Source organism: Orbaceae bacterium BiB (genome assembly GCA_036251205.1).
Taxonomy (GTDB): domain Bacteria; phylum Pseudomonadota; class Gammaproteobacteria; order Enterobacterales; family Orbaceae; genus Orbus; species Orbus mooreae.
This window is the reverse complement of sequence record CP133958.1, coordinates 1,614,803-1,672,473: the sequence shown is the minus strand read 5'-3', so window position 1 is coordinate 1,672,473 and position 57,671 is coordinate 1,614,803. Positions and strand designations below refer to the sequence as shown.

Sequence of the window (57,671 nt, the reverse complement as noted above, 5' to 3'; positions counted from 1 at the left end):
CATGGCTATTTTATAAACTTTATTGTGTTTGATTGTTAGGGAACATATATTCTGTTTTCACGCGAATACAAATTAATTCATGATGTTGAGGTATCAAAGATGCAAGTTTCTGTGGAAACCACACAAGGATTAGGTAGACGTTTAACGATAACTATTCCATCAGAAGATATTAAAAAAGCAGTTGATAAAGAACTTGTTAATACTGCTAAGAAAGTCCGTATAGATGGTTTCCGTAAAGGGAAAGTACCTTTAAAAATCGTAGAACAACGTTATGGTGCATCAATTCTACAAGATGCTTTGAGTGATTTAATGCAACGTAACTTTATCGATGCAATCATTCAAGAAAAACTTAACCCAGCGGGCGCGCCTAATTATATCCCTACACAATATAAACAAGGTGAAGATTATCCGTTTACCGTTGAGTTTGAAGTGTATCCACAAGTTGAAATTAAAGATCTTGATAAAATCGAAGTTGAAAAACCAGCAGCAGAAGTTGCAGATGCTGACGTTGAAACAATGATCGAGACTTTACGTAAACAACAAGGAACTTGGAAACAAGTTGATAAAGAAGCACAAGATCAGATGCGCGTTGTACTTGATTTCGTTGGTACTGTTGATGGTGAAGAGTTTGAAGGCGGTAAAGCTACCGATTTCGCACTAGTATTAGGTCAAGGCCGAATGATTCCTGGTTTTGAAACTGCTATTTTAGGTCATAAAGCTGGTGACAGTTTTGATATTGATGTTACTTTCCCAGAAGATTACCATGCTGAAAATTTAAAAGGTAAAGCGGCTAAATTTGCTTCAACATTGAAAAAAGTTGAAGAGTTAGAGTTACCTGAATTAACAGCTGATGTTATTAAACGTTTCGGTATCGCTGATGGCACCATTGATGCTTTAAAAGCTGAAGTACGTAAAAATATGGTTAGAGAGCTTAAAGCTACTATCCGCAATAAAATCAAAGCACAAGTTATTGATGGTTTAGTTAAACATAACGATATGGAAGTTCCAGTAGCGTTAATTGACCGTGAAGTTGATGTATTACGTCAACAAGCGATGTCACGTTTTGGTAATAATGCTCCTCAATCAATTGAGTTGCCAAAAGAGTTATTCGAAGCTGAAGCGAAAAAACGTGTTATTATCGGATTATTATTTAGCGAAATTATCGAAAGTAACAAACTTTCTGCTGATGAAGCTCGCGTAAAAGGTCTTATTGATGAGATTGCAACAGCATATGAAGATCCGAAAGAAGTCGTTGCTTACTACAGCAAGGATAAAAAAGCATTAGATAATTTGAAATCTGTTGCTTTAGAAGATCAAGTTGTAGACTTATTACTAGAGAAAGCTAAAGTTACTGAAAAAGCATCTTCATTCTCGGAATTAATGAATCAACAGCCTGCTTAATGTAAGTTGTTTTTTATATCAGTTATAGCCCAAAATAAGAGTGTTCTTTTTTGGGCTGTTTTATTTAGTTAGGAGGAAAAATGTCTTATCAAAACAATTCATTAGATGAAAGAATGAATGTTGTTCCAATGGTTGTTGAGCAGAGTTCACGAGGTGAACGGGCATATGACATTTATTCTAGACTGTTAAAAGAGCGTATTATTTTTATGACAGGTCAGGTCGAAGACCATATGGCTAATTTAATTGTTGCTCAAATGTTATTTTTAGAAGCCGAAAATCCAGAAAAAGATATTTATCTTTATATTAATTCTCCTGGTGGCGTTATTACATCTGGTATGTCTATCTATGATACGATGCAGTTTATCAAGCCCGATGTTAGTACAATTTGTTTAGGTCAAGCATGCTCAATGGGCGCATTTTTATTGACGGCTGGAGCTAAAGGTAAGCGCTATTGCTTACCAAATGCGAGAGTGATGATTCACCAACCTTTAGGTGGCTTTCAAGGACAGGCTTCTGATATTCAAATTCATGCTCAAGAAGTGCTTAAAATTAAAAATAGAATGAATGAATTGATGGCATTGCATACAGGGCAGGCTTTAGAAGTTATTGAGAAAGATACTGATCGTGACAATTTTATGTCAGCACAACAAGCCGTCGATTATGGTTTAGTTGATGCTATTTTTGAAAAAAGAGTGTAATTAGACATAAATTGGTAACAGGTGGATTTTAAAATCCTTATCTATTTACTGTAAATAGTTATAACAGGTGATTGTAGTGAATAAAGAGAAATCAGGAAAGTTACTTTACTGCACTTTCTGTGGTAGAAGCAAGAATGAAACCAAAAAGCTAATAGAGTGTTCATCATCGATTTATATTTGTGATGAGTGTATTCATTCTTTAAATGAAATATTAGAAAGTGATGATAGCGATTTTAGCAATGGTGATGATATTGCAACAAAACCATTACCAACACCACACGAAATTAGAGCTCACTTAGATGAATATGTTATCGGGCAAGAGCAAGCTAAAAAAGTTCTTTCTGTTGCGGTATATAATCATTATAAACGTTTACGGGCACCTAAAAGTCAAGATGGCGTAGAGCTAGGTAAAAGTAATATTTTACTTATTGGGCCAACCGGGAGCGGTAAAACATTATTAGCGGAAACATTAGCTCGTTTTCTTGATGTTCCTTTCGCAATGGCCGATGCAACAACATTAACTGAAGCTGGGTATGTGGGTGAAGATGTTGAAAATATCATTCTAAAATTGTTACAAAGCTGTGACTATGATATTGCTAAAGCACAACGTGGTATTATTTATGTTGATGAAATTGATAAGATTTCTCGTAAATCAGAAAATCCGTCTATCACCCGAGATGTTTCTGGTGAAGGTGTCCAGCAGGCCTTACTAAAAATAATTGAAGGCACGGTTGCTTCTGTTCCACCAAAAGGTGGTCGAAAAATGCCTCAGCAGGAATTTTTACAAGTTGATACATCAAAAATTCTATTTATTTGTGGTGGTGCTTTTGCCGGCTTAGATAAAGTGATTGCAAGCCGAGTATCTGTAAATACGGGGATTGGCTTTGGTGCTGAAGTTAAGGGTGAACAACAAAAAGCGACTGAATCAGAGTTATTGGCACAAATTGAGCCAGTAGATCTCGTTAAATTTGGTCTAATTCCTGAATTTATTGGTCGATTACCGGTTGTTGCTGCGCTTTCAGAACTTGATAAAGCTGCATTAATTCAAATTTTAGTCGAACCTAAAAATGCATTAACTAAACAATATCAAGCATTATTTGAGTTAGAAAATGTTAAGTTAGAATTTACAACTGAAGCACTTGAAGCGATTGCTGCAAAAGCAATGGTTCGTAAAACAGGGGCAAGGGGACTTCGTTCAATTGTTGAAAACATTTTATTAGATGTTATGTATGATCTACCTTCACTAAAAAATGTGAATAAAGTTGTGGTAGATCGAGACACAATTGAAAAACAGACTCTTCCTCAAATTATTTATAACTCATAATTTCATACCTGCATTTTTCTTCTGGGGGAACTCGTTGTAAAAATGCAGGTAATAAATCCATCAAATAATATTATTTAGCTTCAATATAATTACCTACCTTATGATTATTGGTCTTGAATATAAAGAAATCGACCCAATATCATTTGAATATGAAATTAATACCGTTTTAGAGAGCATAATATGAGAACAAAACAATCAAAGCAGGTGATGCCAGTTTTACCACTACGAGATGTTGTGGTGTTCCCTCACATGGTTATTCCATTGTTTGTTGGTCGAGATAAATCGATCCGTTGCTTAGAAAAAGCAATGGAGATGAATAAGCAAGTATTTCTAGTGACACAAAAAGATGCCACTCTAGACGATCCACAAGAGAGTGATCTTTTTTCCGTCGGAACTATTGCTAATATTCTGCAATTATTAAAACTACCTGATGGGACAATCAAAGTTTTAGTTGAAGGTGTAGAACGCGCTAAACTCGTTAATATTATTGATCAAGATATTGAAACCTTTTTTATTGGTAATATTCAGCAAGTAAAAGAGTTAAAAGTTGATTCAATCAGTGAAGCGTTAGTTAGAGTGACTTTGTCTAATTTTGAAGAGTATGCAAAGTTAAACAAAAAAATTACTCAAGAAGTAGTTGATTCAATTCGCTTAATAAAAGAACCTGCACAATTAGCAGATTCAATTGCCTCAACTCTTTTTGTTAAAGTTGAGCAGAAACAAGATATTTTAGCTTGTTTAGACTTAGAGAAACGGTTTGAATTTTTAGTTTCGATGATGGAATCGGAAATTGATTTGCTGCAAGTTGAGAAAAATATCCGTCAACGTGTTAAACAGCAAATGGAAAAGGCGCAAAAAGAGTATTATCTTAATGAGCAAATTAAGGCGATTCATAAAGAATTAGGGGATATAGATAATAAACCTGATGAATATGAAGAGCTTAAGGTCAAGATAGATAAAGCTAAAATGCCTAAAGAAGCCGTTGAAAAAGTAATGGCTGAGCTGAATAAACTAAAAATGATGCCAGCAATGTCAGCTGAGGCAACGGTAGTTCGCGGCTATATTGACTGGATGCTACAGGTTCCTTGGTCGAAAAAAAGCAAAGTTAAGAAAGGAATTAAAGAAGCTCAAAAAGTACTTGATCATGATCATTATGGACTTGAGCGGGTTAAAGACCGTATTTTAGAATATTTAGCGGTACAAGGGCGTGTTAATAAAATCAAAGGGCCAATTTTATGTTTAGTTGGGCCTCCAGGTGTTGGTAAGACTTCATTAGGTCAATCTATTGCTAAAGCAACTGGGCGTGAATATGTTCGAATGGCGCTTGGCGGTGTCCGTGATGAAGCAGAGATTAGAGGTCACCGTAGAACATATATTGGTTCTATGCCGGGTAAGTTAATTCAGCGCATGGCTAAAGTTGGCGTGAGAAATCCGCTATTTTTACTTGATGAGATTGATAAAATGTCATCGGATATGCGTGGCGATCCAGCTTCTGCATTACTTGAAGTTCTCGATCCAGAACAGAATAGTGCTTTTAATGATCACTATTTAGAAGTTGATTATGATCTATCTGATGTTATGTTTGTTGCAACTGCCAATTCGATGAATATTCCAGTACCATTGCTTGACCGTATGGAAGTGATTCGTTTATCGGGTTATACCGAAGACGAGAAATTGAATATTGCTAAACAACATTTATTACAAAAACAGATTGATAATAATGGTCTTAAACCGACTGAGATTGAGATTGATGATTCAGCAATTATGGGTATTATTCGTTATTATACTCGTGAAGCAGGTGTTCGTAGTTTAGAACGTGAAATTGCTAAAATTTGTCGTAAAGTGGTTAAGCAACTTGCACTTAGTAAACAAGTTAAGAAAATTGTCATTACTCAAGATAATCTTCATGACTTCTTAGGTGTACAGCGCTTTGATTACGGAAAAATTGACGATGAAAGCCGCATCGGCCAAGTCAATGGATTAGCGTGGACAGAAGTTGGCGGTGATTTACTTACCATTGAATCAGTTAGTGTACCAGGTAAAGGGAAATTGACTTATACCGGTTCATTAGGTGATGTGATGCAAGAGTCCATTCAAACCGCATTGACCGTCGTACGTGCTCGAGCTGAAAAATTAGGCATTAATAATGATTTTTACGAAAAACGTGATATTCATGTTCATGTTCCTGATGGTGCGACACCAAAAGATGGTCCTAGTGCCGGTATTGCAATGTGTACGTCATTGATTTCAACTTTAACGGGGAATCCAGTTAAGGCTGATGTCGCAATGACGGGTGAAATTACTTTACGGGGACAGGTGTTGCCAATTGGTGGACTAAAAGAGAAGTTACTTGCAGCACATCGTGGTGGAATTAAGACTGTTATCATTCCAATTGATAATGTGAAGGATTTGGAAGAGATCCCTGATAATATTAAAGCGGAATTAGATATCCATCCTGTAAAATGGATTGATGATGTGATTACCATTGCTTTGGCAAATAACCCATTTGGTATTGAGACAGTTAAAGTGCCTAAAAAGGTTACTAAACCCGTAGCGAAAAAAAGTAAGAATATTATACCTGCTTCAGGGACTATTAATTAATTTTTGATTAAAATTACAAAGCTGACGTATGTCAGCTTTTTTTATTTTAAAATTTTAATAAAATAGCGCTCATTTTCTGGTAATAATAAAAAATTCAGACTAGATGTATCGTTAGGATTTAATATTTATAGCATAGCGAATCTTAATAGATATGATATACTTTTCGCCATTAAAAATTGGGTGAATATAAATACTTATTTCAATGAATAAACGTTGCCATGATAAGTTATTCAATGGAGAACAATAAACGATGATGGAAAAAATTCGAACTGCGGCTAATAGTATTGTTGTTAAAGTTATTTTTGCAATAATTATTTTAGCTTTTATTTTTACTGGCGTTGGTGGTTTATTTGGTATGCACGGTAATAGTGCTGATGATGAACGCCTCTATATTGCTAAGGTCGATGGCGAAGGAATTGGCCGTGCTGGATTTGAAGATCAAGTTAATCGGGCTATGGAACAGACTGTTGCATTAGGTTCTGATGATATGGTTAATCGAGAAGTGAGAAAACAAGTGTTCTTATCACTCGTTGATAATCATTTAGGTTATAAGCTATCGGATGATTTGGGATTAAAAATTTCAGATGATCAGGTTAAAAATATTATTACAAAACAACGTGTTTTCTTTGTAAATGGTGCATTTAATAACGAGAAATTTATATCGTTATTACGACGAAATGGCTATACACCCGATAGTTATGCTGAGTACTTAAGAGCTGAACAGCAAAAAAATCAATTATTAAATGCATTATTATTAACCAATTTTGCTTTACCTGTTGAGTCAGATATCTCTCAACTAGTTGATCAGAAACGTGAAGGTTACTATGCTCAAGTTAACCTTGGCGATATTGTTGATAAATCCGCAATTGATATTTCAGAAGATGAAATTAAGCAATATTATCTTGAAAATACAAATCAATTTGCGCTTGGCGATAGAATAAAAATTAAGTTTGTTGCGAATACTTATGGCGATGCCATGAAACAAGCTCAAATGCCTACCGAAGCTGAATTACTTGCCGCATATGAGAGTAATAAGGCTGATTATACCCAGCCAGCTAAATATGAATATGTATTAGTTAGAGCGGATAATCAAGCTGATGCAAAAACGTTAGATACTCAAATTAAAAAGAGTAAAAATATTGCCAATATTGATTCTACTAATTTAATTAATTTAGGTTGGTTTGCGGAAACAGCGATTCCTGATTATTTACAACTTGGCTTGACTAAAAAAGGTGATTCAACTGTCGCTAATCTAGATGGCAGTGACTATGTGGTCTTTTTACAAGATATACAAAAACCACAACTATTACCTTTTGAATATGTTGGAGAGAAGCTTAAATCTGAGTTATATTCTCAACGTGTTCAAGCTATTTACGATGCAAAAAATCAGAAATTATTAGACGCGAGAAATAAATATCAAACTCTCGAAGAGATTGCTAAAGCGGCCGATCTTGAATTAGTTGAACCTGAAAATTGGCAGATCAAAAATAATCCATACTCTATTGTTAGTAATCAAGAATTGAACAATTATTTATTTAGTGATGAGATGGTTAAAAATGGTGTTGCAACACAAACGATTTCTGATTTAGTTGAAATTACCGATCCTAAAGCAACATATGTTACACAGGTTTTAGACTATCGTCCTGCCAACGTTGCTCCTTATGAGAAAGTTCATGATCAGATACAAAAACAACTTAATCAACAAAAAGTGATTGGAATGTTTAATACGTCATTGAGCGATGTTGTTGAAAAATTAAATAATGGTGTTTCAGATTCACGAATTAATTTTGCAACAAAATATGACTTAACACGAGATTCAAAAGAATTCGATGAAAATACGGTTAATATGATTTACTCTTTGGTTCCGCCATTAGAAAATAAACGTGTTTTTGGTTTTAATTTACTTGATGATAAGACTGCGATTGTTGCTGTTTTGACAAAAGTTGAAAATGGTGAAGAACAAGATATGTCAGCACAATTGACGAATATTGATCAGTATGCAGCTTATGCAGATCTCAACTTATTCTTACGTTCAAATGCTAAAATTGAAATGATGCCTAATTCAAATTTGTGATAGATTTAGCAATAAATAAATTAGAATAGAAATTTCTTAAAGCCACTTTATGTGGCTTTTTGCATTATTAACCTCATGTTTATTTTATTTTAATTTTTTATGAGATAGTGATTAGGCTTATTTTTTATATTTAAGGAGTCACTTATGAAAAGCATTAGACACTATTTAATTATGGCTATTTTCGGTGGATTATCGCTCTTGTCAGGATGGTCTATTCATGCAGAACCAACAGCAACCGCTCCGCTGCCGTTGCAAAAAAACGAGATGATATCTCAAGTTAATATTAACCAAGCTTCAGCTGAAGAGATCGCCAAATATTTAAATGGGATCGGGCTTAGCAAGGCGAAAAAAATTGTGGAATATCGGGAAAAGTTTGGTCCATTTGTTTCGATTGAACAATTGAAAGAGGTCTCAGGTATTGGGCAGTCAATTATTGATCGTAATATCGGTAAGTTGGTATTGTAGCTAAACTATTTAATATAGAGGCGAATTAGAGCCTCTATTTTTATCCTGTACTTTATATCTTATGTATCAACTGACTTATTATTGTTGTATCTTAGCTAAAATAATCAGTATAATCGAGCTCAATTTAATTTGTTATAGTAGGTTGTTAATATGGCATCATGGAATATTGCAGTTGTTGGTGCAAATGGTCAGGTTGGTAGTGCATTAGTTGAATTATTGGAAAATAGTGATCTAACTATTGAGCATCTTGATTTAATTGGTAGCGATAATAGTGAAGGTGAGATTGTTAGGTTTGCAGGTAAAAACTTAACAATTAAGCATATTGATCAGATGAATTGGTCAAACTGTCATTTAGTCTTTTTCGCCGCAAATCAAGAAACATCAGAGAAATATGCTCGATTAGCTGCTCAATCGGGTTGTGTTGTGATTGATGCAACAGGAATTTTTGCATTAGATGAATCGATTCCATTGGTATTACCGAAAGTTAATGAGTCTCGCCTTGAAGATTACCGTAATGAAAACATTGTCTCAGTGGCTAATCCAATGGTAAGTCAAGCTTTACGCAGTATGGCTGCATTGACCGATATTGAACAATTATCTCAATTACATATTACCAATTTAGTTCCTGCTTCTTACTATGGAAAAAAAGGCGTAAATTCATTAGCTGGACAAAGTGCTCGTTTATTAAATGGTTTACCTGCGGAAAACGATTTTTTTGATAAGCAACTCGCTTTTAATGTATTACCTAGTTCATTGACGGGTGATGAGCAAATTGTTGAACAGATTCGACGTATTACCGGTAATTACCAATTAGCCATTTCAGTTGATTCTATGTTGGTACCTGTTTTTTATGGCTTAACTCAAGCAATATCATTTGTTTCATCGGTACCACATAGTATTGCTAAAGATGATACGCTATTATCGCAATATGGCGTAACATTAGTGTCTGATGATTACCCGACTCCTGTTACTGTTATTAATAATGAACAACCAGAAGAACAAATAATTATGGTGGCGAACTTCCATTATAGTTATGGTAATCAAGAGCAAATCCAGTTTATGAGTGTTAGTGATAATATTCGTTACTTAGGTGCACGAGTTTTGTTAGAAACTGCTGAAAGTTTATTAATCCATTATATTGATTAAAACGAGTTGCTTTAAATGAAAATTGCATTAGGTGTTGAATATGATGGCAGTCAATATTGTGGTTGGCAACGTCAGCAACATGTTATATCGATTCAACAAAAACTTGAAGAGGCTCTAACTCAGGTTGCTAATGAGCCGATCTCAATATTTTGTGCTGGCCGCACTGATACTGGAGTGCATGCGACAGGGCAAGTGGTTCACTTTGATACCAATGCAATTCGAGCTTTAAATGCCTGGACAATGGGGGTTAATGCTAATTTACCTCCGAGCATTTCTGTATCGTGGGCTCATCTCGTTGATGATTCATTTCATGCAAGATTTAGTGCACAGGCGAGGCGTTATCGTTATATTATCTACAATCATCGTCATCGTTCAGCTATACTAAGTCAGGGAATTACTCATTATTATCAGCCTCTTGATACTGAACGTATGCATGAGGCTGCACAATTTCTTCTGGGTGAAAATGACTTCAGCTCATTTCGCGCCGCCCAATGTCAGTCACTATCACCGTGGCGTAATATTCATCATCTTACCGTTACTCGGCAAGACCGTTATGTTGTGGTTGATATTCAAGCTAATGCATTTGTTCATCATATGGTAAGAAATATTGTGGGTAGTTTATGTGAAGTGGGTAATGGTAATAAACCAATTTTATGGTTAAGAGATCTGTTGCAGGCAAAAGATAGAACACTAGCTGCTGCAACAGCTAAACCAGAAGGGTTATACTTAGTTAATGTGATTTATCCAGAGCAGTTTGAATTACCGAAAAAGCCATTAGGTCCATTGTTTTTAGTATAATTTGAAATAGCAGCAAAAGTAATACCCAATAAAACTGATATTGATTTCGTTCATATTATTACGGTATGATTTGAACAAAAATAGTAACATTCACAAACATGAATTTTGATAAACTAGAAAATAGCTATTAAGTAACCGAGCAAAATACTATACAATAGTGGTAATTTTTCAAGTTTGATAGTAAGCAAGATAAGCAGAAGGTTAATAATGAGTTGGATTGAAAAGATTCTTAACAAGAATAATATCTCATCAGATCACAAAAAGGCCAATATTCCTGGTGGAGTTTGGACTAAATGTACTAGCTGTGAGCAAGTAATATATCAGGCAGAACTTGAACGAAATTTGGAAGTCTGTCCAAAATGTGACCATCATATGAGAATCAGCGCTCGTGTGCGTCTGTCTCGATTCTTAGATGAAGGCTCGGATATTGAAATCGGTACTGATTTAGAGCCGAAAGATATTTTAAAATTTAAAGATTCAAAAAAGTATAAAGATCGTTTAGCAACGGCTCAGAAAGAGACTCATGAACGAGATGCAATGATTGCGATGAAAGGGACATTATTTGGTATCCCTGTCGTTACAGCTTCATTTGAGTTTAGTTTTATTGGTGGTTCTATGTCATCGGTGGTGGGGGCAATGTTTGTCCGAGCTGCAGAGCAAGCTATCGCTGATAAATGTCCACTAATCTGTTTTTCTACTAGTGGTGGTGCTCGTATGCAAGAAGCGCTCTTCTCGTTGATGCAGATGGCTAAAACTAGTGCTATCTTAGCAAAAATGCAAGATGAAGGTTTACCGTATATTTCAGTTATGACTGACCCGACTATGGGGGGGGTATCAGCAAGTTTAGCGATGCTTGGTGATATCAATATTGCTGAACCTAAAGCTTTGATCGGTTTTGCTGGACCAAGAGTTATTGAACAAACGGTTAGAGAAACCCTTCCTGAAGGTTTTCAGCGCAGTGAGTTTTTACTTGAAAAGGGTGCATTAGATATGATCGTTCATCGAAAAGATATGCGAGTTAAAATTGCTAGCATTATTGCTAAAATGATGAAACGACCAGACCCATTTAATGAAACTGTAATTGAATAACCAATCAATCAGTAATCGTAATTGATTCAACTTGATAAGATGAGTATGAATAACGATAAATTGCACAAACCTGACGCCACATCTAGTTTAGAAATGTGGCTCTCCTATCTTGAGCGTATCCATCCAAAAACTATTGAATTAGGGTTGGCAAGAGTCTCTGAGGTAGCAAATAGGTTAGACGTACTTAAACCTGCTCCTTATGTATTTACCGTTGCGGGTACTAACGGCAAAGGAACCACATGCCGTACACTTGAGATGATACTGCTTGAGGCTGGTTTTAGAGTCGGGGTTTATAGCTCTCCTCATCTATTACGTTATACTGAACGGGTGCGCATTAACAATAAAGAGCTTTCTGATCATGCGCATGTCGATGCTTTTAATCACATTGAAAATTGCCGCCAAGACACATCATTAAGCTATTTTGAATATTCTACTCTCTCTGCATTATGGTTGTTTAAACAGGCTAATTTGGATATTGTTATTCTTGAAGTTGGTTTGGGCGGTCGCCTCGATGCTACGAATATTGTTAACGCAGATGTTGCTGTCGTGACGTCGATTGCTCTTGACCATATGGATTACCTTGGTAATACTCGAGAAAGTATTGGCCGTGAAAAAGCGGGTATTTTTAAGAAAAATTGTATCGCTATTGTTGGTGAACCCGATATGCCTCAATCAATTTATGATGTAGCAATACAAACTCAGGTCCAATTACACTGCTGTCGACCAAATTCGGGATATGATTGGCAGTATCAACAAATTGATCAGCATTTTTGGCAATTTAAATCGGCAACTTGCCACTATGAAAGTCTGCCTATCGCGAATGTGCCATTGGCTAATTGTGCAACAGCATTAGCTGCACTCAGTTATTCATCATTAAATATTAGTGAAGATATTATATGTAAAGGTTTGCGTAAAACTGAATTAACTGGGCGATTCCAAGTTATTGCAAATGATCCTTTAGTTATTATCGATGTTGCACATAACCCTCATGCTGCGACTTACTTGAATAACCAATTAAAATCTCTTATTAAAGATAAAACTGACAGTTACAAGCTACGTATTGTGATTGGGATGTTAAAAGATAAAGACATTGCATCAACAGTAAAAATTTTACAGGCAGATGTTTGGTACTGTGCTACATTATATGGAGAGCGTGGAACTAAAGCCGAAGATATTGCGACGTATATTCCGCTAACAGATAAGTCATCTATTCATACTTTTTCTTCTGTTGCAGATGCCTATAAGCAGGCTAAGCAAGATGCGGATAAGAACGATATTATCGTAGTGTGTGGTTCATTTCATACTGTATCAGAAATATTGAGTTTGGTTGCTTCTAATGAATAATAAAAAGCGTAATCAGTTGATCGGTTTCACTGTGTTATTGTTATTTATTCTCTGTATAGGTCCTTATATCATTACTGATAAATCGATGCGTGTTGAATCAACGATTCCTTTATTACCAACCAATGATAATCAATTAATTGAATATACGGATGATTCAGTGAATAGTTCAGCAGTGTTTACTCCTGAAGATGAATTTAATAGTGACCATTCATCAATCATTCATCAAGAACCCACCCCGATTGTTGAACCACAAATTGATAATAGTAATCCACAAAATAGAAAGAATTATGTTGTACAGCTTGTCGCGCTCAAAAATAAGCAAAAAATTGAAGAACTCGTTGCACTATTACGACTAAATAATTATGACGTTTATACTGAACCACAAATACCACAAGAGGGACAAGTCACTCGGTTATTTGTTGGTTACTATCCTACTAAAGAACAAGCTGATATTGTCATTATGGATTTAGAGCATTTAACAAAACTGAAAGGTTTTGCGGTAACAAAATAACAGAAAAGAAGAGAAAAATTCTGTTTAGTTAGGGCTTATTTGGGTTAAAAAGAGAGAAAGGATTATGATGAATTGGGTTGATTTTACGATTATTGGTATCATTGTCTTTTCGGCATTAGTTAGTCTTGTCAGAGGATTTGTTAAAGAGGCACTATCTTTAATTAGTTGGATATGCGCTTTTTTTATCGCTAGTCGATTCTATACTGATATTAGTGGATATTTTACCTATTTCCATGATGAATTTGCCCGTAATGCTACAGCAATCGTGATATTGTTTATTGCAACCTTATTAGTGTGCGCGGTTATCAATTATATTATTAGTGAATTAGTACAAAAAACAGGTTTATCCGGCACTGACCGTGTATTAGGAATTTTCTTCGGTATTTTGCGGGGAATTTTATTAACGGCTGCAGTGTTATTTTTTGTAGATACATTTACGCCTTTGGCTAAAAGTGTCGCATGGCAGGAGTCTATTTTGATCCCCCATTTTCATTTTATTGTTCGTTGGTTCTTTGAAACATTGCAAAACTCGTCTTCATTTTTAGTTAACTCGTAATCATTCTTTGTAATTATTTAGGGGTCATATTATGTGCGGAGTAGTAGGTGTTGTTGGTTTTAGTCCTGTAAATCAATCAATTTATGATGCGCTAACTGTATTGCAACATCGAGGGCAGGATGCAGCAGGAATCGTAACTATAGATGAAAACGATTTTTTTCGATTACGTAAAGCGAATGGTTTAGTACAAGATGTATTCCAGTCACAACATATGCAACGTTTGCAAGGAAATATTGGGATTGGCCACGTAAGATATCCTACTGCTGGTAGTTCTAGTGTATCGGAAGCACAGCCATTTTATGTTAATGCTCCTTATGGTATTACGCTTGCGCATAATGGCAATTTAACTAATACTGCCGAATTACGTAATAATATTCTAAAGAAGGCAAGACGGCATGTTAATACTTACTCTGACTCTGAAGTATTACTCAATATTTTAGCGAGTGAGCTTGATAAATATTCAGTTTACCCATTAACACCAGATAATATTTTTTCTGCGTTAGAACAAGTTAATAATATTATTAAAGGTGCTTATGCTTGTGTCGCTATGATTATTGGACATGGGCTCATTGCTTTTCGTGATCCTCATGGTATTCGTCCACTAGTGATTGGTAAGCGTGTTATTAATGAAAAACAGTCCGAGTATATGGTCGCTTCAGAAAGTGTGGCTCTTGATACCTTAGATTTCGAATTTGTTCGCGATGTTGAGCCTGGAGAAGTCATTTATATTTCTCAAGATGGTCAGTTTTACTCTAAACAAAGTACACAACGTTTGGAGTATCGTCCCTGTATTTTTGAATATGTCTATTTTGCTCGTCCTGATTCATTAATGAATGGAATTTCAGTCTATCAATCAAGAATCCTGATGGGACAAAAATTAGGTCAAAAAATTGCTAGAGAGTGGCATGCTCTTGATATTGATGTGGTTATTCCAATTCCGGAAACATCTTGTGATGCTGCTTTAGAAATAGCGCGTATTCTTAATAAACCTTATCGACAAGGGTTTGTCAAAAATCGTTATGTCGGTAGAACTTTTATTATGCCAGGGCAAACTGTTCGTCGTCGTTCAGTGAGAAGAAAATTGAATGCAAATAGAATTGAGTTTGAAGGTAAGAACGTTTTATTAGTTGATGATTCAATTGTTCGAGGAACGACTTCTCAAGAGATTCTTGAAATGGTTCGTTCCGTTGGAGCGAAGAAAATTTATTTAGCTTCAGCCGCACCAGAAATACGTTATCCAAATGTTTATGGTATTGATATGCCAGTTGCTAACGAGCTAATTGCTTATCAACGTAATGTTGAAGAGATCGCTCAGGCGATTGGTGCAGATAAACTTATTTATCAAGATTTAGCTGATTTAGTTGATGCAGTGAAAGAGGGTAATCCAAAAATTGATAAATTTGAATCTTCAGTATTTGATGGCTGCTACGTGACAGGTGATATTAGTGATGCTTATTTAGCTAATTTACAAAACAGCCGTCGTGATATTACTAATAATGCTAAGAATCAAGCTAATAGCAAAGAGTCAGAGAATTTAGAAATTTATAATGTCGGTGGATAATAGCAAGTATGACACAAACAAATAATCAGCTTGCGCGTAAGCGTATTATTGTCGGTATTTCTGGTGCGAGCGGGGCATTATATGGTATTCGTTTATTAGAACTATTAGCTAAAATACCAAATGTCGAAACTCACTTAGTGATTTCTAATTCAGCCAAACGCACTATTTCTTTAGAAACAGACTATCAATGTCAAGATGTCATTAAATTAGCTGATTATTTTTATGATATCACTGATATAGCCGCAAATATTTCCTCTGGTTCATTTAAAACTCATGGTATGATTATTGTCCCTTGCTCGATTAAAACGTTATCTGGTATTGCAAATAGTTATAGTGATAATTTATTAATCCGAGCAGCGGATGTAGTACTCAAGGAGCGCCGCCCGCTTATTCTTTGTGTTCGTGAGACCCCATTACACTTAGGCCATATCCAATTGATGAAAACGGCCTGTCAAATTGGTGCAACGATTATGCCACTTGTTCCTGCTTTTTATCACATGCCTAAAACAATTGATGAACTGATTGAACAGTCATTAATTAGAGTACTTGATCAACTCGATATTCCACGCCCAGATAAATTTACTTGGCAAACAGTTAATAAATAGCAGTTTGTAAAGAACACCTTTCTGACCTTTATATTTTCTAACAAAAATGTCATTTAATTTTTTTTTAATATTTTGATTTTTATTATAAAAAAAATTAATCTTAAAAATATAAAGAAAATTAACAAAAATAACATTGACCATTGATTAAAGGGTCAGTAAATTTTCCTAAAAATTGTAAAGAATTTTAAAATAAAAATAATCATAAGCTGCATAAAAGAACAGCAATCAGAAACTATAAGGAATGATTAAGATGAAAAATAGTCTTAATTTAACAATGATAGCGACGTTACTCTTGGGGATATTTAATTATAATATTGCCATTGCTCAAGTTGTTCAGGCTAAAGCGCCAGACAATAAAGGTTCTGAGAATAAAAAGTCCCAGGATGTTCGAATTTTCATCAATAATCAACAACGTTCACTTTATCAAATCGCATTATTAAGTAATATTTCAGTGACTGAATTACGTGATTTAAATAAAGGCAGCTTCATCAATACTGATATTGTTAAAGTTGGTGATAGTATTGTGTTGCCTACTGATTCTAAATTATTACCAGCAGAAAATAAAAATAATAAAAAAGAAGATAAGTATCATAATCTACCAAGTCTCGGTTCGTCGGATAAAGCTGGAGATAGTGTGGTCTCTAGTGGTGATACGATGGAGAGTCAAATTGCTACGGTCTTACAGACATTAGGTCAACAAGACTGGAGTAACATGTCTTCAACAAAGCTAAAAGATGATTTAAATAGCCAAACCCAAGGTTATGCTGAAAATTATGTACGTAGTCAAGTCAATAGTCAGCTTATTGATCCTATTCGTAGTGCGGCACAAGACTTTTTAGGTCGTTTTGGGACGGCACAATTACAGTTTGATGTGAGTGATCAAGCTAAGCTAAATAATGTAAATGTTAAGTTATTCAGTCCTTGGTATGATTCAGATAGTACCGTTATCTTCTCTCAATTAACTTATCAAGAGTATGAAAAAGATCGGCGTATTGGTAACTTTGGTATTGGTCAACGTTGGGATTTTGCTGATAAAAAATGGTTAGTGGGTTATAACCTATTTTTTGACCATGATTTTGGTCGTAATCACAATCGTTTAGGTCTAGGCCTTGAAGCTTGGGCTGATTATATAAAATTTGCTGCTAACTATTATACGCCACTATCTGACTGGAAAGATTCTAAAGACTTTGATGATTACTTAGAAAGAGCAGCTAGAGGTTATGATTTCCGTTTTCAAGGTTATTTGCCTTCTTACCCCCATTTAGGCGGTTCATTAATGTTTGAACAGTATTTTGGTGATAAGGTTGCATTATTCGGTAAAGATAATTTACAGAAAGATCCTTATGCAGTGACAGTCGGTGTTGACTATACTCCTGTGCCATTATTTACAATTAAAGGTGAGCACAAACAGGGAGAAAGCGCTAATAAAATGGCGAAAGTTGAGTTGACCATGAATTACCGCTTAGGTGTGCCTCTGAAAGATCAACTAAATCCTAATATGGTTGATGCTGCTCGTTCTTTAAGGGGGAGCCGTTATGATTTGGTTGATCGTAATAACTATATCGTTCTTGAATATAAAGAGAAGAAATTTAGTGTCGATTTAGCCTCATTAGGTGAATGGGAAGAGGGTACCATCCTGCCTCTTGGGATTAGTGTCCATAATGCAAAGGGGACGTTATTACCATTATCTTGGGGTGCTAATTATGCAATGGATTTAGCTACCTTAAGTACAAATAATGGTGACTTATGTTATAACCGCGGTAGCCAAGTTGCAGGAACTCATTGTTCTACCAGTAATCTTTGGAATGGATCCGTTGGTATTGCTAGTAATGATATTGCAAATTGGTCAGTATTAGTTCCCGATTATCTTAATTCTCTGACTGGTGAGCGTAATCCACTGGCAGGGACGACAGCGCAATCTGGTCGATATACTTTTGATGTAACGTTAACTGATGGTAACGGTCGAGTAGCAAAATCAAATACCTCTTGATTATCAGTTAAGCCTTCATCAAATCGTCAAGTCTTATTAAATAATGTTAGTCCAATTCCTGCTGGTGGTTATAGTGCGTTAGGCTCCTCTACAGATCCTGCTGTTGCTAATGGAATAAACTCGATTGTATTGCAAGCAAATTTAGTTTCAAATACGTTTGCGGTTACGCCAGGTATCTCTACCGGTAGTGTTACCGGATTTACAGATCTCTTCTCGTTACTTGAATATACAATTTCGGGCGTCACTGGCGGACCTTGGTCTACTGGTACAACATTTAGGTCAACTTCACCAACAGCGCAAGAGATCTCTAATATAAATAAACTTTATACCGCAACAAGTGGTGGTAATAAGGTGACTTTTGTTGCTGATAATACAACACATCAATGTCCTGTCGCGACACCAAAATGTTTATTAGTTAAAAGTATTACTAAAGTTGTTGGTGGCGGAACGATTTCTGATGATTATCAAATAGAAGTTGCAACAAGTGTTTCACTTAGTAGTGTTGATATTAGCTTAAAATTATCGAGTTATGCAGCCTCATCACCGACTTACGGATCGGGGCCATCGCCAACAACTATCTATTTTAATGGTGGTACACCTTCAAAAATTACGATTTCAAATGGTAGTACCGTTGTTGGGGTCGCCAATAATAGTAAAGTGATTACGATGAATGGACCACTTATCGTCGGTGAAACGTATACTGTAAAAGTCGAAGACAGTGCAAATAATGATATTACATCATCTTCTAGTATTGTATGGTCATTGGTTGGTGATAATAAAGCAGCATGTTTTGCCGCCAATACCATTTTACCAGGAGATAGCAATCCAAATGGCGATGATCCAACAGGTATTATTGCGGCAAGTAAACTCTTCAATATATCTCAAACACCAAGCTACAGAATTAGAGGATTAGTATTGCCTGATCCGGGTTATGCTGCATTAGTGACTGGTGCAACTTCGGGTGGTAAGGCTACTAGTCTAAATAATGATACGGTTTCCAGTATTACGCTGGGTGGCACGAAGAACTATGCATGTGCCGGTGACCAAGGATTTAAATTAAGAATTGATGTAAATTAGTAACATACTAATAAGCTGTATTGTGTACTAGAAAACGATATTGGTAATAAGAAAGTGAAAACAACATTTAGTACCTTAAAGATACTAACTATGTTGATAAATTGATAAAACAAGGAATGATAATTATGAGAAATGTGATCATAAAAAAAATAGCATTAGGTATGTTATTAGCTGGATGTGCTGCTAGTAGCGCATTCGCGTTACCATCTGCAACAACAACGACTATCAAAGGGAATGCACCAACTATTTCATCTACTGCATCGACGCCAACAGCAGGTAAGGTATCTTATATTGTTCAACGTAATGATAGTGGGACATGGAAAGATATTTCGACCTATACCGAGGCAACAGATAAAAGAGTTCGTGCAGGTGACCGCGTTGTGATTAGCTTTAAATATGCCGATACTGATGGTGATGAGTCATATCCAGATTGGACTAAGCCTGCATCCGGCGATCCACAAAATGCGAATCCTTTTGTTGTCTATGTGCCAGAAGCATCAGGAAATGCAAAAATTACTATTCCAGCAAATACGGATTATTCTAATGTTAAATTGGGTACAGCTGGTCAGTATACCTATGTGATTCCAGCAGAAGCTTCTGGACGTACTTTAGCTATTTCATTGACTCCAATGTCTCAATACGGTGATCCATGGAAGGGAACAACAATTGAAGGGAATTTATTTGCTACTACTAGTGGTGGTAGCGGTGGTGGAACAGGGGAAGGTTCTACGCCAGAGACTTGTGAAACCAATCCTGATACCTGTATTCAGCCAAATATTAACAACTTAAAAGTACAAATTGTACATACTACGAATAACTTAATTTATGGTTCATCTACAACATCTGATGTAAATGCAACTGATAATCCAAAAATTGGTGATACGTTTAAATATGTTGTAATTGATACAGGTAATGCTAATAAAGATGTAACGGCTAATTATGATGGTGCATGGAGCTATGCAGGTAAGAATACTCCAGCTGCAAGTGCTGCTACTGCACAAGACCCGGTTGCTAACTCAATTACCAGTGCTACATATACAATTGGTGTCAATAGTCTAGACGAACTAACTTTAGCTGCAAAAAATGCCTCAACGAATTACTATGCAGGCGGTCAAGGCTTCCAGCTTCAAGTGACAATTGCTGAAAAATAGTTTTTTTAAACTGAATTTTTATAAAACCACCCATTTGGGTGGTTTTTCTTTATTATTTCATAACTAATTTTACTAAATTCACGACTATAATTTATAACGCTTAACTCAAATTATGTTATGCTTATTCTCATCTAATCAAAAGGATAACAGATTATGGTTAAAGACCCTTTTTATGATCGCGAAGCTGAAAAATATCAATCACCTATTGCTAGTCGTGAACTCATTATTAGCTATCTAGAAAAGATCGCGAAGCCGGCAAATTTAGATAATATTGCACAAGCGATGGAACTCAAAACCGAAGAGCAAAAAGAGGCATTACACCGTCGTTTAAGAGCGATGGAACGTGATGGGCAGGTTATTTTTACCCGTCGTAAATGTTATGCACTACCTGATAAGTTACTAATGGTTAAAGGTAAAGTCATCGCACATCGTGATGGATTTGGATTCTTAAGAGTAGAGGGGCAAACCGAAGATTATTATCTATCTCCTGAACAGATGAAAAAAGCGCTACAAGGTGATATTGTTTTAGCACAACCGATTGGTAGCCAATATAAAGGCAAAACGGAAGCTCGTATTGTACGAATCCTTGAACCTCGTAGTAACCAGATTGTGGGACGCTATTTTATAGAAGAGGGAATCGGTTTTGTGGTGCCAGATGATAGTCGCTTAAATTTTGATATTCTTATCAGCGAAAAGTATGATCACCAAACTGTACGTATGGGGGCGGTTGTTGTTGTTGAATTACTTAAACGACCTGAATACCGTAAAAAAGCCGTTGGTAAAATTACTGAAGTACTTGGTGATAATATGGGTACTAATTTAGCAATCGAGATTGCGATTCGTAACCATGAAATCCCTTATGAATTTCCGGCTGATGTCGAAAAAGCTGTAAGTAAATTATCTGAGACTGTTTCTGCGCAAGCCAAAAAAGGCCGCAAAGATTTAACATCTCTACCATTAGTTACCATTGATGGTGAAGATGCAAGAGACTTCGATGATGCTGTTTACTGTACTAAAAATAAAGGTGGTGGTTATCGTTTATGGGTTGCTATTGCTGACGTAAGTTATTATGTTCGACCACAAACGGCATTAGATAAAGAAGCATGTAATCGAAGTACATCTGTATATTTCCCTTCTCGGGTTATCCCAATGTTACCAGAAGTGTTGTCTAATGGACTGTGTTCTCTTAATCCGCAAGTCGATAGGTTATGCTTGGTCTGTGAAATGACCATTTCAGCTAAAGGACGACTGACCTCTTATCAATTTTATGAAGCAGTCATGAATTCTCATGCGCGCTTAACTTATACTAAAGTCCAAAAAATTCTTGATGGTGACGAAGAGTTACGTGAGCACTATCAACCGTTAGTAAAAGATTTAGAAAATCTGTATGCTCTATATAAAGTGATGGATAAAGCACGGAATATACGAGGGGCAATTGGCTTTGAATCCGCTGAACCAAAATTTATTTTTAATGCAGATAAAAGAATTGAGCGTGTCGAGATCGCTCAGCGTAATGAGGCGCATAAAATTATTGAAGAGTGTATGATCCTCGCTAATGTATCTGCGGCTCAGTTAGTTGAAGGATTGCTTATCCCATCCCTTTATCGTGTGCATGATAAACCTGATGAAGATAGATTAAATAATCTACGTAGTGTATTGAGTGAATTAGGTCTGGTATTGGACGGTGGCGATAAACCGACGTCAAAAGATGTAGCGAAATTGATGGACGCGGTTGCTGATCGTCCTGATCGTGACATGATCCAAACCCTAATTCTGCGTTCAATGAAACAAGCTATTTATGATCCTGAAAACCGGGGACATTTTGGTTTAGCCCTTGAATCTTATGCACATTTTACTTCACCTATTCGTCGTTATCCTGATTTATTATTACATCGGACAATTAAATGGGTCTTGGCTAAGCAGAATAATAAAGAGAGTAAAACAGGTGGCCATCGTTATGAAATGAGCGAAATGCTCTATTTCGGTGAACATTGTTCAATGAATGAACGTCGTGCTGATGAAGCGGTACGTGATGTTGTTGATTGGTTAAAATGCGATTTTATGCAAGACCATGTTGGGGAAGTGTATGATGGCGTTATCTCCAGTGTTACTAACTTTGGTTTCTTTGTCCGCTTAGATGAGCTATTTATTGACGGTCTGGTCCATGTCTCAACCCTTGAAAATGATTACTACAATTTTGATGCCGGACGTAGCCGTTTAATTGGTGAAAACTCAGGCTTTGTTTATCGTCTCGGTGATAAAGTTAAAGTCCAAGTTGAATCGGTTAATCCTGAAGAGAGAAAAATTGATTTTAGTTTAATAGGTAGTAATAATAAACCTCGTAGACAAGGTAAGACCGCTAAGGAGCGCACGAAAAAAGCTGCGTTAGTACCAACGTCAACAGATCGTCAAAATAAGACGCAAAAGAAAAAGCGTAAAAATACAACTGCTAAGAAAAGTACTGAAAAGCGTACAGCAGCTAAATCATCAATTAAGAAAAAGAAGAAGTCAGCTAAATGAGTGAAATCATATATGGCATGCATGCCATGCAAGGTATATTAGCTCGTTCACCAGAACGAGTCTTAGAAGTGTTTCTATTAAAAAATCGTGATGACAAACGTCTTAATTCGCTGGTACATGAAATAGAATCATTAGGTCTAGTTATCAAATTGGTGGATAAAAAATGGTTAGATGAACAGACCTCACAGGGCGTGCATCAAGGTATCATGGCAAGAATAAAAGAAGGGCGAAGCTATCATGAAAATGATTTACCCGATTTATTACTTAGTAAATCTGATCCCCTAATTTTAATTTTAGATGGCGTCACTGATCCACATAATTTAGGCGCCTGTATTCGTACTGCAGATGCAGCTGGTGTGGATTTAATTATCGTTCCTAAAGATAAATCTGCACCACTTAATGCAACAGCTAAAAAAGTGGCTTGTGGAGCTGCGGAAAGTGTACCGCTTATTCGTGTTACTAATCTAGCTAGAACGTTACGAATGTTAAAAGAAGAACATCATATTTGGTTGGTTGGGACTGCGGGTGAGGCGGATCATTCTTTATATCAAAGTAATTTGACTGGTAAACTTGCTATTATTATGGGAGCGGAAGGTGAAGGAATGAGACGCTTAACCAAAGAGCTTTGTGATGAGCTAGTGAGTATCCCAATGTCAGGTTTTGTCTCTTCTTTAAATGTATCTGTTGCGACCGGAATCTGCCTTTTTGAGGTTGTTAGACAGAAAGCAAAATAATCGCTGATAATTGTAGAGGGCTTCGTATGTTAGGCAATTTGTTAAGTAAAATATTACCTAAGAAAAAAAAGCAACCTGTATCTTTGGAAGGCCGAGATCTGTATGGTCGGAATAATGTAGGCTATCCAACGATACAAGTATCCCAAGAAATGGATGAGATTGTTACAAAATATTATCGTCAACTTAAACCATTGGTTAAATTCTATAAAGATACTTTTATATTTAAATGGGCGCCAGCTATTATCAATAATTCCCTTGATGATGAGCAATTAAAAAATTTATCTGGACGTAATGTTCAGATGGTATATCTCTTGTTATTCCGTGATATGCTGCGTCATATTGCTGATTATGTTAAGCCTAAAAATGTATCAGATAATTGGCCAGAGCTATTTGCACAATCGTTGCTTGATAATTGTAAAATGTTAGATGATGCTGATGATCCGGATGTAGCGTTAAAGCAGCAGCTGTTTGCAGTCAATGAGTGTTATGATATTGAGCCTGAAGAACCACAACCTTGGATTGAACCTATTGCCGCTTTAATCTTTGTACCGGCTAAAGATCTCTATTATTGGCATCGCTCGTTGACTGAGATGATTTTAAAACGAGTAGGAAAAAAGCAGAAGAAAAAGAAATAGTATGATAGCGTTAGATGAAGTTTTTATACTATAATCATACAGTACAGCAATTTTATAACGAACACGAGATTAGGCGTAACGTTCGTTACGCCTCTATTTTGTCGTTATGCTCGATTAAATGACTAAATTGCATTAAGCGCTTGTTCAAGATCTTCAATCAGATCATTCACATCTTCTAATCCAACTGAAATTCGTAGTAACTGATCGGATATCCCTGCAGCTTTACGAGCCTCTGCACTAATACCTGAATGAGTCATGGTAGTTGGATGGGATATCAAGCTTTCTGTTCCCCCCAAAGATTGCGCTAGCGTAAAGATTTTTAGCTGTTCAATAAACAGTGGTGTTTTATCTGCGCTACCTTTAATCTCAAAACTAAGTAACGAGCCAAAGCCTTTTTGCTGTTTTTTAGCAATATCATGTCCCGGCGTTGATGGTAATGATGGGTGATGTACTGCCGCAATTTTAGGATGATTATTTAAAAAATTAACAATTTTTAATGCACTCTCTTGTTGAGTTAGTACTCGTACTGATAAGGTACGTAATCCTCGTTGCAATAAATAAGCATCAAATGATGAATTAGCCGTGCCAATATTGTTAGACCACCATAGAACATCATCGGCAAGTGATTGTTCTTTAAAAACGAGTACCCCGGCTAATAAGTCAGAGTGACCATTGAGAAACTTAGTACATGAATGAATAATTACATCAGCACCCAATTCGAAAGGGCTTTGCAAAATTGGCGTCATAAAGGTATTGTCGACAACTACAATCGCACCAACTTCATGCGCCAATTTTGCTATCTTTTGAATATCAACTACTCGTAACAGTGGATTACTTGGTGTCTCAATCAAAATGAGTTTCGGCTTTTGTTGCAGGGCCTGTTTTAAGGCTTGTTCATTAGATTGTTCAACGAATTGAGTTTTAAAATAACCTTTTTGACTTAGGCTATTAAATAGTCTATAGCTACCGCCATAACAGTCATGTGGTGCGATAACTAAATCATTTGGGGAAAGAAGCGCAACGGATAAGAGGTGAATGGCTGACATACCTGTATTTGTTAAAATAGCATCGACACCACCTTCTAGTGCTGCAATAGTCTGCTCGACGGAATCTCTGTTTGGCGTTGATTTTCGACCATAGTCAAAGGATCTTGGTTTAGCAAATTCAGCAAAGCCATAACAAGTTGATAAGGATATCTTTGGGATAACGGCACCATGTTGTTCATCACTATTAAGTCCACTACGGACTGCTATTGTGCGTTTTGATAGTGATTTTACTTTAGTGGAGGATGAAATCTGTTTTGTCATAATAGTTCACCTTTTATTTAGCACATAGTTTAAGCATAGCACAAAGAATTAAGACGTCAATATGTCTAGATGTCTAAATATCTTGATGTATAGATTGCGAGAGATAAAAAAAAACGATAAAATTAGCTCAATTTTATTGTGGAAATTATCAGTAGCTAAATGGGGTTGTAGTATGATGGAATGGAACGGTGACTATATTAGTCCCTATGCTGAACATGGAAAAAAAAGTGAGCAAGTCAAAAAAATTACAGTTTCAATTCCATTAAAAGTATTAAAAATATTAACTGATGAACGAACGCGTCGGCAAGTAAATAATCTTCGACATGCAACGAATAGTGAATTATTGTGTGAAGCATTTTTGCATGCTTTTACGGGGCAGCCATTACCAAGTGATGATGATTTAAGTAAAGATTTGAGTGATGGGATTCCACAACAGGCTAAGGAATTAATGCGTCAGTTGGGTATTGATCCGGACTCTTTAGAGTATTAATACTCTAAAGATAATAAAAAAGCGCTGGTATAAACAGCGCTTTTTTTCGTATCTTATCGCTTGGTTATTTTTTGCTACCAGGGATAGAGAAACGTTGATTAAATTTATCAACTCGACCACCGGTTGCGACATCACGTTGTTTACCAGTATAGAACGGATGGCATTCGCCACATACGTCTAAATGGATATCATGTCCAACTGTTGAGTGAGTTTTAATTACATTACCACAAGAACAAGTTGCAGTAATTTCTTTATATTCTGGATGAATCCCTTTTTTCATTTTTAGCCCCTTTTAGTTTGTATCGCTATATAAATGGCTTTATTAAAACAAAATTTATACACCATACAAATGTTTTATAACACGATTAAGGTGGCGAATTATATACCCGCCAACACTTATCGTCAAGTGTTGCTATGCGTTCTTTTATTGAACAGGTAGCTGCTCAATTTGTACTTGTAGTGTCAACTGTTCACCTTTTCTTAATACAATGATCGGGATCGTTACTCCAGGTTTAATTTCTGCAATCTGATCCATTGTTTCTATAATCGATTTGACGGGTTTGCCATCAACAGAAATCAAAATATCATTGGTCTGTATACCGGCTTTAGCGGCAGGACCATCGGCATTTGTGACTAAAATACCTAATACTACGGGATGATCACTTGGGTTTTGTGTCGGAGCAAACTCTAGACCATCAATACCAATATAACCGCGAATAATTTTACCATCTTTAATCAATTTATTCATAATCTTAGTCGCTAAGGCCGTTGGTATGGCAAAGCTAATACCTTCTGGCACATCCCCAGGATCACTTTTGGCAAACGTTAAAGTATTAATACCAACTAGCTCTCCTTTGCTATTAACCAATGCACCGCCTGAATTACCATGATTAATTGAAGCGTCAGTTTGGATAAAATTCTGCCGCCTAAATGGGCTTAGACCATCTCTACCTGTTGCGCTAATAATTCCCTGGGTAATTGTTTGACCAATATTATAAGGATTACCAATGGCGAGAACGACATCGCCAATTTTGGGTATTCGATTTGAATTAATTGGAATAACGGGAATATTGGTCGCATCAATTTTTAGTATTGCGATATCAACAAGTTTATCTGATCCCACTAACATGGGATCAAAGATCCGACCATCTTGCAGCGCAACAAGAATTTGATCTGCGTTTTCAATAACATGAAAATTGGTAATAATATAACCTTCTTCACTCATGATAACACCAGAGCCTAGTGGCGTGACTTCGCTGCTCTCATTTTCTGAATCTGAGTTTATTGTACGGCTATAAATATTAACTACTGCCGGCGCAGACGCTTTTACGGCTTGATTATAACTAAGTGGTTCATTAGTAAAAATATTTTCCGGTAAAAGTTTATCGCCATTGTGTAGTGATGGGAAAATAATTAACAATACAATCGCTAAAACAGCGCCAATTAGAACTGGCCAAAGTATTTTTTTTAACATAAGTCATCCAATCATATTGATATACTAATTGTGTTCGCAAATAATAACATAGAAATAACCAAAGCTATTTGATTGTATAGATTATTTTATTACTCTTTTCGTTATAAAATTGCTGTAATCATTAATTATAGTATAAAAATAAAGGAGCAGTAGCTGCTCCTTATCTTTGAGAAATAGATAATTAACGAATAATTAAATACACATGACTATTGCCTCGAGTAATATTCAATGCAATAACCGACGGTTTTCCATCAATTATTTTACGTAGATCCGCAACATTATTGACTGGCTGTTTATTAATACCCGTAATCAAATCACCTTCTTGTAAACCTAATTGATATGCAGGTGAACCTTGTAATACTTTATCAACTAATACGCCATCAGTTTGCGCATTAATTAATGTCGCTCCTTCAAGGTTTGGATGCAGTGTTTTAGCTTCAGTAGTTGATTCTTCACTATTTTTTAATTTTACAGTAGCTGTCATCGACTTACCGTCACGAATCAGCCCTAATTTTACTTCGCGACCAGCTCCTGCTGTTGCTATTTTTGCTCTTAATTCAGCAAAGCTTTCAATTGGCTTATCATTCATTGATATGATTACATCACCAGCTTTAATGCCTGCATCTTTGGCTGCCGAATCATCCATGACCTCACTAACAAATGCACCCTTTTGTACATTGAGATCAAATGCTTTCGCGATGTCAGAGGTGAGTTCATTACCTTTAATCCCTAAGACGCCTCGTTTAACTTGACCAAACTCAGTTAGTTGTCCGATAAGGCTTTCAACCATATTACTTGGGATCGCAAAACCTATTCCGATATTGCCGCCACCAGGCGCAATAATTGCGGTATTAATTCCAATGAGTTCACCATTTAAGTTAACTAATGCTCCGCCCGAATTTCCGCGATTGATTGAGGCATCCGTCTGGATAAAGTTCTCAAAGCCATTCATATTAAGACCACTGCGAGCTAATGCTGAAATGATACCTGAGGTAACGGTTTGCCCAATGCCGAATGGATTACCAATAGCTACAGCAAAATCACCAACGCGTAATTTATCTGAATCAGCGAGTTTAATTGCAGTTAGATTTTTTCCTTCCTCAATTTGAACTAGAGCAATATCTGTTTGTGGATCTTTACCAATTAGTTTGGCACTGAACTCTCGTCCATCATTGAGCTGAATCGTAATTTTATTCGCATTCTCGATAACATGGTTATTTGTTACGACATAACCTTTATCTGCATCAATAATCACTCCAGAGCCTTGTCCTTTAAATTCTCGAGACTCGTTTTGTGGATAACCAAAAAAGCGTCTAAACTCTTCGGGGATATTATTTTGTACTTGAGCGGTTCCTTCAACTTTAATACTAACGACGGAAGGAAGAACGCGTTCTAACATCGGAGCAAGACTAGGTACTTCTTGAGTTTTACTATCGGACGAATTCAAGAAAGCAGGTAATTGAATATTCGCTTGAGCTAGTGTTCCTAAGCTTAAACCAATTGTTAATGCTAGAACAGTTAGGCATTTTTTATGGTAATTAAATTTTTTATCCATCTCAATCATTCTCACTTTTATTTAGATCAATATACTTTTAACTAAATTAATTTAGTGTATCAATGATATGGGGACTTTTTGATATTTTTCAACTTATTTAGTGAACAATTATTATACTAAATAAGCTGAAAAATAAGTTGAAAAAAATACTAAGGCTTGGTCTCTTCGCTCTTTAATAATCCAGATGGATTACCAGAATAGTCTTTAGGTTGATCTTTATTTTCAGTATTTATATGCTCTTTATTCGTTATTATGATTGATGGATCAACCTTTAAAGCATCTAAATCTTCTTGAGATATTAAATTATTTGAGTTTTCAACCATGTGTTGATAAAGACGGCGAAACTCTTTAGCCATATTATCGAGTATTTCGGCGCTATGAGAAAAATGTTTAACAATCATCTGTTTTTGCGCTACGAGTTCTTTTTTAGCATCCTCTAGATCATGTTTTACTTGGTTATATTTTCGTGATTTAGGGCTAAGGACGTTAGTTAAAATAACACCAATAATCACTCCTAAAACTAGACCGATAATTAGATACGTTACCATTTCAGAATCCATATAATCTCCTTGCTATAATCAATGTTAGCATTTTCCAGTTAACAATCGTCTTTAAGTCATTTATTGTCTATTTTTGTAACGTGATTAGCAAGTTTTATCAAGCTGTTTTTTAAGTTTGTTGGACAAGTATCAGCTAAATCCAATAAATATTGTGCACTTTGGGGCGTCATTTTTCGATTATATAAAGGATTTTGTGCGCTGTGTAATATTGCTTTATTTTGATTTAGTTCTGGAATAATCTTAAATTGAATAGATGATAAACCACTTAAACCATGTTGGCGTAGTTGGGTTCGTAATTTTTCTTGTTCATAGCGTAAGCGAGTTAACCAGCTTGCAGAGGAGACACCAATAATTAGAATTCCTTGACGGTAGTTAACAATTTTACATTGCGGTGATAAAGTTTCAGGTAATAGTTTTTTTAGCAAATGATCCAACGTCGAAAGTTTGATACTTCTTTCTTGAATAGCCTGTAACGATGTGACTTTCAAAAGTGAATTGACTGATTCTGGTTGACCATTACGCATACAATCGGTTGTAAAATTAATTAGTATTGGTTCTAATTTACTATAATTTATGCTTTACGTCCTCGGTTTAATCATAATTTACAAATTATTATTTATACTTGTGTTAAAAAGGAGAGTTGTTGCTGACAATTCCACAAATATTCAAAGAATAATAAGATAATTTAGAGTATAATCGGTCACCAATGGCAGATTTTAAGTGATTATAAGAAGGCTTTGTGGCAAAAAATCGACTATCAAAAGTTCAACAACGACGAGTTGAGGCAAAACATAATGAGCGTTTACAACGTCCAAATGAACAGTATGATGAAGGGGCATTTTTACCTCCGCAAGATGGTACTGTTATAAGCCGTTTTGGTAAAGTTGCTGATGTGGAAAGTTCTGCTGGAGACATCTTTCGTTGTAATATTCGTCGAACCTTAGCATCGATAGTCACTGGTGACAAAGTTGTTTGGCGGGAAAATAAGGATCCACAAGCTAACAGTGTTATTGAGGCCGTTTATAATCGCCATTCCGAGCTAGTTCGTCCAGATTTTTATGATGGCATAAAACCCGTCGCGGCAAATATTGACCAAATCATGATTATCTCATCAGTGTTACCTGAACTTTCATTAAATATTATTGATCGTTATTTGGTTGCTTGTGCCGTAACTGATATTGCTCCGATTATTGTGCTTAATAAAATAGATTTACTCAATAAAGAGCAATATCAAAAAACACAGACTGTTTTAGATTATTATCGTCAATTAGGCTATGCTGTCTTATTTATATCATGTAAAAATGAACAGGGTTTAGATGAATTTAAGCAGACGTTACAGGGGAAAACTTCTATTTTAGTTGGCCAGTCAGGTGTAGGTAAATCAAGTATTATTCACCAGCTGCTACCTGAATTATCTGAGCAAGTTAATGTTGGTGATATATCGGAAATATCTGGATTAGGTCAACACACGACAACCTCCACGCGTTTATATCATTTACCTAGCGGTGGTGATATCATTGATTCACCAGGTATACGCGAGTTTGGACTTTGGCATTTAGAACCACAACAAGTGATGCAAGGCTTTCCCGAATTCTATGATTATTTAGCTGATTGTCAATTTCGTGATTGTAACCATTTAACCGATCTGAATTGTGGATTGCAAAAAGCAGTCAAAGCGGGGAATATTGCTTCATGGCGTTTAAACAACTACCATAGTATTTTGCAAACAATGCGTGAAGTCAAAGCTAAAACGAATAAGATATTTAAGTAATAAGTAGAGTAAAAAAAGCCATCATTTAGATGGCTTTTTTTATTGAATCTAGATAATTAATCTTTGGTCGATTTGATTGCTAGTCCAACAGCAACATAAGCCCAACCTTGGAAAATTAAATCAATACCAAGAAACATTCCTAGTACCCATAAACTATTTGCAGGCCATCCCAGCATAATCATCAATCCAAGTACTAAGGTGATAATGCCAGAAAATAACCACCAGCCCCATTTAGGAAAACCTTTGTTATTCATTGCATTGATAATTTGAGTAATACCGCTTACGACGAGTAGGAAAGATATTATTAACGTAAATGCAGCCGATACTGCAACAGGCTGAGTAAACGAAATAATACCTGCAATAATATATAGCACACCCATCACTGCCCATAACGCTGTTTGACCATAACCTTTAAGCTTAAAGGAATGAGCTGCTTGAGCAATACCTGCGACTAGAAGCAAGATACCAATGAAGTAGACAGAAAATACAGTGGCAACAAATTGGTAAGATAGCGCTAAAAATCCTAATATTATTAAAATAGCGCCAATAGCAACAAACCATCCGCTATGTTTTTTTAGTTGTTGTGAGAGATCATCTAAATTTGTATTCAATGGAATCATACAAAATACCTTTAAAATTGTTTAACATAGCTTATATACTACGCTTAAATACAATAGATTTGTATGTATTTTTTTTAGTTTTTTGTGCGTTAGTTAGTGAAATAAATACTGGCTCTATAACCGAGACTAACATCACGAATGAAACTATTGCTATTTTCTTAATCTGACTTTTTTATTCTTAAATTTCTCTTAATCGGCTGATTACTGAGTTGATTGATGTAACGGCTAGGCCAAATCTCTTTTGGACTAAGGCCAAGAGCGTTAGCAATTATCTGTTCGCCTTTTGTCCAAGGTCTAACAAGTGCATTGCTCAATGTTGAAGAGCTTAATCCTGATTCACGTGATAGTCCAGAAAGTGTTAACCCTCGCTTTTTTAGTGCTGCAATTATATCTGCTGAGTGCCAGTCGCTATATGAATTCCCCATTATTCTTTTCCTTATTTTCAGACTTATGATATGCTTTCTGTGTTTATTACTAAACTCAGTAAGTGCGTGTATTAAGTTAAGTGATTAAAATGGATACAGTATTTGTTCATTATAACGCGATTTCTTAATTTTCAATAAATTTTCTTTATTTTCTTAAAGTGGGTTTAAAAATGGTAAAGATGTGGTATTCATCCAAAGAGTTAGCTCTGATAGAAGGGCTACCATCAACCATTCAAGGCATTAATCGCAAAGCTCGTGTTGAAGGTTGGAAAAGTCGAAAACGTAGCGGTATTCAAGGTAAAGCTGTTGAATATCATGTAGATAGTTTACCGGATTTTGTCAAAGCACATTTAATTGACGCAGATGGATTATCAGCTCCTGTATTACCTGCTGAACCACTACGCCTTTGGGTTTCAGCTTTTTTAAGTTTAAGAAATGATGAACAAGAGATGATTATTGATTGGTTAATGAGAAATGGTGTGAAAGAATTGGTCCGTTTTATAGAGGAACAGAATTCTATTGACAGTTAATAACTGTATTTTGTCAATTATCTTTAGTAATATCTATTTGCTTAAGGCTTAAGCTAGGATATACTTTAGTTTGTAATTTTTAATAACTTAAGATACTCGTTGTAATGGAATTATTAATGGATACACAACCAGAATTAAAAAATAGTAAAGAGATTATTGTTTACCTGTCAAATCGATTCCCCAACTGCTTTAGTGTAGAAGGTGAGGCTAAACCACTTAAGGTCGGTATTTTTCAAGATCTTACAGAACGACTAGCTAATGAAGAGCAATTTAGTAAAACTAAATTACGTGCGGTACTTCGTTCATACACAGCTAGCTGGCGTTATTTATACTGTATTAAAGAAGGTGCTCATCGCGTTGATTTAGATGGTAATATTGGTGAAGTAATTACTGCTGAGCAAGCTGAACATGCCCAAGCTCAACTTAAAGAGAGTAAAGAAAAAGCGAAAGCTAATAGAAAGGTTATTGAGAATAATAAGGAAAAACCTGTCCGTCGTCCTTCGTCAAAACCTAAAATGAAACAAAACACGACCCGCCAAAATTCGTTATCAAAATCACCTGAAAAAGTGACTAATACAGTTAGTAAACCCGTTCAACAAAAAGTTGATATTGCACAGCTTAAAGTCAATGATGCTGTCAAAATTGTATTAGGTAGCAAACCTGTACCTGCAACGATATCAAGTATTGAGAAAGGCAATATTAAAGTGAAGATTTCATCAGGGATGGAGTTAACCGTTACGGTCGAGCGTATTTTGCTATAATAGCTCTATAAAATGAGAGTTGGAATGAAAAATATAATGCGTTATTTGTCTGGTAGATACTTTTTATTAAGTACTGTTCTTATTGTTTGCCTACTGTCTATGAATTTTGCACAGGCTAAGAACTATACTATTGATCAATTGCCTACGTTAAATCCAGATCCTATACATGATGTTGTTGCCCGCCGGGTAAGCAACTATTTTACCCAATCTCATTTTCGTGATTTTAATTTAGATGGTGCTTTTTCAGCAAAAATTTTTGATCGCTACATCAAAATGCTTGATAGCAATAAATCTATTTTTACCCGTAAAGATATTGATTTATTTCGTGATAAGCAAGATTTGCTTGGACAGCAACTAAGAAATGGTAACGTAAGTACCGCTTTTGATATTTATAATTTGTTATCAAAAAAACGTTTTCAACGTTATCAGTATGCTTTAGCGCTATTGAATGAGCCGATGGATTTTATTGTTGATGAATCTATTGACTTTAATCGAGAAGATATTGCTTGGCCTGAAACTGAAGATGAGCTAAACGAATTTTGGCGTAAAAAAGTTAAATATGATGAACTTAGCCTTGCCTTAACGGATAAAAAAGAGGATGAAATTCGTGAAGTTTTATCTAAACGATATAACCGAATTTTAAGAACATTAGTTCAGACCCAGCCTGAAGATGCATTTCAAATTTATATGAATGCTTTTGCAAGAGAAATTGATCCACATACTAGTTATTTAGCGCCGCGTATTAAGCGTGACTTTGATTCGGAGATGAGTTTATCGTTTGAAGGAATTGGAGCAACGTTAAGTCAGGAGGATGACTATGCTCGCATTGTTTCCTTTATTACCGGTGGCCCTGCAGAGCGTAGTAAACAATTAGTTATTGGCGATCGTATTATTGGTGTTGGTCAAGGTGATAAGCCGATTGAAGATGTTATTGGCTGGCGACTAGATGATATTGTTGAAAAAATTCGGGGTCCAAAAGGTACCGTAGTTAAGCTAGAAGTATTACCAGTAGGTAATAATAGCAAGTCTAAAATTATTGAATTGGCTCGCGATAAAATTCATTTTGAGGATCGGGAAGCTAAACTTTCAATTAAATCAACAGCGCGTGGTAATGTTGGTGTTGTCGAAATACCAAGTTTTTATATGGGATTGACTGAAAAAGTATCTCAACTGTTAGCTGAAGCTAACCAAAAAGATTTACAAGGTATTATCATCGATCTACGTAATAATGGCGGAGGATCCTTAGCAGAGGTGATTTCGTTAACTGGACTCTTTATTGAACAAGGCCCTGTTGTGCAGGTCAAAGATAATATGCAAAAACTTATTGTCTATGATGATAGGGATAGTACTATTGAATATACTGGACCGATCGTTGTGATGGTCAACCGCTATAGTGCATCGGCTTCTGAAATATTTTCTGCTGCCTTACAAGACTATGGCCGAGCGGTTATAGTCGGTGAAAATACTTATGGTAAAGGAACTGTACAGACATCTCGTAATATTGCTTATCCAATCGATGCAAAAATTCATCCAAATTGGCCACAATTAGGTGGTGTGCAATATACCATTCAGAAGTTCTATCGGATCAATGGCGGAAGTACTCAATTAAAAGGAGTTACTCCTGATATTGAAATGAGTCCATTACAGTATGTTGATGAAACGGGTGAACGTTATCTCGATAATGCGTTACCTTGGGATAGTGTTTCTGTTACCAATTACCAAAAATTCTTTGATATCAATTCAGTAATTCCTGCATTAACTCAGTCGCATCGTGAGAGAATCAAAGAATCACCAGAATTTAATTATTTAGAACAAGATATTGCTGATTATAATAATAAAAAAGATCAGTTATATATCGTTTCATTAAATGAAATAACTCGTAAAAATGAACAAAAAGAAACTGATGATCAAACATTATTAAGAATGAATGAGCGTTTAATGCGAGAAAATTTACCAAAAATTAAGAGCTTAGATGATTTACCAAAAGATTTTAAAATTCCTGATGCTTATTTAGATGAGGCTGTTGAAATATTATTAGACTTATCTAAACGCTATCCGCAAATTAAGCCATCAGGTTCTGGGACAACATTATTCAGTTTGGCTGTAAGTGATAATTAAAGAGGAGTTTATTATGTGTACTAATTTAAAATGGGCTTTATTCACGGTAGTAAGTGTGATTGTGATGTTAGCTGTTTTTGGTAGTGTTGTTGTTTGTCATTAAATGCCACTAATTAATTAAATGCCACTAATTAAAAGTTGCATATTGAAAATAATGGCTTGACCTATAGGTCTGCTACTATTATAGTAAGCGCCTTGAGTATTTGGTGAGGTGTCCGAGCGGTTGAAGGAGCACGCCTGGAAAGCGTGTATACGGTAACGTATCAAGGGTTCGAATCCCTTCCTCACCGCCATAATTAAAAAATAATCATTAAATATCATAAAGATAAGTTAGCAAAATAATCTAGTATGCCATTTAGTGTGCCATTAATTTTAGACGTTATTGGATTGAACATTTAAGCTTATCATCTCTGTTTTCAAACTAAACACATTTTCTTATATTTAAATTTGAATATTCATTAGTTTTATTCTTTATAGTTAAATTTCTTTTTTAGCCTTGGTTATATGCTAATATTGCTAAATTAGCGATTTTAGTATTATTCCATATATAAATTTATTTGATTTATCAAATCGGCGCTTGTCTATGCAAGAGAAAGGTAAAGGTATAGAGGAAATAGAATAGAGAATATTTTGTTCGGTTAGTTATTTTGGAATAGCCATCTTGTGATTAAACGGCTTATCAAAAGCGGCTGATATGCTGCTTTCAATTATAAAAAAAGGCTCGTTATAATAAATAATTATTATTTCTTAATCGAATAAATGCAGGTTTGTTGTAAGCAAAATAATCAATATCACCGTCATTCTGTAAGCGCCATAGTGCCATTTCTAAATTATCTTTTTTTCGCAACTGATTTGGTCCATACGTGTAAATATGACTTTTCAAAAAATCTTGTTGATATCTATTTTGAGTATTCTTTCGTAACCAATTATACAAAATATCAGCGAGCTCCTTCGCTTTCTCATCAATCGTCTTCTCGCCAAACACCGATTTAAATGAATTTATGCAATTATAACCGAATTCAATAGCATTAATCATACATGCTTTACATATTACAGTATTATCATATAAATAATAATGTAATAGTGCAGCTATTCTAGCGACGTTATTGGCTATTTTAGAAGCATAATCGCTAATATCACTCAATCCGCCTTGATGTGCTCCTAGTTTAGTGGAGACTTTTTAGTAACAAAAAAGGAGTCTCAAATGAGTAAAAAATACGATCCCCAATTTAAACAAGAAGCGATCAATTTAGCCCTAAATAGCGAACAAACTTATCGACAAACAGCCAATGATTTAGGTATAAATTACAAAACATTTTGTAATTGGATGTACCAAACGATGAATAAACCAACCCATCAAGCGATAAAATCAAATAAAAAACCAGACTATCACGAACTTGAGCGTCAAAATAAAGCGATGAAAAAAGAGCTTGAGCTACGTAAAAAGGAGATCGATATCCTAAAAAAGGCCGCTCAGTACTTTGCGAGCCTGAAATAGCAAGGTACGAATTTATTAAAAAGCAAAACACGCTATCTAAGCGTCGTTTATTTCATCTATTTGACGTGTCAAGTAGTGGTTACTATGCCTATTTAAAGCGATTACCGTCTCAGAGAACAGTGTTTAATCAGCAGCTTGACAAAAAGATTGAAACACTATTTGAAGATCATCGGCATCTCTATGGTTATCGGCGTTTACATGTCGAACTTTTGGAGGAAGGCTATTGTTTATCACGTGAACGAGTTCGTCGACGAATGCACAAGCTTCACCTTAAAGCAAAACAACGCAAAAAGTATAAACAAACAACGCACAGTAACCACAACAAACCGGTCGCTGAAAATATTTTAGATAGGCACTTTACCATGGACACACCTAATCAAGCTTGGGTATGCGATATAACTTATATTAAAGTGAACGGACAGTGGTTATACCTCGCGATTGTACTTGATCTCTACTCTCGTAAAATCATAGGCTGGGCGATGGATACGCATATGGAAAGCTCGCTAGTTTGTCAAGCCTTAACTATGGCTTTGCTTCATCGGGGCTATCCGAGTAAAGTGATTGTTCATAGTGACCGTGGTGGCCAGTATTGTTCCGATGATTACCAAGCTATATTAACGGCTTATGGCTTAACGTGTAGTATGAGTCGCAAAGGTAACTGTTGGGATAATGCGGTGGCTGAAAGCTTTTTCCATACCTTAAAAACAGAATGGATTTACCGACACAAACTAGAAAATATGGCACAAGCTAAATCGATGCTCTTGTGGTACATTGAGGTTTACTATAACCGAGTAAGAAAACATTCATATTTAAACTATTTATCACCTGTTCAATTTGAAGAAAAAATGATTTAATAATTTGAAAATAACTCTCACTAAACTAGGAGCACATCAGAGGCCAAAAGACCTCTTTTGAGGAAGGTTAAGATAATAAGATCATCAAATAAGCCATGAATACAGCTAAATGAGCGGCGCCATTTAACTGATTGGTTTTACCTGTTAGGAATGATACAATGGATAAGAGTAGTGTTGTGGCTAGAATCACAACATTAGGCATAGATAAACCAAATTCAATGTGTTTATCGGTGAAATAAGCAATTAAACATACTGTTGGAACTGTCAATGAAATTGTGGCAATAACTGAACCAAAAAAGATGTTCATAGCTCGCTGTACTTGATTATTGATGACGGCTCTAAGTGCACCTAATCCTTCTGGCGATAAAATTAACAGTGCAATTAAAAAACCGGTAAATGCAGCAGGTGCATTGGCGGCTTCTAATAAATGGTCTAATGGTGTGGCATTCATTTTAGTTACGGCAATAACTGAAATTAAATGTAAGACAAGACAAATTGCATGCCACCAACTACTATGACATGATGGTTTACCATGGTGTCCATCATCATCGCTTTCTTCATCTTCGTGTTCATAAATAAATAGATTTTGGTGTGTTTTAGTTTGAATAACTAAAAAAACGGCATACATTGCTGCGGATATAGCTGCAACTACACCCATCTGTAATGGTGTAAATGTATTATTAAGTAACGTCGTTGGTAGAACTAATACAATAAAGGCTAATGGAATAATTGAAATTAAATACTGCTTAATCCCGGCTAAGTTAACGTGCTGAGTCTCAAACTTACGACCACCAATGAGTAAAGCGACACCGACTAACCCACCAATTACAATCATAATAACAGAGAATAGAGTATCACGAACTAAAGTTGGTTCAGCATCTCCTTTAGCCATTAATACTGAAATTAAACTTACTTCTAAAATAACAACAGATAGGCTAAGAATTAAGGAGCCAAAAGGTTCACCAAAACGATGAGCTAATACGTCAGCATGACGTACTACACTAAAGGCACTGTATAAAATAGCGACTAAAGATAATAGATTAATAGCAATAATAGTGAACAAATTATAACTATCTTGTAACAAGTATAAAATAGGTAAGGTGATAATAGTTAGTAAAAGCGCGTACTCTTTATGTCTGGACTTAGATATCATAATGGCAAATATCTCTTAATTAAATTAAATAAAAATACTGTATGAGTTTTATTGTAATAGCTATTAAACTATATCAATTAAACTATGCTAATGGTATATTCTAATGGCTAACATCCTAGCCAATGATTAGAATGTAAAGATTATAGCTTAATTTCTAGAGTTTAAATTAATATATTACCAATTAAACTAATTTATAATGTTAAATATCTTCATGAGAACTTAATTATGTATTTAGAAACAATTCGTCAAGAACTTAATCAATCTGCCGATGTATTAACTCAATTCATTAGTGATGAAAATAATTTAAAAGCGATCGAGGCTGCCGCATTATTGCTGACTAATTCATTTAAACAAGGTGGTAAAGTATTATCTTGTGGTAATGGCGGCTCTCATTGCGATGCGATGCATTTTGCTGAAGAGTTAACAGGTCGTTATCGTGAAAACAGGCCTTCTTATCCGGCCATTGCGATTTCAGATGTTAGTCATATCTCCTGTGTTGGTAATGATTTTGGCTTTGATGCTATTTTTTCACGTTATGTTGAAGGGGTTGGTCAAAAAGGTGATGTATTACTCGGAATTTCAACATCCGGTAATTCTGCAAATGTCATTAAAGCGATCAATACAGCCAAAGCTAAAGGGATGAAAGTCATTGCCTTGACGGGGAAAGATGGCGGTAAAATCAATGGTCTTGCTGATGTAGAAATTCGAGTTCCTCATTTTGGGTATGCAGATCGAGTTCAAGAGATTCACATTAAAGTGATTCATATTTTAATTCTGTTAATTGAACAAGAGATGGTAAAGTAACCGACTTTTTATTAATGGAATAATAAGATTATGTGTGAATTATTAGGTATGAGTGCTAATGTTCCTACGGATATCTGTTTCAGTTTTAAAGGATTAGCTAAGCGTGGTGGGGCCAATGGTCCCCATAAAGATGGTTGGGGAATGACCTTTTATGAAGGGAAGGGATGTCGTACATTTAAAGATCCACAACCTTGTAGTTTTTCTCCAATTGCTAAAATGTTAGAAGATTATCCCATCAAGTCTGAGCTCGTTGTTGCCCATATTCGTCAAGCTAATCGTGGTAAAATCGCACTAGAAAATACTCACCCTTTTACACGAGAGTTATGGGGTAAAAATTGGACATTTGCACATAATGGTCAGTTAACTGATTATCAAAATTTGGATATTGGTTGTTATCAACCAATCGGTGAAACGGATAGCGAGTACGCATTTTGCTATATTTTATATCGATTACGCCAAAAATATGCCAATGAACCCAACGATTGGATTGAGGTTTTTCATTTTGTGAAATTATGTGCTGATGAGTTAAAGCAACTTGGTGTTTTTAACTTATTATTTTCTGATGGACAGTATTTGTTTGTTTACTGTTCGACTAATTTGTATTGGATTACGCGTAGGTCCCCTTTTGGAAAAGCGACATTAATTGATGAGGATGTCGAGGTTGATTTCCAGCAACATACTACACCTAACGATATTGTTTCTGTTGTTGCAACAAATCCATTAACATCAAATGAAACTTGGCAGAAAATTGCACCAGGACAAGCGCACTTATTCAAACATGGTGAGAAAATATTTTAGAAAACAGACTAATTTGATTCTATTTGTTAGTTTATTTTATTCATTATCTCTCGTTTAATCGGTGGTTTATCTCTAAATAGATATTGTAGGTAAAGTAAGGTTATAATGCCAATCGCCGTTAAAACGAACCACGGTAATTTAGGCAAATCAATATCAAACGCAATATCATACAGCCAACCGGCACCGGTATAACCAATAAATCCGCCTAATGCTAGTCCTAATCGACTAAATCCCATATAGCTTCCCTTCGCTTTCGGGTTTGCTAGCATAGTACTTAACGTCTCTCGAGCTGGTTCAGCAATAATTGCACCAAAATAGAATAATGCAATTAAGATAAACAACAAGTACAGTTCTGAAACGAAAGCGATAATAATAAAGCCAAGTGTCATTAGCAGTAGGCCGAATTTTAATCGTTGATCTAAACGAAAACGTTTTTCACTCCATCTAGCAAGTGGATATAACAGTGTTAATGAAATAACCGCTTGTATTGCATACATCCACTTAACATAACTTGGACTACCAGAAACTTTAGCGACTGTTAATGGAAGCATTAGCATCACCTGTACCCATAAGATATAGTAACCCGTTAGAGACCAGACATAAGAGGTGAATTTTTTATCTTGCAGAACCATCTTCATGCCGTTAATAATTGGCGCTTTACCTAATGCAATATGATAAGGCGGAAGATAAATCATATTGAATAAGGCACAGGAAAAGAAGACTACAGCACCTAACCAACAAACAAGCTGGAAGTCATAATCGATGAGCCATCCACCAATTAAAGCACCAATCACAGCACCAGCATTATCTTGAATCATCAACAATGAAATGAATTGACCGCGTTCATGTGGTCGGGTAAATTTTATTGCCAGTCCCATTCGAGGGGGATCGAAAAGTAATCCACCCAATGCTGATAATAGGCACGATAAAAGGAGTATCCAAGGTTCGAGAGCTAACGCCATTGAGGCAAAACCAACGGCACGTAGTAACATACCTGTAATAATCATTGGCTTAGCACCAAAGCGATCGGCAATAGCGCCACCAATTAAGCCAAATCCTTGCTGCACAAACTGTCTAAAACCCAGTGCAAAGCCAACAAAAAGTGCACTCCAACCAATTTGGCTAACAAAATGAGTGGATACTAATGGAAATACTACGTAAAAACCCAGGACAATAAATAGATTATCAACTAGTAATATTGTTTTACCCGTTTTACGGGCTTGGGATGGTATTGGCATTTATTTAACTCGATCTGTCAAATATTTTTGATAATCAGGAATAGCAATTGTGACCTCATTGGTGAATATTTGCGATTGAATGAGCGCATTAGCGGTAGCTTGGTTTGTTGCAACAGGAATATTCCAAACGGTAGATAATCGTAACAGTGCTTTAACATCAGGATCATGGGGAACAGCATTCAGTGGATCCCAAAAAAAGATTAAGATATCAATCTTACCTTCAGCAATCAGAGCACCGATCTGTTGATCTCCCCCCATCGGTCCACTAAGCATAGGTTTTACATCTAAACCTGTTTCATTTTTGATTAGTGTACCGGTTGTACCCGTACCACACAGGTTATGGTGTGAAAGCTCATTTTTATTCGTTTTACACCAATCAAGCAGTGCTGTTTTTAAGTGATCATGAGCAACTAATGCGATACTTTTTTTAGCGTTGAGAGTACGTGTTGTAAACTGCATAATAAATCATCCTAATACCATAATATTAGTAGTGTTTTATCAGACTTTATGGAAAAGTGCAATATTATCGTTGGATAAATAGCTAGATTATTCTTTTTAGATAAAGAAAAAGGCACCGAAGTGCCTTTTTACAATACGATTAAATCAATAACGATTTAATTAGAATTGGTAGATTAAACCTAAAGCTACAGTGTCTTTAGTATTTCCTTTATGAGAAACATAAGCTGTACCGTTGTTAACTAAAGCTCCTGCGTCATCGCTGTCAAGTAGGTTAATTTTATAGTCAACAATTGCAGTTAAGTTTTTGTTGAAATCATATTGCATACCAACTTCAACATATTTAGCTAGGTAACCATTATCACCATCAGTTTTATGTTGAACATAACCTAAAGATGGAGTTAAACGACCCACTTCAAAGTCAAAGCCGTATTGAGCTACAACTTCAAAACCTTTAACTTTGTTTTCATCATGTTTTTGGTGGAAGTAGTTTGCTGCTAAATAAAGGTCATTTGCATCATATTTTAAACCAAATGTATATGTATTATAACGTTTAGAATCTGGACCTGCTTTAGAAGTAGTTGCATAACCTGCACCAGCAGTTAAACCTGTATCAAGAATTGCATATTCAGTATTTAAACCATATGCTTCTTTGTAATCCCAAGTTTTTTCGTTATTTTGGTTACCAGTCCAAGATTCGCCACTGTCAGCATATTGAAGAGCAAAGTTTAAACCATCAACCAAACCAAAGAAACCAGTGTTACGGTATGTTGCAACAGCATTTTGACGAGCAGTTAATACATAGTAACTACCTGTATCACCACCAAATTCTGGTAATACGTCAGTATATGCGCCGATAGTTTTTAACACACCGTCATTACGACCGTAGTCGAAAGAACCGTATTGACCGAAGTTTAAACCAGCGAATGCATAACGAGCTTCATTCTTAGCATCTTTACCAGTGTTAGTTTCCCACTCAAAACGACCGTAACCTGATAATAAATCAGTTACTTGAGTTTCACCAGTAAAACCGATACGAGCAGTAGTGTGGTCGCCATCTTTATCGTTAGTATTGCCTTTATCTCCGATATAGTTAAGTGCATAAACACGACCATTTACGCTTAATTTGTTACCGTCTTTATTCCATACTTCGATAGAAGCATTTGCTGCGCCAGCAACTAAAAGAGCTGGGATAGCGATAGCTAGTAGATTACGTTTCATTTTATACCCTCATTGGTGTTATTATCAAGACACCTGCCACTGCTCTAGGTTATTACCATTGAGAGTTTGGTGTCAGTTGTTATTAATGACTACTCACTATAAGCAATCATTGTTTTAAATTTCATGCGTATAAATTATATTGATTTTTTTTTAAAAGCAAGTGAACTTTTTATAAAACCACTTGTCTAACCACAAAATTCGCTCTGATTGCTTAAAAAACAGGCAAAAAATTACCTGTTTTTTATTCTACGCTATTTTAGAACGCTTAAAAATTTGCATTTCTAGGTGTTCTTGGGAATGGGATCACATCCCTAACATTTTGCACTCCAGTAATATAAACAATTAAACGTTCAAAACCGAGCCCAAAACCAGCATGAGGGACTGTACCATAACGACGTAAGTCACGATACCACCAATAATCTTCTTTCTTCAGTGACATCTCATCCATTCGTTTATCTAGCATATCTAAACGCTCTTCACGCTGTGAACCGCCAATAATTTCACCGATTCCTGGTGCTAGCACATCCATAGCAGCAACAGTTTTACCATCTTCATTCATACGCATATAGAACGCTTTAATATCTTTCGGGTAATTTTTTACAACAACGGGCGCTTTAAAATACTTTTCAGCAAGATAGCGCTCATGTTCAGAAGCTAAATCGATTCCCCAACTGACTGGGTTTTCAAAAGTCGCATCACAGTTTTGTAAAATAGTAATCGCATCAGTATAATCAATTTGTGCAAAATCAGAGTTAACGAAGTTTTCTAAGCGGGTAATCGCTTCTTTATCGACGTGTTCGGCAAAAAATTGCATATCATCAAAGCGTTTTTCTAACACGGTTTTAAAGACATATTTCAGCATATCTTCAGATAATTGTGCAACATCATCAAGATCTGCAAAAGCAACTTCGGGTTCCATCATCCAAAATTCAGCTAAGTGTCGTGTTGTATTCGAGTTTTCAGCTCTAAATGTCGGTCCAAATGTATATACTTTTGATAGAGCACATGCATAGGCTTCGGCATTTAGCTGTCCTGAAACGGTTAAAAAAGCTTCTTTACCAAAGAAGTCTTTATCAAAGTCAATTTTCCCTGTTTCTGTTTTTGGTAAATTCACTAAATCTAATGTAGAGACTCTGAACATTTCACCGGCACCTTCAGTATCTGAGGCGGTAATAATTGGTGTTGAAATCCAAAAAAATCCACGATCATCAAAAAATTGATGAATAGCTTGCGCTAAGGTGTGGCGGATTCGAGTGATAGCTCCAACAATATTCGTACGCGGTCTTAAATGTGCGACTTCTCGTAAATATTCGATTGAATGGCGTTTAGCTGCCATTGGATAGGTATCAGGATCTTCAACAAAGCCATAAACTTGGACTTCAGTTGCCTGAATTTCATATTTCTGGCCTTGTCCTGGGCTTTCGACAACTTTACCAGTTACTTTAACTGAACTTCCTGTTGTTAGTCTTAATATATCATCCTGATAATTTGCTAACGTATTTTCTACAACAGCTTGAATAGGGTTAAAACATGAACCGTCATAAATTGCTAGGAATGAGATTCCCGCTTTTGAGTCACGACGAGTTCTAATCCAGCCTTGAACAGTAACTGTACTGCCGACAGTGATTTTGCCTTGTAATACATCGGTAATCGGTGCAATAACGCTCATTTTTTTGTTTCCATAAATTTTTAATTAACTATTTGTTACATTAAATGTTCTTTTTAACTCTTCGATAAAGTGTGTATCTTGTGAAATGGTTTTACCAGGACTATCCGACAATTTTGCCACTGATTTACCATTACATTCAACCAGTTTTATCACAATATTAAGTGATTTAGTATTTGTGTCATCGGTAGCTGGAATATCACAAGTAAGGTGTCCACCTAAGCCGAAAGATAGTTTAACACGATTATAAAAGTGACAATAAATCTTAATTGCTTTATCTAAATTTAGACTATCTGAAAAAACAAGTAACTTTGTCGTAGGATCAATACCTAAGCGTTGATAATGGGCAATTGCTTTTTCTCCCCATTCAATAGGATCACCGGAATCGTGACGTAGCCCCTGATAGCTCGTTGCTAAATTGAAATCAAAATCATTTAAAAAAGCATCCATGGTAATACAATCAGTTAAGGCGATATCTAAATCTTTAGGATATTCATCTAACCAGACTTGTAGTGCTTTGTGTTGACAATCAATTAAGTTTTTTGTCAAACGTTGATGGGCTTGAAACCATTCATGAGCTTGTGTACCAACAGGTTTAAGACCAAATTGATAAGCTAATAAATAATTGCTGGTACAGTTAAAATTAGGAAAGTGTTCTTTTAAATGTGCGACAACCGCTTTTTGGACTGCAAACGAATAACGACGGCGAGTACCAAAATCCATTAAATGAAAATTGGCCACATTAAGTTTTGCAGTAGTTTGCTGAAAATGGACTAATTTATCCTTCAAATGATTAATCGCTTCTTTGACGCCAATATTTGACGAACGATCATGATGAACGATTTCACTAATCACCGCTAATAAAGGAACTTCCCAAAGAATCACATCTAACCATTTACCTTCAATACGGACAAACAGCTGGCCATCTTGATTTGCAATGTTAACTAATCGACTATCGTAATACCAATTTTTTAAGTGGTTCAGATAATCTTTTTTAAAGTATGGGAGCGACTGTAAATAACGAAATTCGTCATCAGTTAATCGTAAGTTTTCCATCAAGCTCATTTGATGCTTGATTTCATCAACATATTGACCGATTTGTTCTTGGTTACGACAGCGAAATTCAGCAGCAACGGTCACATCAGGGTAGTGATGAAACACAGCTTGTTGCATGTGTAATTTATAAGCATCCGTATCTAACAGCGACGTTAATATTGGTGATTGCATGTAAATTAATTAATCGTATTTGCATGAAAAGTTCGCTGATTATAGCAGAATAAAAATTAAGGAGTATATTATTTAATGATGATTATCATTATTTCGTATAGTATTGTTCTATTCGTTCCGATTAAGAAGGTCTGTTATGAACTTAAACCAACCTGTTGTTAAATATCGTTTAGATTACACTAAACCCGATTTTACCATTACTGATATCGATTTAGATTTCGATTTATCAGCTGAAATTACCACCATAACGGCTCGAAGTCGAGTTGTACAGCAAAACCAGTCTGCTACAATGCTTAGGTTGGATGGTAAAGATCTTAAACTTATTGCTGTAAATATTGATGAAGAGCCTTGGCAAGATTATCAATTGACGGATACTGGTATTGAAATCTACGGTGTACCTAATGAATTTACTTTAACGATTGTTAATGAAATTAAACCAATTGATAATACCGCATTAGAAGGTTTATATGTTTCTGGCGAAGCGCTATGTACCCAATGTGAAGCAGAAGGGTTTAGACATATCACCTATTACCTTGATCGTCCTGATGTACTCGCTCGATTTAGTACGCGCATAACTGCGAGTAAAAAACAGTATCCATATTTACTGTCTAATGGTAATCGTATTGCACAAGGTGAACTCAGTGAGGGTCGTCATTGGGTACAGTGGCAAGATCCATTTCCTAAACCATGTTACTTATTTGCATTGGTTGCTGGGGATTTTGATGTTTTACGTGATCAGTTTGTAACAGGCTGTAACCGTAAAGTTGATTTAGAAATTTATGTGGATAAAGGAAATCTTGACCGTTCAGATTGGGCAATGACCAGTTTAAAAAATGCGATGCATTGGGATGAGACGCGTTTTGGGCTAGAGTATGATCTCGATATTTTTATGATTGTTGCTGTTGATTTCTTTAATATGGGCGCGATGGAAAATAAAGGCCTGAATGTCTTTAATTCCAAATATGTATTAGCTAAACCACAAACCGCAACGGATGATGATTACTTAGGTATTGAAGGGGTGATCGGTCACGAATATTTCCATAATTGGACGGGTAACCGTGTGACTTGTCGTGATTGGTTCCAGTTAAGTTTAAAAGAGGGATTAACGGTCTTTCGTGATCAAGAGTTTAGTGCTGATATGGGGTCTCGCGCGGTAAAACGTATCGATGATGTCAAAATATTACGTTCAGTGCAATTTACTGAAGATGCAAGTCCAATGGCTCATCCTATTCGACCAGAACAAGTTATTGAAATGAATAACTTTTATACAGTAACAGTCTATGAAAAAGGTGCAGAAGTCATCCGTATGATGCATACCTTGCTTGGTGAAGATAAATTCCAAGCTGGAATGCGGCTCTATTTTAAACGTCATGATGGCAGTGCGGCTACTTGTGACGATTTTGTGGCTGCGATGCAAGACGCTTCTGGTATCGATTTATCTCATTTTAAACTTTGGTATAGTCAATCAGGTACTCCAGAGCTAGAAGTTACAGATCATTATGATGCCCAGCGACAGCAGTATACTTTAACCGTTAAACAACATACTCCCGTTACGCAAGATCAACAGGAGAAAAACCCGTTACACATTCCTCTTGATATTGAACTCTATCGTGCTAATGGTGAAATTATCCCGTTACAATACCAGGGACAAGTGATTGATCATGTACTAAACTTACATCAATCTGAAGAGGTTTTTACGTTTGATCAGGTCAGCGAAAAACCCGTTATTGCTTTACTGAGAGATTTTTCTGCCCCAGTGAAATTACAGTATGACTATCAAGATAGTGAACTCATCTTTTTGATGCAGTATGCAAGTAATGCCTTTAATCGTTACGATGCAGCGCAAATGCTACTCGCCAAATATATTGCAATAAATGTGAGTCATTACCAGCAAGGTCAACCATTAACGCTTCCTGAATCGATTGTTGATGCGTTCCGTGCTGTTTTACTGTCAGAGGCTTTAGATTGTGCTTTAATTTCACAGATTCTAACTTTACCTTCTGAAAACGAAATAGCTAATCAATTTAAAATAGTTGATCCTGATGCTATCCATCAGGTTCGTCAGTTTTTACTCGTAACATTTGCCAATGAAATGTTTGATGAACTCAATGCCGTTTATCGCCACAATCTCACGGCTACTTATCAAATTGATCATGTTGATATGGCAAAACGGGCACTAAAAAATAGCTGTCTATATTTACTTGCTTTTGCTAAAGATCAACCAGAAATTGATACGTTAGTTGTTAAGCAGTATGAGCAAGCAGATAATATGACCGATAGTCTTGCTGCGTTAAATGCGGCAGTAAGAGCACAGTTACCATGTAAAGATAAATTACTGCATGATTTTGACGATCAGTGGCATCAAGATGGTTTAGTTATGGATAAATGGTTTATGCTCCAAGCAACAAGTCCACAACTCGATGCGTTGATGAATGTGAAAAAATTATTAACTCATCGCTCATTTACGTTAAATAATCCGAATCGAATCCGTTCATTAATTGGTGCTTTTGTGAATAATAACCCAGTTGCATTCCATGCTGTTGATGGGAGTGGTTACCAATTTTTAGGTGAAATTTTGACTGAGCTGAATCAAAAAAATCCACAGGTTGCATCACGGTTAATTGATCCATTAATTCGTTTAAAGCGTTATGATCAAAAAAGAGCTGATTTAATGCGTTTAACATTAGAAAAATTACTTAAATTGGATAATTTATCTCGTGATTTATATGAAAAAATATCGAAGGCACTAACTGTATAATTGTATTAATATTTTAGCTTAATGAAGCTTTTGTCTAGAAATTAATACCAACATTTTTCACTATAATGATATATTTCAGCAATATTTTAACGAATTATAGTGAAAAATGAGTTATCAGTTTGTCTGTTTAGGCAAAATCCGTGCTTATACAGACATTTTTCTTTTATATCGATTAAGATGAAGTGGATACAATGAATATTGTTATTAAAGATATTACCAGCCAAGAGCTGGTTAATAAGTTAGACAGTCAATTAGATGACATTTTTTTGCTTGATGTACGTGAAGACAATGAAGTGGAAATTTGCGCTATTAACCATTCAGTACATATTCCAATGAACCTGATCCCGCTCTATTTAGATAAAATTCCTGATGATAAAGAGATTGTAATTTATTGTCATCATGGCGTACGTAGCTTAAATGTCGCTTATTATTTAGTAAATAATGGTTTTGAGCCTGAGCAGATTTATAACCTTAAGGGGGGGATTGATGATTGGGCGCTATCCCTTGATCATAATATGAACCGTTATTAGGTTGAGCGTGAACTATGCGATTGCAGCCCCTTGGGTTGTTTTTCTAAATGGTTTTCCTAAATACAAAATATCAGGTAAAATGTGGCATTATATTATTAATAGATGGTTCTTTTGAGTAAAACGATGACAATATCAACAATCCAATCATCAAGCACCAATCTGGTTGAAATTCATGATATGTCTTTTTATCGTGGTTCTCGACCTATTTATAAAAATATGAGTTTATCAGTACCTAAGGGTAAAGTTACGGCTATTATGGGGCCGTCAGGTATTGGAAAAACAACATTATTACGGTTGATTGGGGGGCAGTTAAAACCACAATCAGGTTCCATTCTTTTCGATAATGAAAATATTCCAATGTTATCTCGTTCCCGTTTGTATGAAGTGCGTAAGCGGATGAGCATGTTATTTCAATCTGGTGCACTTTTTACTGATTTGTCGGTGTTTGATAATGTTGCTTACCCATTACGTGAACATTTAAATCTACCCGAACCTATTTTACGTAATCTCGTGTTAATGAAGCTGCAATCGGTTGGGTTAAGAGGGGCCGCAAATATGATGCCTTCAGAGCTATCTGGCGGTATGGCAAGAAGAGCTGCATTAGCTAGAGCAATTGCACTTGATCCAGAGCTGATTATGTTTGATGAACCCTTCGCTGGTCAAGATCCGATCTCAATGGGAGTGATTGTCAAACTTATTTCAGAAATCAACCAATCGCTAGGTTTAACCTGTATTGTCGTTTCACATGATGTTGACGAAGTACTGAGTATTGCCGACTATGCTTATATTGTTGCTGAACAAAAAATTATTGCTGGGGGAACACCTCAGGAGCTACGTAAAAATGATGATATGCGGGTTAAACAATTTTTAGATGGACTCGCTGATGGTCCTGTACCTTTTCATTATCCTGCGGATGATTATAAAGCTGATTTACGTCGAGGTAATAACTAATGTTAAATATACTTGCTAAATTAGGGCAATCCGGAATCAACTTTATTGCAATGTTTGGTCGTGCAGGCATGATGTTATTTGGTGCCTTACTGGGTAAGCCACAATTTAAGAAGCAATTCCCACTATTAATCAAGCAATTTTATTTTGTTGGTGTGCAATCGCTTACTATCATTATGGTTTCAGGGCTTTTCATTGGCATGGTGTTAGGTTTACAAGGTTATTTTATCTTGACCATGTTTAGTGCTGAAGCGAGTCTTGGGATGCTTGTTGCCCTATCTTTGTTACGAGAGCTTGGTCCAGTGGTTGCGGGTCTGCTATTTGCAGGACGAGCAGGATCGGCGTTAACGGCTGAAATTGGTCTGATGAAAGCGACTGAGCAGTTATCGAGCATGGAAATGATGGCTATCGATCCTTTAAGACGTATTATTGCTCCACGCTTTTGGGCCGGCTTTTTTTGTATGCCGTTTTTAGTAGCGATTTTCATTGCTGTAGGTATTTTAGGCGGTGCGTTAGTTGGTGTTGAATGGAAGGGCATTGATTCCGGCTTTTTTTGGTCATCAATTCAAAGTAATGTCGATTTCTGGCATGATGTTATAAATTGTTTTATTAAAAGTTTTGTCTTTGCTATCGCAGCAAGTTGGATTGCACTGTTTAATGGCTATGATTGTGTACCAACATCGGAAGGGATTAGTAAAGCTACAACCAGTACGGTTGTCTATTCATCATTATCTATTTTAGGGTTGGATTTTATTCTAACCGCATTAATGTTTAGTCATTGAGGTCATGTAAACATGAGTCGTAAAGTTGAAATTACTGTTGGATTATTTATGGTTATTGTTATTTGTTCGATACTCTTTTTATGCTTTAGAGTTACCGATGCAACAACATTTACCAATAATTCGACTTATCGCGTCTATGCTGTATTTGATAATATTGGTGGATTAAAAGCACGTTCACCAATTAAAATTGGTGGTGTGGTTATTGGACGTGTTGCTGATATTTCATTAGTGCCTTATAGTCCTACAAATACCGATAGCTTTAAGTCTTACGTTACGATTGATATCGGTTCGCAATATGATCACATTCCAAGTAGTAGTTCGTTATCGATTAAGACATCGGGTCTATTGGGAGAACAATTTCTAGACGTTGCGTTAGGGATTGATAATAGTGTTATCAATGATATTGATGCTGATGATGCCTTAGACAGTGGTATTGAATCTCAAGAAGCAGTTGTAAAAATACCACCTTATTTCCAAGAAAATTTTGTGGTTCATAATACGAAATCAGCATTAGTACTTGAAGATCTTATTGGACAAATTGTATATAGTCTTGGTTCAGGTAGTCGGGATAGTAAAGATAGTAAAGCAAATAGTTCTGAAAATACCAATCAACCAGCAAAAACTGAAAATTAAAGATGGGGTTTATTATGTTAAGAAAAGTATTAATAATTGTAGCGTTGTTTTTTGTTCCAGTGACGATGGCAGCTTCGATTGATAATCAAAATCCATATAAGCAAATGCAGATTGCTGCTGATGAGGTTTTTACTACGATTAATAGTGAGGCAGCGAAGATCAAAACGAACCCAGATCTTTTAAAGGCGATAGTTAAAAAGGATTTATTACCCCATATCCAAGTAAAATATGCGGCGGCATTAGTATTAGGTAATTACTATCAATCGGCAACTCCAGAGCAACGTAATGCTTATTTTGCTGCATTCGAAAACTATCTCGTACAGGCATTTGCACAAGCATTATCAATGTATAATGGTCAACAATATCAAATTGAATCCGCAAAGGATTTAACCGATAAAAATATGATTGCAATTCGAGTATTACTGATTAGTTCTGATAGTGCACAAGCACCGATTCGTCTTGATTTCCAATGGCGTAAAAACACTATTTCAGGTGAATGGAAAGCGTATGATCTTATTGCTGAAGGTATTAGTATGATCTCAACTAAGCAGACTGAATGGGCAACTACATTACGTACAGGTGGTATTGATGCATTAACTAAACAGTTACAATTATTAGCAAATCAAAAAATTGATCCGAATGCTGGTGTAACTGACACAAGTTCTGCTAAATAGTTGGCAATATTACCAAAAGATCTAAAGGAATAATTATGTCAGCTAGCGTTACGATAGAACAAAAATCTACTACACTATACCTAATCGGTATTTTAGATAATCATACGCTTGAACGAGTTTGGTTGCAGTATTCGCATTTTAGTCATATTGATCTCATTGATGTTTCAGCTCTTACCCGCGTTGATTCATCGGGTCTTGCGCTACTGACCTATTTATGCCTCAAATATGATGCAGTACTACGTGGCGCAACACCACAGTTACGCACGCTGGTTGAATTATATGATCTTGAACCTGTTGTTTTTTTGAATTCAACTAATTTAAATAATGAGTAATCGATATGGATAAAAAAGTAATTGAAGATAAATTGAATGCTGCGCTTACGTTGGATAATGTTTATGTTATGACGGAAGATAATAGCCATTTTCAGGTAATCGCTGTTGGTGAGATATTTGCAACACTCAGTCGAGTGAAAAAACAGCAGGCTGTTTATGGACCATTAGCAGACTTAATTGCTAATAATAGTATTCATGCATTATCAATTAAGACTTATACACCCACTGAGTGGCAGAGAGAAAGGAAGTTACTCGGGCTATAGTTTGAGTGTCTTTGGTTGGTTCTATTATTTTTACACTAGATTAATAGGTTACAGCAATATTATAACGAAAAGCCGAGGATTAATCGGCTATCGTTGCTAAAAATTCTTTTTCAAGTTGTTCAAAAGGTAATTTTCGGCTGATAATAACGAATCTTGAGATACGTTCATTCGCTGATTGCCATGGCGCACCATAATCAAATCCTACTACTTTATGCACGCCCTGTACGATCAAGCGTTGAGGTTGATCTTTGATCGCCAATACACCCTTATAACGCAACATGTCATTGCCATAGTGTTCAATCAGTTGTTCCGTAAATGAGCCAATTTTCTTTAAATCTAGTTCACCAGCTTCAAAAACATAAGAACAGATATCATCATTCCATGACTGTTTAGTGTTGTTTACTGAAAAAGGTTTAAAATCAGCCATGAGTTGTTTAGATGTATCAATAACAAAAAAGCCTTTATTGAGTTCTAGCTCATCACTTAAATCAAAAGCATGAATATCGAGCCACTCTTGCTTAGGTATTTGCCCTTGGATTGCTTCAAAAATAAGTGCTTTTTGATTAATTTTATTAATTCGATCTAAGACAGCCTGTTTTTGTTGTTCATTAATACGATCAGCTTTAGTCAAAATAATACGATCTGCAAAACCAATTTGTGAAGAAGCAACACGATGTTCATCGAGCTGTTTAAGGATATGCTCGCTATCGACTAACGTAATCACAGCATCAAGTTGAATCGTTTCGCGAATTAAATCATCGATAAAAAAGGTTTGTAAAATTGGTGCAGGATCTGCCAGTCCGGTCGTTTCAATAATTAAACGGTCAAACTCAACTTGACCTTCTAAACGTTTTTGATGTAATTTGTGCAACGCTTCGGTTAACTCGCCTTGTACACTACAACAGATACATCCGTTAGTCATCTCAACAATTTCAATATTGTCATCTTTTTTTAATAGGCCACTATCAACATTAACTGCACCAAACTCATTTTCAATGATTAAGATTTTTTCATGTTGATTATGATTAAGTAAATAGTTAATCAACGTCGTTTTACCGGCGCCTAAAAAACCAGTTAAAATTGTAACAGGTAATAGATGTTGTGTCGTCATAGCTAATCTTTACTCAATTTATTCACGTTTTAACAACATTTAAAGCCGCCTTTACCACCGTATTTGGCTTCTTGGCGTTCTTTAAAAAACTCTTCATAGGTCATCGGTGTTTGCTCGGGATGAGTCAGTTTCATATGCTGTACATAAGTATCGTAGTCTGGTATGCCTATCATCAATTTAGCTGCTTGCCCAAGGTATTTACCCGCTTTGGCTAAGTTATCAAACATTATCGGTCCTTAATGGATTAAACTTTCGTCATACTATCACTTTTGAGGGTAATAATCACGGTCTGTCTTGTTCCTTTTGCAATAAAAGTCATATACAATTTACGTGTCATTGATTATCCATTGTAAGTGAATAATTATTTACTTACTTATTTGTTAATACGATTTATAATACTTGGCAATATTAACGGTGTTAGGATTATTGGGTTTATGGAAAAATTTAAAATCGTCGGGTCAACACAATTAAGTGGCGAAGTGACCATTTCTGGGGCAAAAAATGCCGCGTTGCCAATTTTATTTGCTTCTTTATTGGCAGAAGAGCCTGTTGAAATTCAAAATGTACCAAAATTGAAAGATATTGATACAACTCTTGAGTTATTAGAGCGTCTTGGTGTAAAGATTAAACGTAATGGTTTTGTCGATATTGATGCTAGCGGTGTAAATAATTATTGTGCACCTTATGAACTGGTAAAAACGATGCGAGCTTCAATTTGGGCACTAGGACCACTTGTAGCAAGATTTGGTCATGGACAAGTTTCCTTACCGGGCGGCTGTGCAATTGGTGCTAGACCTGTTGATTTACATATTTCTGGTTTACAAAAGCTAGGTGCATCAATTACTCTAGACGAAGGTTATGTTAAAGCAACCGTGGATGGCCGCCTTAAAGGTGCTCATATCGTGATGGATAAAGTCAGCGTGGGTGCAACGGTTACTATCATGACAGCTGCGACTTTAGCCGACGGACAAACGATAATCGAAAACGCAGCATGCGAGCCGGAAATTGTGGATACAGCTAAGTTTTTGAATACACTTGGTGCAAAAATTAGTGGGGCCGGAACTGATCGCATTACGATCGAAGGCGTTGAAAAATTAGGCGGTGGTGTACATAAAATTTTACCTGATCGTATTGAAACAGGGACTTATTTAGTTGCAGCGGCAATTTCTAAAGGTAAAATTATTTGCCGAAATACTGATCCAACGACCCTTGATGCGGTATTGGCTAAATTGCGTGATGCAGGTGCAACAGTTGAAACGGGAGATGATTGGATTAGCATCGATATGCAAGGCAAACGAGCTAAAGCAGTTAATATCCATACAGCGCCACATCCTGGTTTCCCAACAGATATGCAAGCCCAGTTTTCTTTACTTAATATGGTGGCAGAAGGGACAGGAATTATTAAAGAGACGATTTTTGAAAATCGCTTTATGCATGTACCCGAGCTTATTCGTATGGGTGCAAAAGCTGAAATTGAAGGTAATACTTTGATTACTCATGGCGTCGAACAATTAACTGGTGCAGAGGTGATGGCAACCGATCTTCGCGCTTCAGCTAGTCTAGTTCTAGCAGGAGCAATCGCTAAAGGCACAACGATGGTTGATCGTATCTACCATATTGATCGTGGCTACGAAAAAATTGAAGAGAAGCTCCGAGGATTAGGGGTTGAGATTGAGCGAATCCAGTCGTAATATAATGAAAAATATAAGTACTAAAGTTAGATTAAGCGACTCACTGATTTCGATGATCGGTGTTGTTGTTGGTCAATTGTTATTTTTTATATCATTATGGTTTATCGGCCGCTATTTAGGTGCCGATGTTTTAGGTGAGCTAAATTATCAGCTATCTCTAGCAACATTTTTAGGGACAATATTTGTTTTTAGATATGAGTTAGCTTGCATTTGTAATTCATCTTTAGAGTCATTTAAATCTCTTTGCAATATATACTTTCTGGCAATAGTTGTTGTCAGCATTTTATCAGCGATAGCGCTAATTTTCGATAATAGTATTATTCTGATAGTTTTATTTGCTTTTAGCTTTATTGTTATTCAAGGGTTTATTAATTATTTAAATAGCTTAAGAAAATATGTATATATAGGTTTTTTCAGATGTATTATTAATTTATTTTTCACTATTGCTGTAGTCATATTGTTTTTACTTGATGCAAGTAGTAACTTATTTTTGATTTATTCTATATTATATAGTTGTGTAGCTATTTTTTTGTTGATCCTAGTCTTCTATGAAAAATATCAAGAAAAAACTGTATTGGATTTTAGTTTTTTTCTTCAGGAAAATAGACGATACCCTCTATTTATTTTTCCATCAACCTGTTGTTCTGCGATTTATTTATATGCCTTATCTATTTTTATTCCAGTATGGTATGGTTTGGCGGATGCAGGGTATTTTACGGTTGCATATAAAATGGGTTTTTTCCCTATTGCATTATTGTCACAAAGTATTAGTGGTGTTTTTCGACGGGATATGTTGTCTGCTTTGGATGTTTCATCGTCTGATATAAGAGATGTGTATAAAACATATATGAAATATATGCTTATATTAGCTATTTTATATGGTATATTCAGCTATTTATTTTCTGAATGGATTATTGAATTTATGTTTGGCCAAAGCTGGTCTCTTGCTTCAACGATCTATAAATATATGATTCCTTTATTTTTCTTACAATTACTTTATTCTCCTGCATCTCAACTTTTTTTAGTATTCAAAAAGCAAAAAATTGATTTTTTAATGAATTTTTTATTTGGTAGCGCTTTGGGTATTCTGTTTTTAATTAATTATATCATCCATTTTTCATTAATTAATTTGATAATTTTATT

General features: G+C 35.8%; 56 protein-coding genes, 1 tRNA gene and 1 pseudogene (1 of these 58 cut by a window edge). 41 read left to right on the top strand and 17 right to left on the bottom strand.

The annotated features are described in order from the left end of the window. Positions 1–99: 99 nt before the first annotated feature. The 20 genes from tig (at position 100) to RHO11_07770 (ending at position 24,280) form a co-directional block, all read left to right on the top strand. Positions 100–1,401: a trigger factor gene (tig, locus tag RHO11_07865; GenBank protein WVD60417.1), complete on the top strand. Its 1,302-nt coding sequence runs from the start codon at positions 100–102 to the stop codon at positions 1,399–1,401. Positions 1,402–1,481: 80 nt separating this feature from the next. Beyond that, positions 1,482–2,099: an ATP-dependent Clp endopeptidase proteolytic subunit ClpP gene (gene clpP / locus RHO11_07860; GenBank protein WVD60416.1), complete on the top strand. Its 618-nt coding sequence runs from the start codon at positions 1,482–1,484 to the stop codon at positions 2,097–2,099. A 76-nt stretch (positions 2,100–2,175) separates the two neighbouring features. Next, on the top strand, positions 2,176–3,423 hold the full coding sequence (gene clpX, locus RHO11_07855; protein WVD60415.1) for an ATP-dependent protease ATP-binding subunit ClpX: 1,248 nt from the start codon (positions 2,176–2,178) through the stop codon (positions 3,421–3,423). Positions 3,424–3,630: 207 nt separating this feature from the next. Further along, positions 3,631–6,024 carry an endopeptidase La gene (lon, locus tag RHO11_07850; protein WVD62869.1) on the top strand — a complete coding sequence of 798 codons (2,394 nt, stop codon included), beginning with the start codon at positions 3,631–3,633 and terminating at the stop codon, positions 6,022–6,024. 250 nt (positions 6,025–6,274) lie between these two features. Beyond that, the gene (locus RHO11_07845; protein WVD60414.1) at positions 6,275–8,098 is read left to right on the top strand and encodes a SurA N-terminal domain-containing protein; all 1,824 of its coding nucleotides are present in this window, start codon (positions 6,275–6,277) and stop codon (positions 8,096–8,098) included. A 144-nt stretch (positions 8,099–8,242) separates the two neighbouring features. Continuing rightward, positions 8,243–8,563 (top strand): ComEA family DNA-binding protein, encoded by a 321-nt coding sequence (locus RHO11_07840; protein WVD60413.1) that lies wholly within the window; start codon positions 8,243–8,245, stop codon positions 8,561–8,563. 150 nt (positions 8,564–8,713) lie between these two features. Further along, complete coding sequence (locus tag RHO11_07835) at positions 8,714–9,709, top strand: aspartate-semialdehyde dehydrogenase (protein WVD60412.1); 996 nt, start codon at positions 8,714–8,716, stop codon at positions 9,707–9,709. A gap of 15 nt (positions 9,710–9,724) precedes the next feature. Beyond that, positions 9,725–10,507: a tRNA pseudouridine(38-40) synthase TruA gene (truA, locus tag RHO11_07830; protein WVD60411.1), complete on the top strand. Its 783-nt coding sequence runs from the start codon at positions 9,725–9,727 to the stop codon at positions 10,505–10,507. 207 nt (positions 10,508–10,714) lie between these two features. Beyond that, positions 10,715–11,596: an acetyl-CoA carboxylase, carboxyltransferase subunit beta gene (gene accD / locus RHO11_07825; protein ID WVD60410.1), complete on the top strand. Its 882-nt coding sequence runs from the start codon at positions 10,715–10,717 to the stop codon at positions 11,594–11,596. 45 nt (positions 11,597–11,641) lie between these two features. Continuing rightward, the gene (gene folC, locus RHO11_07820) at positions 11,642–12,940 is read left to right on the top strand and encodes a bifunctional tetrahydrofolate synthase/dihydrofolate synthase (protein WVD60409.1); all 1,299 of its coding nucleotides are present in this window, start codon (positions 11,642–11,644) and stop codon (positions 12,938–12,940) included. Continuing rightward, positions 12,933–13,451: an SPOR domain-containing protein gene (locus RHO11_07815; protein WVD60408.1), complete on the top strand. Its 519-nt coding sequence runs from the start codon at positions 12,933–12,935 to the stop codon at positions 13,449–13,451. Before folC ends, RHO11_07815 begins: the two co-directional genes overlap by 8 nt. Before the next feature lie 64 nt (positions 13,452–13,515). Then, the gene (locus RHO11_07810) at positions 13,516–14,007 is read left to right on the top strand and encodes a CvpA family protein (protein ID WVD60407.1); all 492 of its coding nucleotides are present in this window, start codon (positions 13,516–13,518) and stop codon (positions 14,005–14,007) included. A 31-nt stretch (positions 14,008–14,038) separates the two neighbouring features. After that, the gene (gene purF, locus RHO11_07805; protein ID WVD60406.1) at positions 14,039–15,568 is read left to right on the top strand and encodes an amidophosphoribosyltransferase; all 1,530 of its coding nucleotides are present in this window, start codon (positions 14,039–14,041) and stop codon (positions 15,566–15,568) included. Positions 15,569–15,576: 8 nt separating this feature from the next. Beyond that, the gene (locus RHO11_07800; protein WVD60405.1) at positions 15,577–16,173 is read left to right on the top strand and encodes a UbiX family flavin prenyltransferase; all 597 of its coding nucleotides are present in this window, start codon (positions 15,577–15,579) and stop codon (positions 16,171–16,173) included. A 250-nt stretch (positions 16,174–16,423) separates the two neighbouring features. Further along, complete coding sequence (locus tag RHO11_07795; GenBank protein WVD60404.1) at positions 16,424–18,163, top strand: inverse autotransporter beta domain-containing protein; 1,740 nt, start codon at positions 16,424–16,426, stop codon at positions 18,161–18,163. 129 nt (positions 18,164–18,292) lie between these two features. Then, complete coding sequence (locus RHO11_07790) at positions 18,293–19,240, top strand: hypothetical protein (protein WVD60403.1); 948 nt, start codon at positions 18,293–18,295, stop codon at positions 19,238–19,240. 125 nt (positions 19,241–19,365) lie between these two features. Continuing rightward, a complete protein-coding gene (locus RHO11_07785; protein WVD60402.1) occupies positions 19,366–20,391 on the top strand; it encodes a hypothetical protein in 1,026 nt (341 codons plus the stop codon). Between the two features lie 153 nt (positions 20,392–20,544). Further along, the gene (gene rnr / locus RHO11_07780) at positions 20,545–22,911 is read left to right on the top strand and encodes a ribonuclease R (protein ID WVD60401.1); all 2,367 of its coding nucleotides are present in this window, start codon (positions 20,545–20,547) and stop codon (positions 22,909–22,911) included. Next, complete coding sequence (gene rlmB / locus RHO11_07775) at positions 22,908–23,645, top strand: 23S rRNA (guanosine(2251)-2'-O)-methyltransferase RlmB (protein ID WVD60400.1); 738 nt, start codon at positions 22,908–22,910, stop codon at positions 23,643–23,645. Before rnr ends, rlmB begins: the two co-directional genes overlap by 4 nt. 26 nt (positions 23,646–23,671) lie before the next feature. Beyond that, on the top strand, positions 23,672–24,280 hold the full coding sequence (locus tag RHO11_07770; protein WVD60399.1) for a hypothetical protein: 609 nt from the start codon (positions 23,672–23,674) through the stop codon (positions 24,278–24,280). Positions 24,281–24,402: 122 nt separating this feature from the next. Here RHO11_07770 and metB read toward each other — a convergent pair whose 3' ends face one another. Then, positions 24,403–25,587: a cystathionine gamma-synthase gene (metB, locus tag RHO11_07765; GenBank protein ID WVD60398.1), complete on the bottom strand. Its 1,185-nt coding sequence runs from the start codon at positions 25,585–25,587 to the stop codon at positions 24,403–24,405. Positions 25,588–25,759: 172 nt separating this feature from the next. Between metB and metJ the strand changes: the two genes are divergently transcribed. Then, positions 25,760–26,077: a met regulon transcriptional regulator MetJ gene (gene metJ, locus RHO11_07760; GenBank protein WVD60397.1), complete on the top strand. Its 318-nt coding sequence runs from the start codon at positions 25,760–25,762 to the stop codon at positions 26,075–26,077. Positions 26,078–26,141: 64 nt separating this feature from the next. On the opposite strand, the gene rpmE is transcribed toward metJ, so the two are convergent. The 5 genes from rpmE to RHO11_07735 form a co-directional block, all read right to left on the bottom strand. Then, the gene (gene rpmE, locus RHO11_07755) at positions 26,142–26,357 is read right to left on the bottom strand and encodes a 50S ribosomal protein L31 (protein WVD60396.1); all 216 of its coding nucleotides are present in this window, start codon (positions 26,355–26,357) and stop codon (positions 26,142–26,144) included. A 144-nt stretch (positions 26,358–26,501) separates the two neighbouring features. Beyond that, positions 26,502–27,551, bottom strand: a complete 1,050-nt coding sequence (gene degS, locus RHO11_07750) for an outer membrane-stress sensor serine endopeptidase DegS (protein WVD60395.1) — start codon at positions 27,549–27,551, stop codon at positions 26,502–26,504. Positions 27,552–27,732: 181 nt separating this feature from the next. Beyond that, complete coding sequence (locus tag RHO11_07745) at positions 27,733–29,106, bottom strand: Do family serine endopeptidase (protein ID WVD60394.1); 1,374 nt, start codon at positions 29,104–29,106, stop codon at positions 27,733–27,735. Between the two features lie 149 nt (positions 29,107–29,255). Next, positions 29,256–29,666 (bottom strand): DUF1043 family protein, encoded by a 411-nt coding sequence (locus tag RHO11_07740; protein ID WVD60393.1) that lies wholly within the window; start codon positions 29,664–29,666, stop codon positions 29,256–29,258. Positions 29,667–29,722: 56 nt separating this feature from the next. Further along, positions 29,723–30,190, bottom strand: a complete 468-nt coding sequence (locus RHO11_07735; GenBank protein ID WVD60392.1) for a DciA family protein — start codon at positions 30,188–30,190, stop codon at positions 29,723–29,725. A 215-nt stretch (positions 30,191–30,405) separates the two neighbouring features. On the opposite strand from RHO11_07735, the gene rsgA reads away from it, so the two are divergent. Continuing rightward, positions 30,406–31,437: a small ribosomal subunit biogenesis GTPase RsgA gene (gene rsgA, locus RHO11_07730; protein ID WVD60391.1), complete on the top strand. Its 1,032-nt coding sequence runs from the start codon at positions 30,406–30,408 to the stop codon at positions 31,435–31,437. Positions 31,438–31,493: 56 nt separating this feature from the next. On the opposite strand, the gene RHO11_07725 is transcribed toward rsgA, so the two are convergent. Continuing rightward, positions 31,494–32,057 (bottom strand): HdeD family acid-resistance protein, encoded by a 564-nt coding sequence (locus RHO11_07725; GenBank protein WVD60390.1) that lies wholly within the window; start codon positions 32,055–32,057, stop codon positions 31,494–31,496. A 158-nt stretch (positions 32,058–32,215) separates the two neighbouring features. Further along, positions 32,216–32,482 (bottom strand): helix-turn-helix transcriptional regulator, encoded by a 267-nt coding sequence (locus RHO11_07720; GenBank protein WVD60389.1) that lies wholly within the window; start codon positions 32,480–32,482, stop codon positions 32,216–32,218. Positions 32,483–32,652: 170 nt separating this feature from the next. On the opposite strand from RHO11_07720, the gene RHO11_07715 reads away from it, so the two are divergent. From RHO11_07715 to RHO11_07695, 5 genes are all read left to right on the top strand, one after another. Next, a complete protein-coding gene (locus tag RHO11_07715) occupies positions 32,653–33,012 on the top strand; it encodes a DNA-binding protein (protein WVD60388.1) in 360 nt (119 codons plus the stop codon). A gap of 116 nt (positions 33,013–33,128) precedes the next feature. Next, positions 33,129–33,773, top strand: a complete 645-nt coding sequence (gene proQ / locus RHO11_07710; GenBank protein ID WVD60387.1) for an RNA chaperone ProQ — start codon at positions 33,129–33,131, stop codon at positions 33,771–33,773. 24 nt (positions 33,774–33,797) lie between these two features. Then, a complete protein-coding gene (prc, locus tag RHO11_07705; protein WVD60386.1) occupies positions 33,798–35,891 on the top strand; it encodes a carboxy terminal-processing peptidase in 2,094 nt (697 codons plus the stop codon). 13 nt (positions 35,892–35,904) lie between these two features. Next, entirely contained in the window at positions 35,905–35,994 is a 90-nt protein-coding gene (locus RHO11_07700) for a YnhF family membrane protein (protein WVD60385.1), read from the top strand. Between the two features lie 102 nt (positions 35,995–36,096). Beyond that, positions 36,097–36,184: transfer RNA gene (locus RHO11_07695), tRNA-Ser, on the top strand. A gap of 431 nt (positions 36,185–36,615) precedes the next feature. Here RHO11_07695 and RHO11_07690 read toward each other — a convergent pair. Next, positions 36,616–37,038: pseudogene (locus RHO11_07690) on the bottom strand (DUF3987 domain-containing protein). A gap of 57 nt (positions 37,039–37,095) precedes the next feature. On the opposite strand from RHO11_07690, the gene RHO11_07685 reads away from it, so the two are divergent. Both RHO11_07685 and RHO11_07680 read left to right on the top strand, forming a co-directional pair. Continuing rightward, complete coding sequence (locus RHO11_07685) at positions 37,096–37,389, top strand: transposase (protein ID WVD60384.1); 294 nt, start codon at positions 37,096–37,098, stop codon at positions 37,387–37,389. Continuing rightward, the gene (locus RHO11_07680) at positions 37,386–38,243 is read left to right on the top strand and encodes an IS3 family transposase (GenBank protein WVD62868.1); all 858 of its coding nucleotides are present in this window, start codon (positions 37,386–37,388) and stop codon (positions 38,241–38,243) included. Before RHO11_07685 ends, RHO11_07680 begins: the two co-directional genes overlap by 4 nt. Before the next feature lie 67 nt (positions 38,244–38,310). On the opposite strand, the gene chaA is transcribed toward RHO11_07680, so the two are convergent. Next, positions 38,311–39,396, bottom strand: coding sequence for a sodium-potassium/proton antiporter ChaA (gene chaA, locus RHO11_07675; GenBank protein WVD60383.1), 1,086 nt, complete (start codon positions 39,394–39,396; stop codon positions 38,311–38,313). Positions 39,397–39,621: 225 nt separating this feature from the next. Here chaA and lpcA point away from each other — a divergent pair, with 225 nt between their 5' ends. Both lpcA and RHO11_07665 read left to right on the top strand, forming a co-directional pair. Then, a complete protein-coding gene (gene lpcA, locus RHO11_07670) occupies positions 39,622–40,200 on the top strand; it encodes a D-sedoheptulose 7-phosphate isomerase (protein WVD60382.1) in 579 nt (192 codons plus the stop codon). A gap of 30 nt (positions 40,201–40,230) precedes the next feature. Next, on the top strand, positions 40,231–40,998 hold the full coding sequence (locus RHO11_07665; GenBank protein WVD60381.1) for a class II glutamine amidotransferase: 768 nt from the start codon (positions 40,231–40,233) through the stop codon (positions 40,996–40,998). Positions 40,999–41,024: 26 nt separating this feature from the next. Here the strand turns inward: RHO11_07665 and mdtH are convergent, their stop codons facing one another. The 5 genes from mdtH to pncB all read right to left on the bottom strand — a co-directional run bounded on the left by mdtH (position 41,025) and on the right by pncB (position 46,806). Then, positions 41,025–42,236 (bottom strand): multidrug efflux MFS transporter MdtH, encoded by a 1,212-nt coding sequence (gene mdtH, locus RHO11_07660; GenBank protein ID WVD60380.1) that lies wholly within the window; start codon positions 42,234–42,236, stop codon positions 41,025–41,027. Beyond that, positions 42,237–42,695: a methylglyoxal synthase gene (locus RHO11_07655; GenBank protein ID WVD60379.1), complete on the bottom strand. Its 459-nt coding sequence runs from the start codon at positions 42,693–42,695 to the stop codon at positions 42,237–42,239. Positions 42,696–42,854: 159 nt separating this feature from the next. Further along, complete coding sequence (locus RHO11_07650) at positions 42,855–43,913, bottom strand: porin (protein ID WVD60378.1); 1,059 nt, start codon at positions 43,911–43,913, stop codon at positions 42,855–42,857. 265 nt (positions 43,914–44,178) lie between these two features. Beyond that, on the bottom strand, positions 44,179–45,582 hold the full coding sequence (asnS, locus tag RHO11_07645) for an asparagine--tRNA ligase (protein WVD60377.1): 1,404 nt from the start codon (positions 45,580–45,582) through the stop codon (positions 44,179–44,181). Positions 45,583–45,606: 24 nt separating this feature from the next. Then, on the bottom strand, positions 45,607–46,806 hold the full coding sequence (gene pncB / locus RHO11_07640; protein WVD60376.1) for a nicotinate phosphoribosyltransferase: 1,200 nt from the start codon (positions 46,804–46,806) through the stop codon (positions 45,607–45,609). A gap of 136 nt (positions 46,807–46,942) precedes the next feature. Between pncB and pepN the strand changes: the two genes are divergently transcribed. The 8 genes from pepN to RHO11_07600 all read left to right on the top strand — a co-directional run bounded on the left by pepN (position 46,943) and on the right by RHO11_07600 (position 53,726). Then, positions 46,943–49,564 (top strand): aminopeptidase N, encoded by a 2,622-nt coding sequence (pepN, locus tag RHO11_07635; protein WVD60375.1) that lies wholly within the window; start codon positions 46,943–46,945, stop codon positions 49,562–49,564. A 191-nt stretch (positions 49,565–49,755) separates the two neighbouring features. Beyond that, positions 49,756–50,094, top strand: a complete 339-nt coding sequence (locus RHO11_07630; GenBank protein WVD60374.1) for a rhodanese-like domain-containing protein — start codon at positions 49,756–49,758, stop codon at positions 50,092–50,094. 123 nt (positions 50,095–50,217) lie between these two features. Then, complete coding sequence (gene mlaF, locus RHO11_07625) at positions 50,218–51,045, top strand: phospholipid ABC transporter ATP-binding protein MlaF (protein WVD60373.1); 828 nt, start codon at positions 50,218–50,220, stop codon at positions 51,043–51,045. Beyond that, complete coding sequence (gene mlaE / locus RHO11_07620) at positions 51,045–51,824, top strand: lipid asymmetry maintenance ABC transporter permease subunit MlaE (GenBank protein ID WVD60372.1); 780 nt, start codon at positions 51,045–51,047, stop codon at positions 51,822–51,824. Before mlaF ends, mlaE begins: the two co-directional genes overlap by 1 nt. Before the next feature lie 12 nt (positions 51,825–51,836). After that, on the top strand, positions 51,837–52,457 hold the full coding sequence (gene mlaD / locus RHO11_07615) for an outer membrane lipid asymmetry maintenance protein MlaD (protein ID WVD60371.1): 621 nt from the start codon (positions 51,837–51,839) through the stop codon (positions 52,455–52,457). Positions 52,458–52,471: 14 nt separating this feature from the next. Then, positions 52,472–53,131, top strand: coding sequence for a phospholipid-binding protein MlaC (gene mlaC / locus RHO11_07610; GenBank protein WVD60370.1), 660 nt, complete (start codon positions 52,472–52,474; stop codon positions 53,129–53,131). 35 nt (positions 53,132–53,166) lie between these two features. After that, entirely contained in the window at positions 53,167–53,463 is a 297-nt protein-coding gene (locus RHO11_07605; GenBank protein WVD60369.1) for an STAS domain-containing protein, read from the top strand. Between the two features lie 68 nt (positions 53,464–53,531). Next, on the top strand, positions 53,532–53,726 hold the full coding sequence (locus RHO11_07600; protein ID WVD62867.1) for a BolA/IbaG family iron-sulfur metabolism protein: 195 nt from the start codon (positions 53,532–53,534) through the stop codon (positions 53,724–53,726). Positions 53,727–53,805: 79 nt separating this feature from the next. Here RHO11_07600 and RHO11_07595 read toward each other — a convergent pair whose 3' ends face one another. Both RHO11_07595 and RHO11_07590 read right to left on the bottom strand, forming a co-directional pair. Further along, on the bottom strand, positions 53,806–54,837 hold the full coding sequence (locus RHO11_07595) for a GTP-binding protein (GenBank protein ID WVD60368.1): 1,032 nt from the start codon (positions 54,835–54,837) through the stop codon (positions 53,806–53,808). A gap of 29 nt (positions 54,838–54,866) precedes the next feature. Further along, positions 54,867–55,064 (bottom strand): YbdD/YjiX family protein, encoded by a 198-nt coding sequence (locus RHO11_07590; GenBank protein ID WVD60367.1) that lies wholly within the window; start codon positions 55,062–55,064, stop codon positions 54,867–54,869. Between the two features lie 207 nt (positions 55,065–55,271). On the opposite strand from RHO11_07590, the gene murA reads away from it, so the two are divergent. Both murA and RHO11_07580 read left to right on the top strand, forming a co-directional pair. Further along, complete coding sequence (gene murA, locus RHO11_07585; protein ID WVD60366.1) at positions 55,272–56,528, top strand: UDP-N-acetylglucosamine 1-carboxyvinyltransferase; 1,257 nt, start codon at positions 55,272–55,274, stop codon at positions 56,526–56,528. Further along, positions 56,509–57,671, top strand: partial view of an oligosaccharide flippase family protein gene (locus RHO11_07580; protein ID WVD60365.1) — the 5' portion only. 85 nt of this gene lie beyond the right edge of the window; the window shows 1,163 of its 1,248 coding nt (coding positions 1–1,163); its start codon is at positions 56,509–56,511; the stop codon falls past the right edge of the window. Before murA ends, RHO11_07580 begins: the two co-directional genes overlap by 20 nt.

What these genes read in the sequence shown, in the direction of transcription:
- tig (WVD60417.1), top strand. Translation starts at nt 100, where the DNA reads ATGCAAGTTTCTGTGGAAACCACACAAGGATTAGGTAGACGTTTAACG.
- clpP (WVD60416.1), top strand. Translation starts at nt 1,482, where the DNA reads ATGTCTTATCAAAACAATTCATTAGATGAAAGAATGAATGTTGTTCCA.
- lon (WVD62869.1), top strand. Translation starts at nt 3,631, where the DNA reads ATGCCAGTTTTACCACTACGAGATGTTGTGGTGTTCCCTCACATGGTT.
- RHO11_07845 (WVD60414.1), top strand. Translation starts at nt 6,275, where the DNA reads ATGATGGAAAAAATTCGAACTGCGGCTAATAGTATTGTTGTTAAAGTT.
- RHO11_07840 (WVD60413.1), top strand. Translation starts at nt 8,243, where the DNA reads ATGAAAAGCATTAGACACTATTTAATTATGGCTATTTTCGGTGGATTA.
- RHO11_07835 (WVD60412.1), top strand. Translation starts at nt 8,714, where the DNA reads ATGGCATCATGGAATATTGCAGTTGTTGGTGCAAATGGTCAGGTTGGT.
- truA (WVD60411.1), top strand. Translation starts at nt 9,725, where the DNA reads ATGAAAATTGCATTAGGTGTTGAATATGATGGCAGTCAATATTGTGGT.
- accD (WVD60410.1), top strand. Translation starts at nt 10,715, where the DNA reads ATGAGTTGGATTGAAAAGATTCTTAACAAGAATAATATCTCATCAGAT.
- folC (WVD60409.1), top strand. Translation starts at nt 11,642, where the DNA reads ATGAATAACGATAAATTGCACAAACCTGACGCCACATCTAGTTTAGAA.
- RHO11_07815 (WVD60408.1), top strand. Translation starts at nt 12,933, where the DNA reads ATGAATAATAAAAAGCGTAATCAGTTGATCGGTTTCACTGTGTTATTG.
- RHO11_07810 (WVD60407.1), top strand. Translation starts at nt 13,516, where the DNA reads ATGATGAATTGGGTTGATTTTACGATTATTGGTATCATTGTCTTTTCG.
- purF (WVD60406.1), top strand. Translation starts at nt 14,039, where the DNA reads ATGTGCGGAGTAGTAGGTGTTGTTGGTTTTAGTCCTGTAAATCAATCA.
- RHO11_07800 (WVD60405.1), top strand. Translation starts at nt 15,577, where the DNA reads ATGACACAAACAAATAATCAGCTTGCGCGTAAGCGTATTATTGTCGGT.
- RHO11_07795 (WVD60404.1), top strand. Translation starts at nt 16,424, where the DNA reads ATGAAAAATAGTCTTAATTTAACAATGATAGCGACGTTACTCTTGGGG.
- RHO11_07785 (WVD60402.1), top strand. Translation starts at nt 19,366, where the DNA reads ATGAGAAATGTGATCATAAAAAAAATAGCATTAGGTATGTTATTAGCT.
- rnr (WVD60401.1), top strand. Translation starts at nt 20,545, where the DNA reads ATGGTTAAAGACCCTTTTTATGATCGCGAAGCTGAAAAATATCAATCA.
- rlmB (WVD60400.1), top strand. Translation starts at nt 22,908, where the DNA reads ATGAGTGAAATCATATATGGCATGCATGCCATGCAAGGTATATTAGCT.
- RHO11_07770 (WVD60399.1), top strand. Translation starts at nt 23,672, where the DNA reads ATGTTAGGCAATTTGTTAAGTAAAATATTACCTAAGAAAAAAAAGCAA.
- metB (WVD60398.1), bottom strand. Translation starts at nt 25,587, where the DNA reads ATGACAAAACAGATTTCATCCTCCACTAAAGTAAAATCACTATCAAAA.
- metJ (WVD60397.1), top strand. Translation starts at nt 25,760, where the DNA reads ATGATGGAATGGAACGGTGACTATATTAGTCCCTATGCTGAACATGGA.
- rpmE (WVD60396.1), bottom strand. Translation starts at nt 26,357, where the DNA reads ATGAAAAAAGGGATTCATCCAGAATATAAAGAAATTACTGCAACTTGT.
- degS (WVD60395.1), bottom strand. Translation starts at nt 27,551, where the DNA reads ATGTTAAAAAAAATACTTTGGCCAGTTCTAATTGGCGCTGTTTTAGCG.
- RHO11_07745 (WVD60394.1), bottom strand. Translation starts at nt 29,106, where the DNA reads ATGGATAAAAAATTTAATTACCATAAAAAATGCCTAACTGTTCTAGCA.
- RHO11_07740 (WVD60393.1), bottom strand. Translation starts at nt 29,666, where the DNA reads ATGGATTCTGAAATGGTAACGTATCTAATTATCGGTCTAGTTTTAGGA.
- RHO11_07735 (WVD60392.1), bottom strand. Translation starts at nt 30,190, where the DNA reads ATGCGTAATGGTCAACCAGAATCAGTCAATTCACTTTTGAAAGTCACA.
- RHO11_07725 (WVD60390.1), bottom strand. Translation starts at nt 32,057, where the DNA reads ATGATTCCATTGAATACAAATTTAGATGATCTCTCACAACAACTAAAA.
- RHO11_07720 (WVD60389.1), bottom strand. Translation starts at nt 32,482, where the DNA reads ATGGGGAATTCATATAGCGACTGGCACTCAGCAGATATAATTGCAGCA.
- RHO11_07715 (WVD60388.1), top strand. Translation starts at nt 32,653, where the DNA reads ATGGTAAAGATGTGGTATTCATCCAAAGAGTTAGCTCTGATAGAAGGG.
- proQ (WVD60387.1), top strand. Translation starts at nt 33,129, where the DNA reads ATGGATACACAACCAGAATTAAAAAATAGTAAAGAGATTATTGTTTAC.
- prc (WVD60386.1), top strand. Translation starts at nt 33,798, where the DNA reads ATGAAAAATATAATGCGTTATTTGTCTGGTAGATACTTTTTATTAAGT.
- RHO11_07700 (WVD60385.1), top strand. Translation starts at nt 35,905, where the DNA reads ATGTGTACTAATTTAAAATGGGCTTTATTCACGGTAGTAAGTGTGATT.
- RHO11_07685 (WVD60384.1), top strand. Translation starts at nt 37,096, where the DNA reads ATGAGTAAAAAATACGATCCCCAATTTAAACAAGAAGCGATCAATTTA.
- chaA (WVD60383.1), bottom strand. Translation starts at nt 39,396, where the DNA reads ATGATATCTAAGTCCAGACATAAAGAGTACGCGCTTTTACTAACTATT.
- lpcA (WVD60382.1), top strand. Translation starts at nt 39,622, where the DNA reads ATGTATTTAGAAACAATTCGTCAAGAACTTAATCAATCTGCCGATGTA.
- RHO11_07665 (WVD60381.1), top strand. Translation starts at nt 40,231, where the DNA reads ATGTGTGAATTATTAGGTATGAGTGCTAATGTTCCTACGGATATCTGT.
- mdtH (WVD60380.1), bottom strand. Translation starts at nt 42,236, where the DNA reads ATGCCAATACCATCCCAAGCCCGTAAAACGGGTAAAACAATATTACTA.
- RHO11_07655 (WVD60379.1), bottom strand. Translation starts at nt 42,695, where the DNA reads ATGCAGTTTACAACACGTACTCTCAACGCTAAAAAAAGTATCGCATTA.
- RHO11_07650 (WVD60378.1), bottom strand. Translation starts at nt 43,913, where the DNA reads ATGAAACGTAATCTACTAGCTATCGCTATCCCAGCTCTTTTAGTTGCT.
- asnS (WVD60377.1), bottom strand. Translation starts at nt 45,582, where the DNA reads ATGAGCGTTATTGCACCGATTACCGATGTATTACAAGGCAAAATCACT.
- pncB (WVD60376.1), bottom strand. Translation starts at nt 46,806, where the DNA reads ATGCAATCACCAATATTAACGTCGCTGTTAGATACGGATGCTTATAAA.
- pepN (WVD60375.1), top strand. Translation starts at nt 46,943, where the DNA reads ATGAACTTAAACCAACCTGTTGTTAAATATCGTTTAGATTACACTAAA.
- RHO11_07630 (WVD60374.1), top strand. Translation starts at nt 49,756, where the DNA reads ATGAATATTGTTATTAAAGATATTACCAGCCAAGAGCTGGTTAATAAG.
- mlaF (WVD60373.1), top strand. Translation starts at nt 50,218, where the DNA reads ATGACAATATCAACAATCCAATCATCAAGCACCAATCTGGTTGAAATT.
- mlaE (WVD60372.1), top strand. Translation starts at nt 51,045, where the DNA reads ATGTTAAATATACTTGCTAAATTAGGGCAATCCGGAATCAACTTTATT.
- mlaD (WVD60371.1), top strand. Translation starts at nt 51,837, where the DNA reads ATGAGTCGTAAAGTTGAAATTACTGTTGGATTATTTATGGTTATTGTT.
- mlaC (WVD60370.1), top strand. Translation starts at nt 52,472, where the DNA reads ATGTTAAGAAAAGTATTAATAATTGTAGCGTTGTTTTTTGTTCCAGTG.
- RHO11_07605 (WVD60369.1), top strand. Translation starts at nt 53,167, where the DNA reads ATGTCAGCTAGCGTTACGATAGAACAAAAATCTACTACACTATACCTA.
- RHO11_07600 (WVD62867.1), top strand. Translation starts at nt 53,532, where the DNA reads ATGACGGAAGATAATAGCCATTTTCAGGTAATCGCTGTTGGTGAGATA.
- RHO11_07595 (WVD60368.1), bottom strand. Translation starts at nt 54,837, where the DNA reads ATGACGACACAACATCTATTACCTGTTACAATTTTAACTGGTTTTTTA.
- RHO11_07590 (WVD60367.1), bottom strand. Translation starts at nt 55,064, where the DNA reads ATGTTTGATAACTTAGCCAAAGCGGGTAAATACCTTGGGCAAGCAGCT.
- murA (WVD60366.1), top strand. Translation starts at nt 55,272, where the DNA reads ATGGAAAAATTTAAAATCGTCGGGTCAACACAATTAAGTGGCGAAGTG.